General features: G+C 59.2%; 48 protein-coding genes. 20 read left to right on the top strand and 28 right to left on the bottom strand.

Features of this window, described 5'->3' with window-relative positions; genetic code table 11:
• The first annotated feature begins 41 nt into the window (after window positions 1-41).
• The 3 genes from ABD919_RS21390 (at window position 42) to ABD919_RS21380 (ending at window position 2,031) form a co-directional block, all read left to right on the top strand.
• Window positions 42-401, top strand: a complete 360-nt coding sequence (locus ABD919_RS21390) for an SLOG family protein (RefSeq protein ID WP_345238124.1) — start codon at window positions 42-44, stop codon at window positions 399-401.
• Window positions 402-1,325: 924 nt separating this feature from the next.
• Window positions 1,326-1,577: a hypothetical protein gene (locus ABD919_RS21385; RefSeq protein ID WP_345238123.1), complete on the top strand. Its 252-nt coding sequence runs from the start codon at window positions 1,326-1,328 to the stop codon at window positions 1,575-1,577.
• Window positions 1,558-2,031 (top strand): M15 family metallopeptidase, encoded by a 474-nt coding sequence (locus ABD919_RS21380; RefSeq protein ID WP_345238122.1) that lies wholly within the window; start codon window positions 1,558-1,560, stop codon window positions 2,029-2,031. Before ABD919_RS21385 ends, ABD919_RS21380 begins: the two co-directional genes overlap by 20 nt.
• 76 nt (window positions 2,032-2,107) lie before the next feature.
• Here ABD919_RS21380 and ABD919_RS21375 read toward each other — a convergent pair whose 3' ends face one another.
• Window positions 2,108-3,202, bottom strand: a complete 1,095-nt coding sequence (locus ABD919_RS21375; protein WP_345238121.1) for a PAS domain-containing sensor histidine kinase — start codon at window positions 3,200-3,202, stop codon at window positions 2,108-2,110.
• A gap of 87 nt (window positions 3,203-3,289) precedes the next feature.
• Window positions 3,290-3,430: a hypothetical protein gene (locus ABD919_RS21370; RefSeq protein ID WP_345238120.1), complete on the bottom strand. Its 141-nt coding sequence runs from the start codon at window positions 3,428-3,430 to the stop codon at window positions 3,290-3,292.
• 83 nt (window positions 3,431-3,513) lie between these two features.
• On the opposite strand from ABD919_RS21370, the gene ABD919_RS21365 reads away from it, so the two are divergent.
• Window positions 3,514-3,732, top strand: coding sequence for a hypothetical protein (locus ABD919_RS21365; protein WP_345238118.1), 219 nt, complete (start codon window positions 3,514-3,516; stop codon window positions 3,730-3,732).
• A 318-nt stretch (window positions 3,733-4,050) separates the two neighbouring features.
• A complete protein-coding gene (locus ABD919_RS21360) occupies window positions 4,051-4,305 on the top strand; it encodes a hypothetical protein (RefSeq protein WP_345238117.1) in 255 nt (84 codons plus the stop codon).
• A 159-nt stretch (window positions 4,306-4,464) separates the two neighbouring features.
• Here ABD919_RS21360 and ABD919_RS21355 read toward each other — a convergent pair whose 3' ends face one another.
• The 8 genes from ABD919_RS21355 to ABD919_RS21320 all read right to left on the bottom strand — a co-directional run bounded on the left by ABD919_RS21355 (window position 4,465) and on the right by ABD919_RS21320 (window position 10,934).
• A complete protein-coding gene (locus tag ABD919_RS21355) occupies window positions 4,465-6,273 on the bottom strand; it encodes a hypothetical protein (RefSeq protein WP_345238116.1) in 1,809 nt (602 codons plus the stop codon).
• A gap of 396 nt (window positions 6,274-6,669) precedes the next feature.
• Window positions 6,670-7,128, bottom strand: a complete 459-nt coding sequence (locus ABD919_RS21350) for a ubiquitination-like system serine protease family protein (protein WP_345238115.1) — start codon at window positions 7,126-7,128, stop codon at window positions 6,670-6,672.
• Window positions 7,100-8,314, bottom strand: a complete 1,215-nt coding sequence (locus ABD919_RS21345) for a ThiF family adenylyltransferase (RefSeq protein WP_345238114.1) — start codon at window positions 8,312-8,314, stop codon at window positions 7,100-7,102. The genes ABD919_RS21350 and ABD919_RS21345 overlap by 29 nt, the downstream gene beginning before the upstream one ends.
• The gene (locus ABD919_RS21340; RefSeq protein WP_345238113.1) at window positions 8,289-8,570 is read right to left on the bottom strand and encodes a multiubiquitin domain-containing protein; all 282 of its coding nucleotides are present in this window, start codon (window positions 8,568-8,570) and stop codon (window positions 8,289-8,291) included. Before ABD919_RS21340 ends, ABD919_RS21345 begins: the two co-directional genes overlap by 26 nt.
• A 174-nt stretch (window positions 8,571-8,744) precedes the next feature.
• On the bottom strand, window positions 8,745-8,966 hold the full coding sequence (locus ABD919_RS21335; RefSeq protein ID WP_345238112.1) for a DUF2188 domain-containing protein: 222 nt from the start codon (window positions 8,964-8,966) through the stop codon (window positions 8,745-8,747).
• Between the two features lie 315 nt (window positions 8,967-9,281).
• Window positions 9,282-9,809 (bottom strand): PIN domain-containing protein, encoded by a 528-nt coding sequence (locus ABD919_RS21330; protein WP_486332975.1) that lies wholly within the window; start codon window positions 9,807-9,809, stop codon window positions 9,282-9,284.
• 11 nt (window positions 9,810-9,820) lie between these two features.
• Window positions 9,821-10,480 (bottom strand): ImmA/IrrE family metallo-endopeptidase, encoded by a 660-nt coding sequence (locus ABD919_RS21325; protein ID WP_345238110.1) that lies wholly within the window; start codon window positions 10,478-10,480, stop codon window positions 9,821-9,823.
• 82 nt (window positions 10,481-10,562) lie between these two features.
• Window positions 10,563-10,934 carry a helix-turn-helix transcriptional regulator gene (locus ABD919_RS21320; RefSeq protein WP_345238109.1) on the bottom strand — a complete coding sequence of 124 codons (372 nt, stop codon included), beginning with the start codon at window positions 10,932-10,934 and terminating at the stop codon, window positions 10,563-10,565.
• A gap of 262 nt (window positions 10,935-11,196) precedes the next feature.
• Between ABD919_RS21320 and ABD919_RS21315 the strand changes: the two genes are divergently transcribed.
• From ABD919_RS21315 to ABD919_RS21290, 6 genes are all read left to right on the top strand, one after another.
• Window positions 11,197-14,808, top strand: a complete 3,612-nt coding sequence (locus tag ABD919_RS21315) for a helicase-related protein (RefSeq protein WP_345238108.1) — start codon at window positions 11,197-11,199, stop codon at window positions 14,806-14,808.
• An 82-nt stretch (window positions 14,809-14,890) separates the two neighbouring features.
• Window positions 14,891-17,722, top strand: coding sequence for a DUF1156 domain-containing protein (locus ABD919_RS21310; protein WP_345238107.1), 2,832 nt, complete (start codon window positions 14,891-14,893; stop codon window positions 17,720-17,722).
• A 34-nt stretch (window positions 17,723-17,756) separates the two neighbouring features.
• Complete coding sequence (locus ABD919_RS21305) at window positions 17,757-19,580, top strand: DUF262 domain-containing protein (RefSeq protein WP_345238106.1); 1,824 nt, start codon at window positions 17,757-17,759, stop codon at window positions 19,578-19,580.
• 33 nt (window positions 19,581-19,613) lie between these two features.
• A complete protein-coding gene (locus ABD919_RS21300; protein ID WP_345238105.1) occupies window positions 19,614-22,466 on the top strand; it encodes an ATP-binding protein in 2,853 nt (950 codons plus the stop codon).
• Window positions 22,467-22,593: 127 nt separating this feature from the next.
• On the top strand, window positions 22,594-27,807 hold the full coding sequence (locus ABD919_RS21295) for a sacsin N-terminal ATP-binding-like domain-containing protein (protein WP_345238104.1): 5,214 nt from the start codon (window positions 22,594-22,596) through the stop codon (window positions 27,805-27,807).
• Window positions 27,808-27,809: 2 nt separating this feature from the next.
• Window positions 27,810-29,534: an AAA domain-containing protein gene (locus ABD919_RS21290; protein WP_345238103.1), complete on the top strand. Its 1,725-nt coding sequence runs from the start codon at window positions 27,810-27,812 to the stop codon at window positions 29,532-29,534.
• A gap of 113 nt (window positions 29,535-29,647) precedes the next feature.
• Here the strand turns inward: ABD919_RS21290 and ABD919_RS21285 are convergent, their stop codons facing one another.
• The 6 genes from ABD919_RS21285 to ABD919_RS21260 all read right to left on the bottom strand — a co-directional run bounded on the left by ABD919_RS21285 (window position 29,648) and on the right by ABD919_RS21260 (window position 34,784).
• Window positions 29,648-31,201, bottom strand: a complete 1,554-nt coding sequence (locus tag ABD919_RS21285) for a GumC domain-containing protein (RefSeq protein WP_345238102.1) — start codon at window positions 31,199-31,201, stop codon at window positions 29,648-29,650.
• 143 nt (window positions 31,202-31,344) lie between these two features.
• Window positions 31,345-32,721 (bottom strand): replicative DNA helicase, encoded by a 1,377-nt coding sequence (gene dnaB / locus ABD919_RS21280; protein ID WP_345238101.1) that lies wholly within the window; start codon window positions 32,719-32,721, stop codon window positions 31,345-31,347.
• 12 nt (window positions 32,722-32,733) lie between these two features.
• Complete coding sequence (locus ABD919_RS21275; RefSeq protein WP_345238100.1) at window positions 32,734-33,564, bottom strand: hypothetical protein; 831 nt, start codon at window positions 33,562-33,564, stop codon at window positions 32,734-32,736.
• A complete protein-coding gene (locus ABD919_RS21270; RefSeq protein ID WP_345238099.1) occupies window positions 33,561-34,157 on the bottom strand; it encodes a hypothetical protein in 597 nt (198 codons plus the stop codon). Before ABD919_RS21270 ends, ABD919_RS21275 begins: the two co-directional genes overlap by 4 nt.
• 13 nt (window positions 34,158-34,170) lie before the next feature.
• Window positions 34,171-34,512: a helix-turn-helix domain-containing protein gene (locus tag ABD919_RS21265; protein WP_345238098.1), complete on the bottom strand. Its 342-nt coding sequence runs from the start codon at window positions 34,510-34,512 to the stop codon at window positions 34,171-34,173.
• A gap of 2 nt (window positions 34,513-34,514) precedes the next feature.
• The gene (locus ABD919_RS21260; protein WP_345238097.1) at window positions 34,515-34,784 is read right to left on the bottom strand and encodes a hypothetical protein; all 270 of its coding nucleotides are present in this window, start codon (window positions 34,782-34,784) and stop codon (window positions 34,515-34,517) included.
• 98 nt (window positions 34,785-34,882) lie between these two features.
• Between ABD919_RS21260 and ABD919_RS21255 the strand changes: the two genes are divergently transcribed.
• Window positions 34,883-35,779, top strand: a complete 897-nt coding sequence (locus ABD919_RS21255; RefSeq protein ID WP_345238096.1) for a S24 family peptidase — start codon at window positions 34,883-34,885, stop codon at window positions 35,777-35,779.
• Between the two features lie 243 nt (window positions 35,780-36,022).
• Here the strand turns inward: ABD919_RS21255 and ABD919_RS21250 are convergent, their stop codons facing one another.
• The 8 genes from ABD919_RS21250 to ABD919_RS21215 all read right to left on the bottom strand — a co-directional run bounded on the left by ABD919_RS21250 (window position 36,023) and on the right by ABD919_RS21215 (window position 42,571).
• Entirely contained in the window at window positions 36,023-36,187 is a 165-nt protein-coding gene (locus ABD919_RS21250; protein WP_345238095.1) for a hypothetical protein, read from the bottom strand.
• Window positions 36,184-36,507, bottom strand: a complete 324-nt coding sequence (locus ABD919_RS21245; protein ID WP_345238094.1) for a transposase — start codon at window positions 36,505-36,507, stop codon at window positions 36,184-36,186. The genes ABD919_RS21250 and ABD919_RS21245 overlap by 4 nt, the downstream gene beginning before the upstream one ends.
• 21 nt (window positions 36,508-36,528) lie before the next feature.
• Window positions 36,529-38,073 carry a SulP family inorganic anion transporter gene (locus tag ABD919_RS21240; protein ID WP_345238093.1) on the bottom strand — a complete coding sequence of 515 codons (1,545 nt, stop codon included), beginning with the start codon at window positions 38,071-38,073 and terminating at the stop codon, window positions 36,529-36,531.
• A gap of 378 nt (window positions 38,074-38,451) precedes the next feature.
• Window positions 38,452-39,729 carry an MFS transporter gene (locus ABD919_RS21235; protein WP_345238092.1) on the bottom strand — a complete coding sequence of 426 codons (1,278 nt, stop codon included), beginning with the start codon at window positions 39,727-39,729 and terminating at the stop codon, window positions 38,452-38,454.
• A gap of 12 nt (window positions 39,730-39,741) precedes the next feature.
• Complete coding sequence (locus ABD919_RS21230; protein ID WP_345238091.1) at window positions 39,742-40,848, bottom strand: MBL fold metallo-hydrolase; 1,107 nt, start codon at window positions 40,846-40,848, stop codon at window positions 39,742-39,744.
• Window positions 40,849-40,858: 10 nt separating this feature from the next.
• Window positions 40,859-41,521, bottom strand: a complete 663-nt coding sequence (locus ABD919_RS21225) for an ArsR/SmtB family transcription factor (RefSeq protein ID WP_345238090.1) — start codon at window positions 41,519-41,521, stop codon at window positions 40,859-40,861.
• Window positions 41,522-41,821: 300 nt separating this feature from the next.
• Window positions 41,822-42,022 (bottom strand): hypothetical protein, encoded by a 201-nt coding sequence (locus ABD919_RS21220; RefSeq protein ID WP_345238089.1) that lies wholly within the window; start codon window positions 42,020-42,022, stop codon window positions 41,822-41,824.
• 27 nt (window positions 42,023-42,049) lie between these two features.
• Window positions 42,050-42,571, bottom strand: a complete 522-nt coding sequence (locus ABD919_RS21215) for an FAD-dependent oxidoreductase (RefSeq protein WP_345238088.1) — start codon at window positions 42,569-42,571, stop codon at window positions 42,050-42,052.
• A 187-nt stretch (window positions 42,572-42,758) separates the two neighbouring features.
• Between ABD919_RS21215 and yjjX the strand changes: the two genes are divergently transcribed.
• Entirely contained in the window at window positions 42,759-43,319 is a 561-nt protein-coding gene (yjjX, locus tag ABD919_RS21210; RefSeq protein WP_345238087.1) for an inosine/xanthosine triphosphatase, read from the top strand.
• Between the two features lie 58 nt (window positions 43,320-43,377).
• Here the strand turns inward: yjjX and ABD919_RS21205 are convergent, their stop codons facing one another.
• A complete protein-coding gene (locus tag ABD919_RS21205; protein WP_345238086.1) occupies window positions 43,378-44,286 on the bottom strand; it encodes a carbon-nitrogen hydrolase family protein in 909 nt (302 codons plus the stop codon).
• 771 nt (window positions 44,287-45,057) lie between these two features.
• On the opposite strand from ABD919_RS21205, the gene ABD919_RS21200 reads away from it, so the two are divergent.
• On the top strand, window positions 45,058-45,741 hold the full coding sequence (locus ABD919_RS21200) for a haloacid dehalogenase type II (RefSeq protein WP_345238085.1): 684 nt from the start codon (window positions 45,058-45,060) through the stop codon (window positions 45,739-45,741).
• A 289-nt stretch (window positions 45,742-46,030) separates the two neighbouring features.
• Window positions 46,031-46,642, top strand: coding sequence for a peroxiredoxin-like family protein (locus ABD919_RS21195; RefSeq protein WP_345238084.1), 612 nt, complete (start codon window positions 46,031-46,033; stop codon window positions 46,640-46,642).
• Here the strand turns inward: ABD919_RS21195 and ABD919_RS21190 are convergent.
• The gene (locus ABD919_RS21190; RefSeq protein ID WP_345238083.1) at window positions 46,597-46,839 is read right to left on the bottom strand and encodes a hypothetical protein; all 243 of its coding nucleotides are present in this window, start codon (window positions 46,837-46,839) and stop codon (window positions 46,597-46,599) included. The two genes, ABD919_RS21195 and ABD919_RS21190, sit on opposite strands and share 46 nt — an antisense overlap.
• 158 nt (window positions 46,840-46,997) lie before the next feature.
• Complete coding sequence (locus ABD919_RS21185) at window positions 46,998-47,417, bottom strand: secondary thiamine-phosphate synthase enzyme YjbQ (RefSeq protein ID WP_345238082.1); 420 nt, start codon at window positions 47,415-47,417, stop codon at window positions 46,998-47,000.
• Window positions 47,418-47,598: 181 nt separating this feature from the next.
• Here ABD919_RS21185 and ABD919_RS21180 point away from each other — a divergent pair, with 181 nt between their 5' ends.
• Window positions 47,599-48,924 (top strand): carboxylesterase family protein, encoded by a 1,326-nt coding sequence (locus ABD919_RS21180; protein ID WP_345238081.1) that lies wholly within the window; start codon window positions 47,599-47,601, stop codon window positions 48,922-48,924.
• 56 nt (window positions 48,925-48,980) lie between these two features.
• Here ABD919_RS21180 and ABD919_RS21175 read toward each other — a convergent pair whose 3' ends face one another.
• Window positions 48,981-49,694 (bottom strand): GAF domain-containing protein, encoded by a 714-nt coding sequence (locus ABD919_RS21175; protein WP_345238080.1) that lies wholly within the window; start codon window positions 49,692-49,694, stop codon window positions 48,981-48,983.
• A gap of 353 nt (window positions 49,695-50,047) precedes the next feature.
• On the opposite strand from ABD919_RS21175, the gene ABD919_RS21170 reads away from it, so the two are divergent.
• The 4 genes from ABD919_RS21170 to ABD919_RS21155 all read left to right on the top strand — a co-directional run.
• Window positions 50,048-52,654, top strand: a complete 2,607-nt coding sequence (locus ABD919_RS21170) for an endonuclease (RefSeq protein WP_345238079.1) — start codon at window positions 50,048-50,050, stop codon at window positions 52,652-52,654.
• A gap of 66 nt (window positions 52,655-52,720) precedes the next feature.
• Window positions 52,721-53,332 (top strand): DUF6992 family protein, encoded by a 612-nt coding sequence (locus ABD919_RS21165; protein ID WP_345238078.1) that lies wholly within the window; start codon window positions 52,721-52,723, stop codon window positions 53,330-53,332.
• 201 nt (window positions 53,333-53,533) lie between these two features.
• Window positions 53,534-55,519: an LTA synthase family protein gene (locus tag ABD919_RS21160; protein WP_345238077.1), complete on the top strand. Its 1,986-nt coding sequence runs from the start codon at window positions 53,534-53,536 to the stop codon at window positions 55,517-55,519.
• 396 nt (window positions 55,520-55,915) lie between these two features.
• On the top strand, window positions 55,916-57,537 hold a 1,622-nt coding region (locus ABD919_RS21155), incomplete at its 3' end, for a hypothetical protein (protein ID WP_345238076.1).

Raw genomic sequence — 57,537 nt, 5'->3', positions numbered from 1 at the left:
TATACTCTTGTAATTGCCATTTGTTTTTACCATCTTTCAACATGGATAAACACAAAAACAAGGCTGTAGCGGTGGTGGGCAGCCGGGGCATTCGGAGCTGTGCGGCGTTGGAGTCACGGCTGGCGGAGTTGGAGCCGGCGGAGGTGGTAAGCGGTGGGGCTGTGGGCGTGGACGCCCTGGCGGCTAGCTGGGCACGGGCCCACGGGGTACCACTGGTGGAGATGCGGCCCGACTATGCTACCCACGGCCCGACAGCGGCGCCCCACGTGCGCAACGCTGAGATAGTAAAGCGAGCCCACCTGGTGCTGGTGGTATGGGACGGCCGGAGCAAGGGCACGCTGAGCGCCCTGCGAGCGGCGCGGCGCCTGGGCCGCCCCTGTGAGGTGCTGCCGCTGGACTAAGACCCAAGCCGGAGTCGGGTCCCCCTGACGGGGCGAACTATGGGACCCTTAGATGCCTTGGCCAGGGGGTTTGGGGCGGCCTGTGGCCCCAACCGAAGGACAGCGAAGCTAATGAGCCGGCCCGAAGGGCTCCTTATGAGGGTGTAGCGGCCGACCAGCGGGAGGCAGCGGAACCCGAGGCAGATGACCGGGCGTCAGCCGGGGCATGGTGGCGGGGGTTTGGGGTGCTCCCCAAATAAACTCGCCGCGAAGCGGGCCTTATTCTTGGCCTGCGTGGCCTGAACGAATGCTTTACCTGCGGGCGGCGGGCTTTTTGCCCGCGGCCTGCGGCCTTAGTTTGGAGGGCAGTGGGGCGGCGTGGGGCCTTTTTCGGCCCCGGGCGGCCCGGCTGCGGTGCGGAGGGTTCCGGTATGGGGCGGTATCCGGCAATAGCAGCCAGTAGCGCTAAGGCGGGGGAAGAGGCCGGCACGGGGCGGTAGGGACTGGAAGCGGGTGGAGTGGCGCGTAGGCGGAGCCTGAGCAGAACGCAACCGGTCTGTAGGGAGCGGACGCGCCGGGCGGGCCGGCGCGGTGGGTTGCGGCAGCGGGGCTTGGCTGACCAGCGGGAAGCGGGGCCCCGCGCAGGGCGACTGCAGCTGCTGTTTCAAGAGCTACAGAAGAAATAGGTGAGGGATGGGAGCCAAGCGACCAAAGGGAGCTGCCCGCAGGGCCGCAGCGCAGCGGAGTGGCGTACAGCCCGACCCCGGCCCGCAGCATAGCGGAGGGACGGGGGCACCCCCACATTCAGCAACCATAAATAGTACAAATTCACTTGTAAGAATAAGACCTGGCCATTGTAAAATAAGTTTGATATTTAGTAGCTTTGTTCAAACAAATTAACTCTACCCCCTTACCACTATGTTTAGCAGCAGCAAAGCCGGGCATATGACGCACATTATCACTACGTCGCTATTGGGGCAGGTGGTGAGCAACCGGCTCACGCCCCCGGACCCGACCACCATTGAGAATTATGGCCACCTGATTATTCAGGCGCTGGTGGCCATTGTGACTATCTGGGCGACGGTGCGCAAGGCACTGCAGAAGCCGGAGGCCGTGGTGAAGGTGCCGCTGGAAGCAGTGCCGGGGAAGAAAAAAGGAATTAACGGTGGCATGCCCAATGACGGTGGTGCCGAATAATAAGCTGCTGGAGCGGCAGGCTGCGCGGGCGGAACCGAAGCTGAGCGACAAGCAGCAGCGCAGCCAGGAATACCGGCTGGCGCAGGCGGTGCCAAGTCTGGGCGCGGCCTACGCGCAGGCGCGGGCCCGGTGGATAGGCGACCCCGTGCTACGGCTGGTGGGGGTGCCCATTATCACGGAATGCTACCGGTCGGCGGAGCGGCAGGATGAGCTGTACCGGCAGGGTCGCAGCAAGCCGGGGCCGGTGGTGACGTACAAGCGCGGCGGGGAGTCGAAGCACAACCACCTCCCCTGCCCGGCGTTGGACGTGGCATTTCTGTTAGCGGACGGGTCGGTGTCGTGGTCGGGACTGCTGCTGAGCAAGTTTGCGCGGCTGATGAAGGCGGCTGATGCGCGGGTGTGCTGGGGCGGGGACTGGCGGCGGTTTAAGGACCGGCCACATTTTGAGGTGTAAAAGCCCCCTATTGAGTAGCGTTAGCTATTTTGAATACGGGCGGAAGTTCTCGTTGGGAGTACCAGGAAACGTCGGCTTAGGCAGGCTCGGCCAGGGGCAGCTGAATGTAAAATGTGGTGCCCTGCCCTTCTGCACTCTCGAACCAGATGCGGCCGTGGTGCAGCTCGACCAGGGTTTTGATGATGGACATGCCCAGGCCGGTGGTTTTCTCGCCCCGCAGGCCCGGGCGACGGGCCCGGGTGAAGCGCTCGAACAGGCAGGACTGCAGGGCAGCGGGGATGCCGATGCCGGTGTCGGCCACGGTGAGCAGCAGGTGCGCGGGGTGCTGGTGGAGGGTGACCGTGACCAGGCCGCCGTCGGGCGTAAACTTGAGGGCGTTGCCGAGCAGGTTGTTGACGACTTGCAGGAACTTGCTTTCGTCGACCTTGGCGTAGATGCTGGGGTGTGAGGTTTCGTAGTGGAAGCGGTGGCCGGCCACGTGCTGGCGGTGTTGGTAGTTGTCGACCACGATGCGCAGGCGCTCGGCCAGGTCGAGGCGGACCAGCTGCAGCTCCAGGCTGGCGGATTCGAGGAATTCCTGGTCGACGAAGTCGCGGATGAGGGTTACGCCGTCGCGGCAGGCCGTGCGCATGTCGGCAATCATGCGGTCGAGGTGCTCGTCGCGCAGGGTTTCGACCCGCTCGGCAATGTATTCGGACAGCTGCTCGGCCAGGATGAGGGGGCTGGCCAGGTCGTGGGAGAGGATTTCGAGCATGGAGTTTTTCTTGGCCTGGTACCGCTCGGACAGCTCCCGGTTGGCCTGGGTGCGGGTGATGTCCTGCAGGTAGCCGCTGACCAGGGGCCCGGTGGGGTCGTCGGGCGGGGTGCTGCGGGTGGCCGTGAGGCAGAGCCAGCGGAGGCTGCCATCGGGGCGGAGGAAGCGCAGGGGGGCGCCCCGAACCAAGCCGCCGGTAGCGGCGTGGGCCATGGTTTCGGCCAGGAAGCGGCGGTCGTCGGGGTGTAGGTCGTGGAGCCAGTCGGCCAGCTCCTCGTTGACGGCCCCCAGGTGGCCGCCCAGCTCGTGCTCGTAGTTGGGGCTGATGTAGATGACCCGGCCGTCGGCGGGCCGGTAGCAGAAGTACACCAGGGGGCCTTGGGCGGACAGGGCCTCAAACACGTGCGCGAAATCCATGGTCGAGGGGCGTTGAGGGGACGAGCGGACGAGCGAACTACCTACCAGGAAGTGCACGGCCCCGGCAGGCTATGGGTACGGCTGGGCTTAGCTGGGGTTGGCTTCTGCCAGCTGCCGCGGCCCGGCGCGTAGCAAAGGCCAGGGAATTTGCCGGAGCCAGGCCTCGGCGCCGCCGTGGGTGTCGACGAGGCGGCAGCTGAGGGAAGAATGAGAGTGTCGTTTGAGCATAGCTCCAACAGGCAGCAGTTTGTAGAGCTTAAAGCGAGGGACGGCATGACTGCGACGTTCCCCGGCCGCCGGTCAAACTACCAATGCAAAAGCATCGAAGTCAGACCATCAGCAGCGGGTGGGTCTCGACTTACAAGCGCGGCGGGGGCTCGAAGCACAACCGCCTCCCCTGCCCGACGCTGGACGTGGCCTTGCTGCTGGTAGATGGGTCGGCGTCGTGGTCGGGACTGCTGAGCAAGCTTGCGCGGGTGATGAAGGCGGCCGATGCGGGTGTGATGGGGTTGGGACTGGCGGCGGTTTAAGGCCCGGCCATATTTTGAGGGGTAACAGGAAACGAGCAGGTCTGGCGGCCTGCCCGTTTTGGTTAAGGACGCACGGCCTCTGCCCTTCTCTACGCTATCGAGCTTTATTCGCTCATTAATTTACTGTTAAATATTAAGGAATTTACTTGTTCACCAAAGCCTATAAAACAAGCACATACGCAAGAGCTGGCAGGACTTAGTAAGGGTGAGCAGTGACTTCGACATATTGAGTATCGCAACTATTGCGTTGTTGGTGGAATCTTGGTTACGCGGTCTGGAATACCGCGACCAAAACTCACCTTTCTACCAATTTACAGTATGGCAAATGCACGTTTGCTAATGAGTGTGCGCATAACCGAGCGGGAGGAAACCGGACGGGTACTTGAGATAAGCAGACCAGGCAAGGAGCCCTGGCGGGTGGAGCTGCCGGCAGCGCTGGACCAGGATGAGAACAAAGCCGAGCTGGTGGATTACATCACCGCGCAGTTCCTGGTGACGCTCCCGAAGGAAAGTCTACGGCAGGGCTGGGAAACCATCTATGCACTGGTGCACATGGCGCTGGTGGAAGGGTAGCAACGGCGTTTATCTGGCAGCAAATGCGCGGGGGTGCCTGCCCTGGCGCAATCCGCGCCGGCTAGTAAGCAAGGGTCGGCTGCGTTTGGAGGCAGCCAACGCAAGCAGGCAGCCAGGTTCCGCTCATTTCGGCTGTTACACCTCTCCTCAACTCACAAGCTACTGCCCGCGGAGGTAGACAGAATCGGCAGCCATATCCGCTGTTTCTTCCTCGGCATAGCGCTGGGCATCGGTCAGGGTGGGGTCGGTGAGGTTGAGCAGGCGTTGCTGGCGAATGATGCGCTCCTGGGCGGGCGAGAGGAAGACGTAGCACACCACCTGGCCCCGGGACTGGGCCAGGGCGGAGCTCACCTCGTATAATTTGCCGGGGATGTGCTGGTCGCGTAATGCCCGCTGGATGAGCTGAAACAGGCGCGGGTCGGGGTGGTCGTTGGCCTGATACAGCGCCGTGTGGTAGGCGCGTTGGCCGAGCTGAAAGCCAAGGGTGCCGTCGGCGTGCTGGCAGCCGTCGCGCACCTGGGTAGGCGTGAAACTCCCTTTGGACGCCCCGCGCAGGACCTGAAGCAGGCGGGCGTAGGACCAGCTCCGGTAGTCGGGGTCGCCGCGGTACTCGCCGACGCTGCCGGGGACGAACTGCAGCACCCCTTCCCGGGACGTGAGGCGGGCCTGGCGCAGGCGGGCTTCGGCAGCCTGGCGCTGCGCGGGGGTGAGATGGCGCAGGAAGCCCAGGGCTGTGAACGAGCGCAGGGCCGCCGTGACCGTGTCGGTAGGTAGGATGTCGAAGCTTTCGTAGTCCTCCAGGTTCAGGGCGGAAGCCGCCAACGTATCCAGGGCCTCGGCCTGCGCGGCGGTCAGGCGCCAGAGCCCGAAGCGTTCGGGGCCGCCGATAAGGTGCTGCGCAAGGGTGGACTGCACGTATACCAGGCGGTGGGGGCTGCCCTGGTCGGCCAGGACCTGGTTGAACAAGTGGTAGAACCGGGTGTCGTCAATTTCCGCTAATCCGCCCGGGCCAAACCCCCGCTGCCACTCGCTGCGGTGCGTGTACTGCCGCGTGCCGATTTGCAGCTGCACCAGCACGTCTTCGGCGCCTTCGCAGCCGAGGCAGGAAGACATTTCGCTCGGGGTGAGGACCCGGGCCCGGAAGTTGGTGAAGTGTAGCCCGGGCAGGAGCTTCGCCACGTCGCGGTGCAGCTGCTCCAGGTAGGGAAGCATGGCAGCCGGGTAGTGCTGCCGGTTGAATATGCGGCCATGAGGCAAGCGGGGCAACAGCTCCACCTGGTCGGCGAATTCGCCGGCTCGCAGGTCCTGGGTTAGCTGCTGGGCTTGCGTGCTGGTCAGCAAGCCGAGGCGCAGTAGCATGGGGGGCAGCTCGTCGCTGGTTTGCAAGCCCTGGGACGACCGGGCCAGGGCATTCACGGTATTGAGCAGGTTGCGGCGGCTGTAGAACGCGCCCTCCTTGGCCAGCGGCAAATTCCGGCGGTACTCGGCAGCGGTGAGCAGCCCCGCCTGCCAGAGCTGCTGGGTGAGCTGAATGGTTTGGGTGCGAGCAAGGGCCTTGGCAGCAGGAGTAGAAGGGAGTTGAATTGCCGTTGTAAGCTTCGGCGGGGGTGGCGGGGGTGGTTGCCGCAACTCTTCCTCTGTGGGAATATGCAGTTGGACTGAGTCAGGGTTGAGCGTAAGCTTTTCCTCCTGGCGCCTTTCGTAAGCGGCCAACCAGCTGCGCACCTCTTGGGGGGTACGGCCTAAAGAGTATTCATCCCGGCGAGTGGTATCGGCAAAGAGCAGCCAGCGCTGGTGGCGGCCGGCGACCAGACCTGTGCGCAGCAAGTCCTGCACATAAGAGCGAGGTGCCGACGCGGTGGCAGGGTCAGCCGTTTCGGGAGTCTGGTTGCCACCGCACGCGCTCAAAAGCAGCAGCAGTGCCAGTCCAGGCCTGTACAGAAAGAAGCGGTGGTGAAATGGCGCCATGGCAGATGCCGAAAGTAACGAGGCCGAACCATAAACCAGTACATGGCACCTACGAGGCAGATAGAGGCTTGATGAGGTTTATAGTAGTGGGCCGTTAGGCACCGAGCGAACGTTTCGGTTTTCACAGCAGGCAAGAAGCTATGGGACCTGGCGCTGCCCATGGAGCTGGACAAAGGAAAAGTGACGCCGGCGCTGCTGGACGCGCGGGAAGATGCTGGGGATGGGAGCAGCGGGGTGGAGTTGTGTGAGTCATGATTAATCCACTCAATTCGCGTTTTACTAAGTATATGGACAAGCTAACGCCCCTGATAGAAATGAAAATGGGACCTGCTAATTGTACTAAAACAAACAGCCCCGACCATATAGGCCGAGGCTGCTTACGTTACAGGTTTGGCTTTAGAACAAAGTCTGCAGCCTTCGTTTCAGTTTGCTCCACCAACTAACCGAAGAAGTTGATACGTGGACTTCCTGCTTCTCTACCAGAAGCTCAGCAACAGCTGGTTGAGGCAGTGCAGCATACCGCTTTTTCTTCTTCTCGCGGTCGAGTTGGCGGCCCATTTCGATTTTCTCTATGCTCCACTTACCAGACCACTCGATACTACTACGACGAATCCAGTAGTGTGACTGGCAAGGGAAACTCCAATTACCAATGGAGGGTGAGATTGAAACGCTTTCCCCATCATATGTGAGTTTCCAATCATTAGGAGTAAGGGGCGTTACTACTTTGTTTCCGCATCCACAGCAGCAATTATGCACTACTGTGCCGTATTGCATCGACACGTACAACTTGCCGTCATCTACCTGGCTGGGAATGAAATCAACAAACTCAGGCTCCAATTTTTGTGGCGATTTCATGGAGCATGTCTTCGTTAAGGGTGTTGTTCCCGTCGATGGTATAGGTACTATGGTACTCGTTTTCCAGGTCCAGATAGAAACCACAGAGTTTCTTCCACTTGATAACCGCCAACGTTGCATTTAAGGCGTTGAGGTCGGCAATTTGAATATTCTGCTGGTACTCGTTTCCACCCGGCGCCTCCCCAAAAGAAATGCGTTGATTAGCGTGTACATGCTGCCGTTGTTGTGGAGTGCTGGTTGTAACTCGCACAATACCTCCCAGAGCGTTGGCACTTGCATTCAAGTAGATGCCCATCCCTACATCGATAAAGGAAATGGCCATGGTTTCCAGGTACTGAACAATGCCCAGCTTAGCGGCACCATTATCCAAACACAGAAACACAAAGCTCATTTCCTGTAATTGCTGCACATTAGCGTCGGCCACATATTCAGGATGCGGAAAGACGTAGCGGTGCATTCGGGAATACTGCTCGTAGAAGTAATCCACCTTAAGGGGACTGCTACGCAATGCTTCGATAGAAGCAGCGCCGGGCGAACGAAAGGCATTGTGCTGCGAGAAAACATCCCCATCAAAGAGATGGATTTCCTGCACGGGGGTTTTAGCCAGTAAATCCAGCACGTAGGCCCCCGTACCGCCGAGGCCAATGATGGCGACTTTGCCAGCAGCGAGCTTATTGGATACAGCAGCTATCCGGGCCCGACTGGAAGCAGTATCGACATAGGCAAAAACTGTCTCCTGAGCTTTGTCCTCAATGACGGGGAAGGTACGGGCAGTAGCTGTATCATCGAGCGATGTAGCCGGATTGGCCACCAGGTTGATGTAGCTGGTCATTTTCTCATAGTAATCGGGGTAGCCTGCAGCGGGCTTGCTCGAAAACATATGATTGGCAATGATACCAGGAGCAAGCACATGGCTCTGACTTTGAATGACGAGTTTGGTCAGCGGAACACCTTCCCGGCTGCACGGGTGCTGCCCAATGAAGTGCGCCACGTGGTCAGCGGGTCGGGTGGCGATATTGCCAGCCAGCGTCAGAGCCGAGACAAGGGTGCCGCGCTCAATGGTTTTGCTTGGCATAACGTACGGAACGTCCCGGATGAGCAGGAAACCATCTACTATTTCGAGATGGTAGCCTTCATCTCGCAGGCGCTTGAGGTCGGGGCTATGATTTATCAGTTGCTGTTGCATTGAAAATCATCCCCTCTTTGAGTTTAACAGATTCACCTTCCACCAGGCTGCCTTCCGGCTTATTGCCCTGACCACGACGGTAGTTGATGGTGTAGCTTACATTGGGACCAGTGGCCAGCTGGGCCAGCGTGACGACCTCCAGGAAGGATAATTCCTCTTTTGGCACCACGTGCTGAGTGCCATTGATGATGATGGTAATGTCTTTGCGTTGCAGCGCATTGCCATTGTCGTTCTTTTTTTCGACAGACGAATTCATAAGAATTTGTTCTTTAAGCGTTTCAGAAGCTGCTGCAACGTTGCAGCAGTGGTGACGGCAGGACGTAGTAAACCTGCTTAGCTGGATTAGGTAAGGGCACAGGCTTGCTTTTCGGAGCCGGTGAGTATGCCCACCGGCTCCGATGCAAAGGCTGCTGAAGCAGCTGGCTATGCGCTAGCCAGGGATATTGCGCGGGTCACGCCCGTGGCTGTCTTTGGCCCTAATCAGGTTGTCGCGGCCGTGAATGACCAGTTCGCTACCGTTGCGGGCAGCTTGCTGACGACCAGCGGCAATGGCCTGAGCTTGGGTGGGGAGGATGACGGAGGCGCGCTCAGCGCCGGCCGATTTGACGGCCCACCCATTGGAGCGGGGCGTAATGTGGACGTTCTTGCCCATGATTTCTGACTGTTATTGAGTGGATTACTGCCCCCGACGGGAGGGCACACCGAGCCAGACAATCGAACGCGAGATAGCGAATTGCGTAAAAAGCACCTACTTTCGCGAAACAATTTGTCGCAGAAGAGAGGGCCACGGGTGGCTAACCGGTGGTTCTCAACGAGGGCAAGCAGGTTTCGAGGTCTCAAGTCTGGCCTGTTGCGCTTGTGCAAATGAAGCCGGCCGTCACATCCCGTGGCGGGCGGTTTTTTGTTGAAGGTGGTTATGACATGACTGAGTAGGTTGTACCTAAAAGATAAAGGGAAACTTGAAATTTCACGGGCGACGTGGATTAGACCTCAGAAACTCTTGGTAGCTGCTGAATGGCAAGCGGCTATTGGTGGCCCGCACTTGCTTGATGAACTCGTCGCATTCGTCTACTGTAAGACAACGGCCGGAAACAGCTAGGTGTAGAATATCGAAGGTGGTGTAGTATGTGATGCTATGCTGTTCGCAATAGGCGCGTATGTCGCGGAGGTTGCTGCTGGCAATGAACTGGGAATAATGGCGAGCCACTGCCATGCATGCGCTTTCACCAGGACCGAAGCTCCGTCGGAGCATGGCATACTCCTGGGTCAGAATATCCTCTTCGGGAAAATCAACCAGTTCCACTTGGCAAAGCTTGATGAACATAGCCAAGGAATGCTCGAAACGCTTGTCGTAAGTGAGCTCAGCCATAACGGTATTCAGAATGACTAAACGACCGGGGAACACCTCATTGAGTATGCTTGCTCGACCTCCTCTTAGAAAATGAATTACTACATCGGCATCAAGCAGAACCTTAGGATGTGAATCAGCTGGCATTGGACAAGTGGCTATGCTATGTCAATGGATTCGGAGTCGGAATCGAAGGGATTAATCCCGAAATCGAGTAGCAAGCCAGCAAAGTGAGACTCCGAAATGGCCTCCTGGTCAAAAAGGCGCGAAGCCAGCGGCACGTAATCGCCGATGGCTTCGCGAGAAGGAGTAGGTTGGTATAAGTCGGTGCCAAAGCCGAGCTGCCGGGCCGAACGAATAACATTCTGGCTGTATTCTTCTTGTTCGCGTGCCGTAATAAGCCGCATTTCTTTGAGTCGCAGCAATAAAGCCTGCCTAGAACATTGAAACTCCTGCTCGAGCTGCACAATAGACTCCAGAGATAAACTGGCGCCAGGCTCCAAGTCTCCAGCAGCTTCCAAAATGCGATATTTGGGCATGAGCAGGTAGGCTGCGAAATAATCAGCGTTGCGTTCTTCGGGGTCATTCTGCGCCCCGAACATGCCGGTTTGACACACCCGGACATGGAAATTTTGCTGCACGAAAAGGTGATACAACTCGTGGGCGATAGTAAAATTCTGCCGCCCTCGTGACATACTCGAGTTGACCAACATGAAACAGCCCCCGTCCTGCTTCAGGGCCATACCAGAGAAGGCGCCGTTGGCATCCAGTGGCTTAAATACAGTGATAACGCCAAGCTGGCGCAAGAGGGGTTCCATACTGATGCTCAAAGCTCTGCCCAAGCCGTGCTCAGACCGAAACTTCTCAGCCTTAGCTTCAATTAGTTCACTGACTTGACTATTAGCCTTCATGGGTAGATTGGGCTTGTTCGAGCCGTTTCATCTTTAGATAGTTGGAAACGATACGCCGGAAGCTAGCGATATGGGCTAGGTGCTCAGGCTGAAGACTACCTGCCGAGCGAAAAGCAAAGGCAGCATTTAAATTTTGGGTATCAACATCGGGAGCCAGTAGGTCTGCTACTTCGAGGCCGAAAAGGCTCGCCAACTTTTCAAGCACATGGAGTTGAGGCTTGCGCTCGCCTGATTCAATATATGCAAGCACAACACGGTTAATTTCTAGATAATCGGCTAGCTGCTGTTGCGTGAGGCCGTTGCCTTCACGAAGCTGCTTGATAGTGGCTCCTAAGCTGGGGGAAGGGACTTGGGTGGACATAAGGTAAGACTGACAACGGTTCTGCTGTCTTTTCTGTTACAAACATACACCAATTTTTGAAATAAAGTTGCTCTCTTTGTAACAAACCTAAGCTTTCAAATAGCCAAGAATAATTTTGAATGGTAGGTTGTTCGGTAGCTGATGTTTGAAAGTAATTCGCTTATACTTGCAGAGGCTACAAGGCTGCTGACGTTGGTGCAATCAGCTCAGGCTCTTCAACCACTTCCTAAGCTTTTGTCCCTGATTGCATTAACTCTACCCAATGCTGGCACTAGAACTATTAAAGCCTGGCCTGAATGTCATTGGGCTGGAGCCGGGTACGCCGGTACAGCTCTTGAATGTGGACGCATCGGTTGGTGACGACGTTCGACTTGTTGCTTACCGTCGGCCTAATGGTCAGCTTACTGATGTGCTGCTGACCCGGGACGACGAGAGCCGGCTGAGCGAGGCAGCGGCAACAGAACGCGCGTGGTCGTTTGCAGCCGATGGGAACTTGTTCACGTTAGCTACGGAAGCACACCGCATCCGACTCGCGCACCTGTTCGACCCCTTGATGGCGGTGCATTCGTCGGATGTAGAACCCCTACCCCATCAAATTACGGCTGTGTACGATGCCATGCTAACGCGGCAGCCGCTGCGCTTTGTTTTGGCAGATGACCCCGGCGCGGGCAAAACCGTGATGGCAGGGCTACTGATACGTGAACTGCTGATGCGAGCCGATGCACGACGCATTCTAATCGTAGCGCCGGGCAGCCTAACCGAACAGTGGCAAGACGAACTGCGGCAAAAATTTGGGTTGGAATTTCCAATTTTATCGTCGGCCCTAGCTGCCCAGACGGCCAGCGGCAACGTCTTTGATGCCTATGACTTGTTGGTAGCGCGAGTAGACCAGCTGGCTCGCAATACAGATTGGCGGGCACTGCTGGACACAGCTCAGCCCTGGGATTTGGTAGTAGTGGACGAAGCCCATAAGCTAGCGGCTCATTGGAGCGGCCAAGAAGTACGTAAAACCATTCGTTTTGGGCTAGGGGAACAACTGGGGCGGTTGACCCGGCACTTTCTGCTAATGACGGCTACGCCGCACAACGGCAAGGAAGAGGACTTTCAACTGTTTATGTCACTGCTGGACGCAGAGCGGTTTTATGGCCGATTCCGCGATGGGCGCACGGAGCCGGTGGATGCCTCGGACCTGATGCGGCGACTGGTAAAGGAACAGCTACGCACCTTCGATAATCGTCCCCTATTCCCGGAGCGTAGGCCCTACACGTTGGCTTATGACTTATCGCCGGCTGAGAATGACCTCTATCAAGCAGTGACGCACTACGTGATAGAGCAAATGGACCGGGCCGATAAGCTAGATGGGCGACGACGCTCAGTTGCAGGCTTCGCCTTGACGGCTCTGCAGCGGCGGTTGGCGTCAAGCCCCGGCTCCATCTATAAGTCACTTAACCGGCGCCGCGAGCGGCTGGAGGAGCGGCTGAAACAAACAGCTCAGCAAGCAGGTGTGGGCGGCCATCTGGATGCAGATGGGTGGTTTAACGCGGACGTGGATGACTTACCCACTGACGAATGGGAAGATGCCTGGTCGGCTGGTGAGCGAGAAGAAGAAGAGGAAAACATTACCAGCCAAGCCACCACAGCCCGTACGGTACGCGAGCTGCAGGCCGAAGTGCAGGAGCTGCGAATTCTAGAAACGCAAGCTCGGACGCTGGTGCAGAACCCTGCGCAGACTGACTGCAAGTGGGAAAAGCTGCGTGATACGCTGACTGGCAACGAGTTGATGCAAGACCCTACGGGCGGGGTTCGAAAGCTGATAATTTTTACCGAGTACCGTGATACGCTGCTGTATTTGCAAGAGCGATTGACGCGGCTGCTGGGTGATTCAGAAAGTGTGGTACGAATCGACGGCGCCACGCCCCGGCCCGAAAGGCTAATGGTGCAAGACAGATTTCGAAATGACGAGCGGGTGCGCGTGTTGCTGGCCACCGATGCAGCGGGGGAAGGCATTAACCTGCAGAACGCCCACTTGATGGTGAACTACGACCTGCCGTGGAACCCCAATCGACTGGAGCAGCGCTTTGGACGCATTCACCGCATTGGGCAGAAGGAAGTATGCCACCTGTTTAATCTGGTGGCAGCCGAGACCCGCGAAGGCGCTGTATACAAACGGCTGCTCGACAAATTGGAGCAGATAAATAAGGACTTGCCTGGTCGGGTGTTCGACGTGCTGGGCGAGGTGTTCGAGGGCACTTCGCTACGCAAGATGCTAGAAGAAGCCATTCGCTATGGCGACAGGCCGGATGTACGGGCTAAACTCACCCGGCAGCTTGACGATGCTTTAGATACAGACCACCTCAACGAGCTGTTACAACGCAACGCCTTATACGAAGAGGTGTTTGGGCCAACGCACCTGCAAGCCATAAGGGAGCAGATGGACCAAGCTGAGGCCCGCAAGCTACAGCCCTACTATGTGCGCTACTTCACGGAGCAGGCATTGGCCCGATTGAAGGCCGAGCTGCGCCCCATGGAGGCGGACCGGTTCCGCATACCCTACGTGCCTGCCCTGGTGCGTGACCGGGCCCGTGAGCTAGGCAGCTCGGACCGGCGGCAGGTACTGGACCGCTACGAACGGGTATGCTTCGAGAAGCACGCCATTCGGCGCGAGCGGATGCCAATGGCTGAGCTGCTTCACCCTGGCCACTTGTTGGTTTGCACTCTCACCGATTTGATAACCGAGCAAGGACGCAGCACCCTTACGGCTGGGGCCACTTTGCTTGACCCGCTGGACGAGACCGGTACCGAGCCGCGGCTGTTGTTTTTGCTTGAGCACACGGTACGCGACCAAACGGGAGCTGAGTTGTCGCAGCGGCTACAGTTTGTATGGGTGCGAGCCAACGATGATATAGCTTTTGCAGGCTGGGCTCCTCACCTCGACCTGCATGCCCTGCCACCCAGCAGTGGCGAAGCCGTGCGCACTGCTTTAGCGGCTTCGCCACTGCTCAGCCAAACAGACCCGGCCGGCCAAGCTCGACGCTTTGCCACCCGTGAGCTTGCTCCTGAACACGGCCGCGAAGTGCGCCAACGGCGCGAAGCCTACGTGGACAAGGTACATGCTGCTGTATTGCACCGCCTGACTCGAGAGCTGGAGTTCTGGGACGATGCCATCGTGCGGGCGCAAGAAGAGAAAGCAGCTGGGAAGTCGGCTGCCGATGCTAACCTGCGCAATGCTACCCAAACTCACCGCATTCTGCGAGAGCGACTTGACAGCCGCCTGGCGGAATTAGAGCGAATGCGGGCCGTGCAGATGGGAGTACCAACTATACTTGGTGGGGCCTTGGTGGTGCCAGCAGGGCTGCTACGTCAGCTGGGGCTGGCCAATGGCGCAGCTGCGGTTGTGAACAACGAAAACGTAACCAAGCCGCCCATATCAGCGGAGGCGCGTCAGCGGGTGGAGCTGGCGGCCATGGCTGCCGTGGAGGCTGCTGAAAAGGCTTTAGGACATTCGGTAACTGACGTATCAGCCAAGAAATGCGGCTGGGACCTGACTACTACCCTACCGGCTCAAGCAAGCGGGCGACTACCCAAGCAACGGCACCTAGAGGTGAAGGGCCGAGCTGCTGGCCACGATGACACCGTGGTTCTGACTCGGAACGAGCTCATGGAAGCTCTAAACCAAGCCGACAAGTTTGTGCTAGCGCTGGTTCTGGTGCATCCGGATGGCCGCACTGAAGGGCCATATTACATTCCGCGCCCGTTTGGGCCAGAACACTTGCCGCCGCCTGAAATGGTGCAGGGCGTGTTCAAGCTGTCAGCTCTGCTGGGGCGAGCAGTGGCTACGTCCGACTACTACGCCGCGCTACCGGCTGAGGACTGAGCCTCGACGACGCTACGAAGTCAGCCCTACCACTCCCTGTTACACCAGCGTGCATGGGCCAATCCACTACTTTTTCCCTTGAATGCTCGTGAATTTTCCAAAAAAACTGATTGAAGTGGCCTTGCCGCTGAATGATATAAATAAGGCCGCTGCGTATGAGAAAGCAATTAGGCAAGCCCACCCCAGCACCTTGCATCTGTGGTGGGCGCGGCGGCCGCTGACGGCCGCGCGGTCAGTGCTTTTCGCGCAACTTGTAAATGACCCTGGAAGCAAAACCAAGCGCGAGAAGCTATTCGATTTAATGCGAGAGCTCGTTGAATGGGAGAACACCAACAATGAAGGTGTGTTAAGGCGGGCGCGTGCCGAAATTCGCAAGTCTTGGGAGGAAACATGCAAACTAACCGGCGAAGACACGAATCGGATGCCACCGATTCATGACTTATTTGCGGGTGGTGGTGCAATTCCACTAGAAGCACAACGCCTTGGATTGGAAGCTCGGGCTTCTGACCTCAACCCCGTAGCGGTGCTTATAAATAAGTCTATGATAGAAATTCCGCCTCGCTTCGCAGGACGGAATCCGGTTGGACCAGTGCCTGTTGGGCAGCGACAGATGAGTACTAGCGCCCGAAGCTGGCCAGGAGCAAGCGGATTGGCGGAAGACATACAGCGTTATGGGTTATGGATGCGCGAGGAAGCACAACGCCGAATAGGCAATTACTATCCAAAAGCAAGGCTGCCAAAGGAATTGGGTGGTACAGAAGCTACTGTCATTGCATGGCTGTGGGCGCGCACTGTAGCATCACCCGACCCCTCGCGGCACGGTGTCCATGTTCCATTAGTTTCTTCTTATTGGCTTTCCTCGGTGCCCGGCAAGCTAAGTTGGGTGGAGCCGGTAATTAATGGACCTACTGCATGGCATTTTGAGGTTCGGTCCGGCACTCCTACACCTGAACAACTGAAATCAATTCAGCAGGGTACCAAGCAAGGGCGAGGTGCTAGCTTTCGCTGCCTGTTAACAGGTACAGCAATCTCGCCTTCGTATATTAAAAGCGAAGGCGAACGCGGCGCTTTGCGCACTCGCCTGATGGCCATTGCGACCAAAGCGCCACGGGGACGGCACTACTTGGCTCCGTCGCCGGAGCAGGAAGAAGCGGCCGCACTAGCCCAACCAGATTGGCGGCCAACCCAGCCAATACCAAAAAATCCGCGATGGTTTTCTCCTCCTGACTATGGGATGCCAACTTATGGCGACATTTTCACCTCCCGTCAATTAGTAGCACTGAATACTTTTTCCAGCCTCATTAGCGAAGTGCGGGCTAGGGTGCAATTCGATGCAGCGGCTTGGGAGGTAGATACACGCCCCTTAGAAGAAGGTGGCAGCGGTGCCGTCGCCTATGGCGACGCGGTGGCTGTATACCTGAGTTTTGTGGTAAGCAAACTGGCTGACCTGGGAAATAATTTATGCCGGTGGACACCTGTTCGACAATGCCCAAGGCAGTTATTCTCTCGGCAAGCCATGCCAATGGTATGGGACTTTGCTGAAGCCAACCCGTTTTCGGCTAGTTCAGGTGCATGGTCGGTCTTAGTAGATGGTGTTTATAAAGCCTTTGATAAGTCGTTTGCCTACTTGGGAGAGGTCTTACCCGGAATTGTGACACAAGCCGATGCAAGCAAGCTGGCTGCTACCCCGGTAATATTTTCCACGGACCCTCCTTATTATGACAACATAGGATACGCTGACTTATCAGACTTCTTTTATATCTGGCTGCGCCGCTCTCTACGTGATGTCGCACCACGCTTATTTGGTGGTACGCTGGTTCCCAAAGAAGAAGAACTGGTGGCAACCCCCTACCGCCACGGGTCAAAAAAGCGGGCAGAAGCATTCTTTTTGACCGGGATGACTGAGGTGATGCACCGCATGGCGGAGGCCAGTCACCCAGCTTACCCCGTCACTATTTATTACGCTTTTAAGCAATCGGACACCACCGTTAAGGGCACCGCTTCTACAGGCTGGGAAACCTTTTTAGAGGCTGTCATACGGGCTGGGTTTCAAATTACTGCTACTTGGCCAATGCGCACTGAAAATGGAAGCCGCATGGTAGGGCAGGGCACTAATGCCTTGGCATCTAGTGTAGTTCTCGTGTGCCGCCCTCGGCCGCAAGATGCTCCAGAAGCCTCGCGGCGCGAGTTCCTGCGAGAGCTACGGTCGGCTCTGCCCCCTGCTTTAGAAGAAATGATAGGCGGTAAGCCCGACCAAAGTCCCATCCCCCCGGCTGACTTGCCGCAGGCTACCATCGGGCCGGGCATGGCTGTATTTTCGCGCTATGCGGCCGTGCTAGAAGCCGATGGGCAGCACATGAGCGTACATACGGCCCTCACCATCATTAATAAGGAAAAAGATGCCTACTTCTTCGATGCAGAAGAAGACCTTGATGCTGATTCCCGATTCTGCCTAACGTGGTTTGAGATGTATGGCTGGCAGGCGGGCCCTTACGGCGAGGCCGAGAACGTGGCCAAAGGTCGGGGCACTAGTGTGAGTGGCGTAGCCAGCGCGGGTGTGCTGGAAGCCCAGCGCGGCAAGGTGCGTCTGCTGCGCCCCGCCGAGTACGCACAACCGTGGGCCCCTGAAACCGACCTGCGCCTGCCAGTGTGGGAAGTGCTGCATTACTTGGTACAGGCCTTTCAAGACGGCGGAAATAACGCCGCTGGCCGCCTATTGGCTCGGTGTCGTTCGTTGGCTGACCCGGTTCGCCACCTAGCCTACCGGCTTTATACCTACTGCGAGCGCAACGGCCGCGCTTCGGATGCGCGCCTCTACAACGAGCTAGCTAGCGCCTGGATAGATGTAGAAACGGCCGCCGATGCGCCCGAACATCAACCAGTGGAGAAGCAGCTCAAGCTATTCGGCAATTAATCAGATATCCTACCCACCTTTTTTCTTTCACAAAATGAGTTATCAAACGCCCATCACCATACGTGAATCCATTCGGCGCATTCAAGCACGTGAATTGGTGCTACCCGCCATTCAGCGCGAATTTGTGTGGCAGCCTTGGCAGATTGAGCAGCTATTTGATTCGCTGTTGCGCGGCTACCCCATCAGCACGTTTTTGTTTTGGCAGGTAAAGCCGGAAATGGTAAGCAAGTTTCAGTGGTACGATTTTTTGACCTTCTACCATGAGCGTGACCACCGGCACAACCACAAAGCCGTGGTGCCGATGGGCCAAGGAGTAACGGCTGTTTTGGACGGGCAACAACGGCTAACGTCGCTTTACTTGGGCCTATGTGGAAGCTACGCTCACAAACTGCCCTACAAGCAGTGGAACAACGATGATGCTTTCCCGAAAAAGAAACTGTATGTAAACCTTTTGGCTACTGCAGATGATTTGGAGCGCACGTATGATTTCCGCTTTTTGACTGCGAATGAAGCAAACGCGACTGTTTTGAAGGGTGGTACCCCCTGCCATTGGTTTGCGGTGAGCGGAATACTGGCGATGGACAACATCATGGGCATTGTGACCTATATGCGCCAGAAAGGGCTGTTGGACACCTCGAAGTACCCGGCCGAACAAGGAGAGAAAGCAGAGCAAATCCTATCTCGGCTGTGGCAGGCCATTCACAGTGATGCGGTGGTTTCATACTATGAGGAGCGCGCCGAGATGCTGGACAAGGTGCTGCAAATATTCATTCGTATCAATAGCGGTGGCACCAAACTAAGCTACTCGGACTTGTTGCTGTCTATTGCCACTGCCGAGTGGAAAGAAGGTAGTGCCCGCGAATTGATACATGGCTTTGTGGACCGGCTTAATCGAATTGGAAATGGCTTCCGTTTCGATAAAGACTTTGTGCTGAAAACGTGCTTGGTGCTTGCCGACCTATCTGATGTGAGGTTCCGAGTAGATAATTTCTCGACGGGCAACATGCAGATAATTCAGGAGCGGTGGACACAGATAGAGACTTCGCTGTTGGCCGCGGTAGAGCTACTGCATGAATTTGGCTATTCAGGCGAGACACTGACTGCTACAAATGCTGTTATTCCCATTGCCTATTATGTGTACTTCAATGGGTATGCCTCGAGCATCGTGACTGCTCCAGCACGGCAAGATGACAGGCTGCGCATCCGGCAGTGGTTAGCCCGGGTATTGGTGAAACGTACATTTGGCGGTCAGCCTGATAGCCTATATGGGCCATTGCGGCGGCTTATTCAAGACTCGCCAGGTAGCTTCCCGCTGGCTGCTATCGTGGAGCACTTCCGCGGCAAGCGCAAATCCATTACGTTCTCGAAGGAAGAGTTGGATTCGCTCCTAAGCATGCACTACGGCCACCCGTTGACTTTGAGCATACTGACGCTGCTGTACCTGAACAGGCTCAACGGCAGCTTCCGTTACCATGTGGACCATATGCATCCGAAATCGAAGTTTCGGAAAAGCGACATTGAAGGCGCAGGTATCATTGATGCTGAGGAAATAGGGAAAGTACAAGCCCGGGTGAATCTGCTGGCTAATCTGCAGTTGCTAGAAGCCGGAGCGAACATTGGCAAAAGTGATGAAACACTGGCCAATTGGCTAGGGGGCAAAGGAGCTCAACGCAGTGCTTATGAGTTGCAGCATTTTGTGCCTGAAACTGCAACTGCTGATTTCAGCCAGTTCCTGCCATTCTATGAAGCTCGACGGGAGATGATGCGGCGAGAGTTGGCGCAGGTATTAGGAGTGGATTTGAGCGCCGAAGCCGTGGAGGAAGAAGAGGGGGCTGAAGTGGAAATGGAAGTAGAATAACTGGATTACCATCCAGTGCTATCAGAATTACATATGTACAATCTTACCCCCTGGCGGCAGCTGGCCAAGCCGCATGCCGACGTATTAAAAGGGACATTTCAACAAGCTGAGTTTGCGGCCGACCTGTGGCAGGTGCATACGGGTCGGGCCAGCCAAGACTATCGTGACCCCAAAGCATTTTTCCAACGCACGTTCCTAACAGAAGGGCTTCGCAATCTGCTGATGGGTACGGCCCGACGGCTTGCCGGACAAAGCGGTGAACCCGTGATACAGCTGCAAACCTCGTTTGGAGGTGGCAAGACACACTCGATGCTTGCCGTGTATCACCTAGTAGGCCGGGACAAAGGCAAAGCAGCAGTGGCCGACCTGCAAGGAGTAGGCGCTTTGCTTGACGAAGCCAACGTAACGGTGCTGCCTCAGGCTCGGGTTGCCGTGCTTGATGGGTCGGCTCTGGCTCCAGCAGGTCCAACCGTGCACCCAGATAGCCCAGCTCGCACTCTATGGGGTGAGCTTGCGTGGCAGCTGGGCGGAAATGAGTTTTATGAGCTAGTAAAGGCTGCCGACGAAGCAGGTACCTCACCCGGAAAAGCCGCACTAATTAAGTTGCTCGAGGCGGCAGCACCTTGCGTCGTGCTGCTGGACGAGTTGGTGCGGTACGTGAGCCAATTTGGGGAACAACGACTAGTGGGCGGCGACTTGAACTCTAACCTATCGTTTGTGCAGGCAGTGACGGAAGCAGTGAAAGCCGTTCCCACAGCGCAGTTGGTGGTTTCGCTACCCGACTCGGATGTAGAAGCAGGAAATGCCCAGGCAGTGGCTTCGCAGCGCGCGCTGGAAAAAGTAGTAGGCCGGGTACGTGCCCTGTGGAAGCCAGCAGCATCGGATGAGACATTTGAGATTGTGCGCCGGCGACTGTTTGCCGAGTTTGGTGCCAGTGAAGAAATTGCCCGCGTGTGTCGGCACTATGCGCGCCATTACGCTGACAATCCAGACTTTTTTCCGGAGGAAGCACGACACAATACATACTACGAGCGGCTGCTAGCTGCCTATCCGCTACATCCGGAAATACTGGACCGATTGTATCAAGATTGGTCGGCGCTGGAAGACTTTCAGCGCACCCGCGGCGTGCTTAAGCTCTTGGCGCAGGTGATATACCAGCTGTGGAAAGACAACGACCAGGATGCGCTGATTCAGCCCGGAAACTTACCCCTGCAGGACCAGCGAGTACGGTCTGAACTGTTGAGCCACCTTCCTCCTGGTTGGGAGCCGGTAGTAGTGCGCGACGTGGATGACCGACTGGCCGAGCCAGTTGGCTTAGATGACAAGGACCAACGCTTTGGAGCGGTACGGGCAGCTACTCGGGTGGCACGCACAGTATTTCTAGGCAGTGCTCCTAACGCTGGGGTGGCTAGAACTGGCCGAGGCCTAGGCCTGAGTCGGGTGCTGCTGGGAGCGGCGCGACCTGGCCATGCCCCGGCCGTTTACGCTGATGCGCTGCAAGCCCTCACTGACCGGCTGCATTATCTGACTCACGAAGGCAGTCGCTATTGGTACGATGTACGGCCTAACATGCGCCGGGAAATGGAAGACCGCCGCAAGCGGCTGGACCCGCATGAGGTAGAGGAAGAAATACAGAAAACGTTAGAAAGCCTGCTCCGGGAGGGCCGGATGTTTCGCTCTCATGTATTCCCCAAACCGGATGGCGCTGAAATACCAGACGACCAAAACCTACGGTTGGTGGTGCTTGACATTAACAATCCCTTTCAGCGTAGCGAACCTGGTCGTGCCCACGAGGCTGCTAGACATTTGTTGGAAAATCGGGGCACCACCCCACGCCAGCGACGCAACCGGCTATTTTTCCTAGCTGCTGATGCTGCCGACGCGGGCCGCTTGCGCGAGCAAGCTGGTACCGTGCTGGCTTGGCGGGGAATTATTTCCGATGTTCAATCGGGACGCTTAAATAGCGATGTGCTGCAAGAAAAGCAATTAGCTGGATTCCGAAAGGATGCCGAACAAAAGCTGCTCAGTGGTGCACGTGATGTTTTTAGATGGCTACTGGTGCCTGAAGCCATTGATACTACCTCACCGGTACAGTGGGTGGGTACGGAAAAGGCTCTTAATCGTAGCACCTTGGGTACGCTTGCTAAGGAAATTGAGCAGCGGCTGTCGGCTGAAGAATGGGCAATTCCGGAGTGGTCAGCCAAATTTCTGCACCAAGAGCTACGCAATGTGTTTTGGAGAGAGGATAAGCCGGCAGTAAGTGTAGATGAGGTGTGGGAAGCTTTTTGCAATTACCTCTACCTCCCTCGCCTTGCCAGCCGGCAAGTGCTGGAGGAAGCAGTACGGCAAGGCTCGGGTACCACCGCGGCATTTGGTATGGCCAAGGCGCAACCAGCTGCGCATGAGTTTACGGAAGCATCTCTTGGCCAACAACGAAGTTTCGGTGGCAGCACTCTGCTAGTGGACCCGCTAGTAATGAAGGCTTATCTTGACAAAGCCCAAGCTAATGCACAAGAGCCTACAAATGCTGGAACTACTGGTACTAGTCAGGCCGCTACAGGCGGGGCCCAGTCAACCAGTTGGGGCACCGGGCACGGCAGCCCTACTTCGGAACCGACATCCGGTGGTGCTGCCAGTAATGGTGGGAAGCAGCTAAATCAGCCGCATACATACTCGGCAAGTGTAATGTTAGACCCAGCGGGTGCCAAGGCCCAATTCAGTGAGATTTTGGAAGAAATAGTGCGTGAGCTAACGGGCCGTGTGGGCGTAAAGGTGCGCTTGAGCTTGGACATTCGAGCTGAGTCAGAAGCTGGTTTTGATAGCAATACTGCACGTGTGCTTAAGGACAACAGCCAACGGCTCAAGCTTGACGCGCACTTGGAATAACCTACTTTCTCGCTTCAGCCCAATTCATATTCGTCCATGCAACTTGAAAGGAGACTACCTGGGCCGTGGTGTGATTACGAAGCAGTGGTGCGAAAATTAAATAATTACCAATTATTCTTAGTCAGCCATGAAACCATCTGATTCTGGTGTTGTCTCTAAACGCCCGCTACTGGCAGAAAATGTATTGCGAGAGCTATTGGCTTTGTCCGACCAAGAGATACAGGCTATGCTAATTGCGCATTGGGGAGTGCCACTAGGTGACGTGTATGCGGAATGGAAAATCACTGAAAAAGGCAGTTTTTTTGGGGATTTTCGCAATGCACACGGACAGCAACTAGATTTGCCGCGAGGAGCAGGATTAGTTTCGGCTAAACTCCAAGGGAATTCTACCGTGCCACTTACACCCGGCCAGTATTACAGGTTGTCGTTACGGTTGGCAGGTCGGCAGCTACGAGAGCGATTAAGTAAACCCTTTGCGTTGGAGGCGGCTACAGTAGTTGAGTTAAATGCGACTTTGCAGCAGGCATTGCAGCAAGCTAAAGCGCTAACTCCTCTCATTAGGCAGCGAGAGCGGCAGTTGGTTTTGCCAAGCGAGCGAGCACAACGCAGACTGGAAGTGCAGGCTGCTTTGGCTGAACGAACGGATATGGGGACTTGGGCAGCAGGAGCAATGACGCGGATGTTAGCCAAAATCACGGCCCGCTTAGCTACCGCTGCTGACCGTATGTTTTGGGAGCTTTTGCAAAATGCTGATGACAAGCCCAATAAGACGGGTCATCAGCCAAGCGTTTCGTTCGAGCTGTTGCCGAACTACTTGCTATTCCTGCATAACGGGCAGCCTTTTTCGCAAGCCGATATGCAGGGCATTTCGGATGCAGCCGATGGAACGAAGGAGGACGAGGAGAATATGACCGGCTACAAGGGCATTGGCTTTAAGTCGGTATTTGCCACCAGCCATGCAGTATACTTGCATTCTGGTGGTTACTCTTTCCGATTTGCGCCCGAACCGGGCGAAAGCCCTACCGGGGTGCCGTGGATGGTATGGCCACGCTGGACAGAGCTGGCGCAATTTCCACCGGAGCTGCTGGCGCACGACCAGTATTTCCAGTCAGTAGCCAGCTCTGTTGCCATTGCATTAGAGGTTGGCCACGAACAAATTCAACGCTACGCGGCCTTGTTGCCCACTACGTTTGCGACGCCGGTTTTTCTCCTTTTCCTGCGGGCCGTGCGTTCGGTACGGCTCAGCGGAACTGGACTGGCTTCCCCTCTGGTACTTCGCCGCCAAGATGCAGCTAGCTGTGTAGTTGAATTGTGGAACAACGAGCGTAAGCTGCTTTACAGGCGTCAAGATTTTTGGGTCAATATAACCGAGGCACAGCGCCAAGCAGCTGAGCAAGACGAATTAATGCCTGACTCGCTGAAGCGGGCAACACGATTGAAACTAACACTGGCAACACCATTAACTGAAGCCGGCCCAGAAATGGTTGCTAGCAGCGAAAGTATTCTGTATTGCTACCTGCCTACTACTGACAATCATTACCAGCTACTAGCGCTTGTAAACGCAGACTTTCTAACTGACCCAAGTCGGGAGAAAGTATTGCCGGAGAAGGAGTGGAACAACCACCTATTTGATGCAATGGGCGCTATTTGGCCGCAATGGTTGGCGAGTATGCTGGCCGACCAGCCGAATTGGGCAGGTGCTGTGTATAAGTTGTTGCCAGTTTATTATCAGGGTAAAATCAACGCAAATCAGACTGCTTTTAACGAAGGTCTTCAGCGGGCAATCACAGATACCAGATTTGTTTTAACAGCGGACAAAGAGTTGGTGCTACCAGCCGAGGCCGTACTTGACGAGGCAGGTCTGGCCGGGGTGTTGCCAGAGCTGTACCAGGCGCATCTGGTCAGAAACCTAAAGCTGGTAGACCCAACAGTGGCGGCTGTGCTTACTGAACCACAGCGCAGGCTGCTGAAGCTGGAAAGTATCAAGCAAGCGGATGTGCTGGCACTGTTAGGCCTGCAATCCACAACTGCGGTTTACTCGCCAGAGCGAGTGGTAGACTTACTGCGCTACATTTATGCGGCGCAACCATCAGACTTAGTGGCGGCCTTGAAAACTAATCCCTGGCTGCTAGACCAATACGGGCATGCGCTGGCCCCCAATACAGACGCTTGCTACGGAGTAGTGGATGAGGAGCCGGACGCCGATTATCCACTCAAGGACCAGTTGCGCTATCTACATCCCGCGCTACAAGCGGCGCTGCGTGCGGATGAGAACTTGCGGGCCTGGTTTGAGCAGGTATTTGCGAAACTAGTGCCATTGACACGGGAATCAGCACTGTCGCGGCTTGGCAACCACCTGGCGAATGGGCGTGTCACCCAAGAAGAAGCGGCGGCCTATACTAACTACCTATTTAGGCTATACGTTGAAAAAGAACTAGATAAGGTGGGTGACCGGAAGGTATTGGGCAAATTGCTGGTACGGAGTAAGAATGGAACTTGGCAGCCAGTGTCACAGCTTTACGTGGCCGACCATTACCAGCCGAGCTACCTATTTGAAACGCTGGCGGCCGAAATAGGCGGGCAATTCTCCTTTATAACCGAGAACTACGGTGAGGTTAGTGAGGCGTCGGAGTGGGGTAAATTTTGGGGGGCGCTGGGAGCCAAACGTCCTCTGAAGACGGAATTATTTCAGCAACATTTGCTTCCGTTATTGGCCGCTGGTAAATTAAGCGAGGGCGGGCACGATGCACTGTTTCGGTTTGCGGCAAGGCTGTTCTCGGAAACGAAGCCCGGCGTGTTGGATGCCGAATGGCCGAAACTAGGGATGCTGCGGCTGCGCACACTGGGTAAGACCCGACTGCCCCTTACTGAATGCGTTGTTTGCGACACATATCCCTCTGGGTCAGAAATAACCGGGCGGCTATTGCCCCAGGGGTTACCGGCCCAGTTGGCAACTGACTACCCTACCACGGCGAAGGTGGAGCCTTCATTAGTGCGCCAATTTTTGGCAATAGCCACTGGCAAGACCGTCGTTTCAGCGGATACTTTAACAGTATTAGCGCTGGCGCATGTAGTGGGTGTTGGGGCAGCTACTAATCAAGCAGAATCTGTTCGAGTAGTACGAGAATTAGCGGCGCTAGTAAGGGCCAACAAACTGGCCGGAGGCCTAAAGTCACTTCTCAGTAGTTTGCCTCTGTATCTAAAAAACGGGCAAACGCAATTAGCAGGACGGTGTTACCTAGGCACCGAATACCTGCCCAAGCTAGATATTGAGCAGCTATCAGAAGGCACGGAAAAGGGAGTCCTAGATGCGGCTTACTTGGTGGGAGCCGCTGATGGTCCTGGTGTGAGGCAACTACTGACCGATTGGCTAGGCGTACGTGAGCAGTTCGAGCCCGTTTGGTACGCACAACTAAGTATTACTAAGCTTAATTTACCACCGGTTATGCAACGGTATTGGGAGTATGTTAACTCGAGTACCCCAGGGGTAGGTAATCAAGCAGTGGAATTTAGTAACTTGCTTGTAATAAACAATCTCGAGCTTGTTAAAACAGATAAAATAGCTGCAAGTCTGGCTACAACTCTGGCTGCAGAATGGCCAAACAAGCCCGATATTTTCCCCAAATGCACATACAAATTGGCAGGTAAATCTATAGCTAATATGACACCATGGGCGGGGCCACCAAGATTTTGTTTATGTCCCCAAACTGATAAGTCGCCTCAAATCGGAGACCGTTACCTGAGCAATAGCTTAAAAGAAGCAGCACCAAAAAGTGCGTGGGTATCGATGCACAAGTGGGGCAGCCCCGAATTGGAGCGCTACCTAGGCTTACAGACAGAACTAAATGTAAACGAGCATCTAGAGGCTTTTGCTGAGAAAAGCGAAAGACTGCATTCAACCAGGCTAATTAAAGGCCCTAACCCGGAATTTGAAAAACTTGCTTCCCCCTTATTAGCTCACTTTAAAGATGAGTACAAAGGCAATGATTTAGCAGCCTGGCGACCCAAGCTGCGCTGGCCGGCAGCCGATGGCAGTTGGCAGCCGCTCAATGACCTACACTGGCTTGCTGCGGACGTAGCAAGGCAATGCTACGCCGAGAATCGGCCTCAATTGATGAGGCGCACCAAGGGGCTGTTTACAGAGTTAAGAAATTTTTGCCTTGCACTAAAGGTCAGCATAATTCAAGCGGCGGACTTCAAGCCCGTTCCACCTCCTGGAGGCGGACGCTCGCACACTGCAATACTGCGTCAGCGAGCAACTGACAACCATCTACTGCGGCTGTTAACGTATCGACAGTACGGCTATGACGAGCCAGAGGCCTTGGCAAAGCTAGAACAGGAATTAATGGGGCTACAATTTATTGAAGTGCCAGCTGTCCAACTGGAATGTTCACGCATTCCAGGGTTTGTTGTACCTGTGGAAGACCGTTGCCAGGTCGACAGTGCACAGGGCATTTTCTACTTTAGCGGGTCTCTGTTTACAGGGTGGCGGCACCTACCAGCATTGGGCAGGTTTTTGGAGCAAAAGCTTACTGCAAACGCACCAGCACAAATAATAGTGGACGTGATGCGTGCCCGTGATATAGCGGAAGTTCGCGAGTGCTTGCTAGATGCAGGATGGGAAATTCCAGATTGGCTGTCTGCACCTCGAGCCAGCAATCAGCCAAAAGCGCCAACGCCTACTGAATCAAAACCAAAGACGCCGGCGGCCAAGCCAGTATCTACATCTAATGAAACCGAGCACGACCATGAAGATGCTCCAGCAAGCGGAAAGGGAGATGGTGGCGCCCACGCGCTTTATAACCCAGGAGTATCGGCAGAGAAGCGTAAGAACTACCAAAAAGAGGCTCGCGAAGCGGCAGTCTTTTGGCTGCGCGACCATGGATATAGTGTCGGCGATGACGACCACGACGGTTACTCCACATTTGAGCCAGTCACCAAAATACAGGAGGGTAACAAGTGGCGGGTAATTGTGAAGAGTTATAGAGGCGGTATTCTCTATTTGAATCCGAATGAGTGGTTGACATTAGCAGGAGAAAACAGCTTTTTATTGCTCTATAAACCTCGACAGGGCCAGTCTGCAGCTGATTCAATGGAAATGATAAGCAGCTTGGATGCCGTGCATCGGCGCAACCCAAACGTGATTGTGCGTCTAGAAAATACTGACCCCAAAGGCTCAGTGGCAAGTTTAACCCAATTAGCCGAAGCGCACCTGTTCTCTGGTTCCTTCAAATTCATTTTTGATTCGCCTAGCAATCTGGATTTTGATTTTGAACTGACGGGAAATCATACGTCAGCTGGCCCTTTGCCCGTGGATGACCAGGACATTGACCTTTCCTAACTATGTCGACTATTTCTATTTCACGGGAACACCATGCCATGCTGTTGCGTCGGGAATACAACGCACAGAAACTAAGCTTCGCCAGCACTCTGCAAACGAGTGCGACCACGCTACGGGAAAATGGCACGTTGCTTTTGGGAAAATATGTAGGCTTCGATAAGGCGCGAGGAAACGTCCTATTCTGGTTCCCAGCTACACGTGATTTGCCGAGACGCGGTGAGCCATTGTTTGCGTTCGTGCCACGTGCAGAACTAACCAACCCGACCAAGTGGGGCAATGCACCTTATCAAGAACTTCGTGGGTCCAGCCTGCACGGAGCGGAATTGATGCCCCGGTTCTGGCAGGCCAAACCGGAAACCAAGGGCTTTCATGTTGGCTTTGCAGGTGCGAGCGGTGAATTTATTGACCCGCTAAAACCCGAGAAAATTGTATGCTTCGGACCGCAGGAGCCCCCTTTGGAATACCTGGCCAACCTAGCCCGGCTTGTAGCTGGCGAAGGGCCGGGGCACAGGCCTGAAGTGGCAGCACTGCTGGATTTGCCTCTGGGTACGCCGGGGTGGAATCCGGAGGACCTTCCAGCTGACCAGAATCAAACACTCCGGGTTCAAAGTGAACTGGCCATAAGGAATGCGGCTATCATTCAGGGTCCTCCAGGCACAGGTAAAAGCCATCTTACAGCCCAGCTGTGTGGGGACTTTCTAGCGCAAGGAAAATGCGTAGTTGCTACGGCGCTTACTAATAAAGCCTTGCTGGAGCTACTGACCAAGCCAGGACTAGCTGTAGCACTGGCTGACGGACGAGTGTACAAAGCTGGTTTGAGTGAGGATGAAAAGCGAGCTGCCCCGGGCTTGCGCGAAGGACAGGATTACGAACCAAAGCCTGGCACTCTGCTTTTGCTTACTTTTTACCGCATGAGCAGGCGGGCCATGGACGCCGTCGTACCTTTGTTTGATACTGTGGTAGTAGAAGAAGCCAGCCAAGCCTTTTTAGCTACCATAGCAGCTGCACAGGCACTCGGCGAACAAATGCTTTTGGTAGGTGACCCTCAACAGCTTCCACCTATAATGGAAGTAGATGTACCTACCCCAGACCAACAACGGCTTGATGCGGCACGCGACGGATTACGCACGGCATGCGAACACTGGCATAAGGCGATTGGGCTTCTCCTTACCGACTCGTTCCGACTTCCGCCACGCGCAGTAAACTGCACCAATGCTTTTTATCAGGGCCGACTACGCTCACGTGCCGCAGTACCCGATGCATTGCGCTTACCACCGTCAGTGGCTTCATTATTTCCATTGCTCGGTGGTCCTTATATGCATAAAATAGCGATGCCACTTGGCCAGAGAGACCCTTTGGAGTTAATGGAACTTGTAAGCAGCCTTGTCTGCGAACTGCTGAAAGGAGAACCCCAGTTGGATATAGCAGTTTTGGGAACCTATAGAAAGACTGTTTCTAGCTTACAACGAACCTTATTGAATGCAGTGGGAGCCCGGGAAAACGTACTTGTCGATACCGTTGCACGGGTACAGGGGTTAACGACTGACGTGGTTATCTATGCGCTTGTGAATGATAGTCGAGCAAACCAAGTTCAGGAACCTCACTTTAATGTAGCAACCAGCAGGGCCCGGCGCGCTACCATATTATTAGTGCCAAAAGAATTTCCAGTAGGATGGAATTTGCCGTATAATGTAGCAAACTACATTAAGGCTGCCGAGAGCAATTAAAGTGCTTAAAAATTTGGAGATTAATTGAATAAGGGTAGTACCGTGTATAGAACTAGAATAGTCATTCCTACGAGCCTTAACTCATATTAAGCATCTCAAGGAATCTGAACCAGTCAAATTGAGCAATATGCCTTTAAGTTGCATTTCCAATTAAGAACATCACTGTGGAATATTCTTCTGGGAAGTCCCAGCTGCCGTGGGATGGAATCTGAGTTAATAAGAGTTTGTCTCTTATTAACTGTAGGGCCGACTAAATAGTCGTAAAGCAGTTGTTGTGTCCTCAACAAGTTAGAAGAAGAACATTGGAATAGATAAGTTGCCTTAGAATCCTCAGTACTTTCCCAGGCAATATAAAATCCAGCTCTGCTTCTCAAAGTAAACATAAAAGAGTCGTCCACTGACTTAGTGCCATTTGTGGTTACAACCACCTCGGGAACTGGTATTATGTACCCTTCTGCATCTGAAATTTCACATAAGAATTTTAAGCTACTGCTTTTGAATAAGTCAGGCAAACATCTTCTATAGTACTCTTTATTGTATAACCTAAATCGACTAATACCTCGACTTTGGCGGGCATTCCCCAAATCAAGTAGGCTCCCTGTGTCAGAAAGAAACTTTATGTAATACAGAACAGCATCTTTATTAACAACTTCAATGATGTTATTATTCATCATGGTTATCGTGAGCAAAGGAGCATTTCTGAATTTGTAGTGCGTTTTGATTAGATTCAAAAAACCTCTTGATTCTACTAATGAGAAGGTGTTAGAAAAGCCGGTTTTATGCCTAACTCTGATGCTACCATCCCCAAAAGTCACATCATCCCATGCAACTCGAATAGTTTGCTTAACCGATGAATTTTTCAGTGCTGTTTCTGCTGATTTGCTTGTTTTGGAGTTGATGGTTTTGGGCGCGTAACCAGATAAGGGAAGAATAGGAACCCGAGGAACTGCTACGGTTGGCGACGCTGATGGCTCGGCTGACATGGTTGCAGCTACAGAAGCTAGGGCAGATGAAAAAGCAGGTTTGAGATTTGAGGCTTGAAAACGAACAGGTGGCTTAGCGGCACTTACAGTGGCAGTAATACGGCTTTTAATACTTTGAACTTGTTTAATTAAGTCCCTTTCGAAGTCGCGCAGTTGCGCCAAACGGGTTTCAGCGATTTTTATTTGTGCCTCTATTTTCTGGGGAGTGAAAGCTTTTAGAGTTTGCTCTAGTTGAGACTTCTCATTAATAAGTTCTTTATAGCTGGAATTTACACTCAGAAACCCAAGCATCTTTTTAACAGTGTATGTCTGTTTTATTTCTCTAATTTTTTTTTCGACAGAAGCAATTGAACGTGGCAAATTATGCCCCTGAGTGAGAGTAGCCTGGTATTGAGCAAGTACTGCTTCAGCTTGGCTTACCTTTTGGCTGTGCAGGTCAAGCTTAGTTTGCGCATTGTAGCAATCCTGCTTCAATGGCTTGATGGTTGGCAAAATTTTATCGTTAAAACCACAAGTTAAACCATCCTCGATGTGACCTATAAGCATCTGATAGGTTTTTTCTGGAAGTAAGACAGGTTTCTTTCGTGAAATTGCGGGGAGCTTACCACGGCAAATCCAGCTATACAACTGCTGCTCATCGCAATTCATTTTGCTTGCATACTGCACGAAGTCAAATTTTACCATGCCCATGGTTGAAACCTGTATGTTGTGGTGCAGCTAAACTAACCTACTGAGCCTACAATATCCAAGCGAAAGGGTTGATTAAATAGGCAAAAATGGTGTGATACTGTAGCTGCTGGCTTCATTACCCCATTAATCAACTGATTTTATGACTGATAATCCCTAAAAACCCCGTTTCGAAGGTTGCAATCAGCTATTATTTCGTCGTTAGCTCCATTACGGTGCTTGGCTACATCAAAAAGAACGGTATCCTTCGTGGGGGCGCCGTCGTCGTACTCGGTGATGTCATAGTATTCACCGCGCCACATGAAGACAATGCAGTCGGCGTCCTGCTCCAGGCTACCGGACTCGCGCAGGTCCGATAGCAGCGGGCGCTTGTCCCCTCCCCTTTTCTCCACGTCGCGGCTGAGCTGGCTGAGGGCAATGACAGGCGCGTTGAGCTCCTTGGCCAGCTCCTTGAGGCCGCGGCTGATGCTGGCAATTTCCTGCTCGCGGTTACCCTTTTGGTCGCCGCGCATGAGCTGGATGTAGTCGACCAGAACCAGGCCCAGGGGGTGCTGGGCGTGCAGGCGGGCGCACTTGGCGCGCAGCTGATGGATGCTCAGGCCGGGCGTGTCGTCGAGGTGCAGGCGGTGGCCGTGGGTGCGCAGGCGCTGGGCCTGGGCTTGCACGTACGCCACCTGGTCGAGGCCCCCGGGCAGGTTGCCCCGGCGCAGGTCGGCGTTGGAGTAGCCCGGCACCTCGCTGGCCACCAGGCGCTGCATGAGCTGCAGCGTGGGCATTTCGAGGCTGAAGACGGCCGTGTGGTGGGCATGGTCGAGGGCGGCGGTGCGGGCAAAGTGCAGCAGAGCGGCGGTTTTGCCCATGGCGGGCCGGGCCGCCAGCAGCACCAAGTCTCCGGGCTGCCAGCCGCCGGTGAGGCCGTCGAGCTGGGTGAGGCCGGTGGGGATACCGGTGAGGCCGTGCTGCTGGACAGCCTGGGCCAGGCGGTCGAAGGTGGCGACGAAAGCGGCGGCGGCCGTCTGGCCGGGGCGGGTTTCGAGGGCCCGGTGCAAGGTGGTGAGGTGCTGCTGGGCATCGGCGAGTAGCTGCAGCGGGTCGCGGCCTTCGTCGTAGCCGCGGGCGACCAGCTCGCTGCCGGCACGGATGAGCACGCGGCGGGCGTGGTACTCCTGCAGCACCCGGCAATGGGTGTCGAAGTGGGCCGCCGAGTTGATGCGCAGCGTGAGGCTGGCCACGAAGTGGGCGCCGCCGGTGCGCTGCAGGGTGCCGCGCCGGGCCAGCTGCTGCACGACGGTGAGCTGGTCGGCGTGCTGGCCGTCGGCGACGAGGTCGCGGATGGCGGCGTAGACCTGTTGGTGGGGGTAGCGGTAGAACACCTGCTCGTCGGACAGCGTGTCCAGCAGCCGGCGCTGGGCGTCAGCTTCGAGCAGGGCGGCCCCGAGCACCGCAGCTTCCAGGTCAGGAGCCTGGGGCGGCTGGTGCATGGCGGGCGAGGCAGGGCGGGAAAGGTTAGTGGACATAGAATAGGGGCGTTAGCTCCAGCGGCTGGGGTCAGCGGGTTTGGGAGCGGTGCGGGCTCGGCCCGGCGTGGCGGTTGCCCTGGAGGGGTCCACCTGGGTGCCCTGGAAGATGGCGCGGCGGCGCATCCAGCCGCGAAAAGCGGCCTGCCAGTTGACCATGGGCGTTTTGCCACTGACGCGCCAGCCGTTGCTTTCGTAGTGGTCGTAGAAGGCGGCGGCTTCGGTTTGGGCGTCACCGCTGTTGGGGTGCTGCGCAGCGGCGTAAGCCTGGACCTCGGCGAGGGTGGGCGGCGCAGGCGGCCCTTTCTTCTGGTCGCTGGCCGGCTTTTTAGCGGGCTCTTCCTTTACATTTTTTTCAATGAGGAGAACGTGCGCGGTGGCGTCAGCCACCTCTCTCTCTTTAATTGAAGTTGTAATTGAAGATGAAATTGAAGGGGTTGGAATTTGCTTATCCCCGGTGGTTGCCGTTTGGTAGGCGGTTTGGTTAAGCAAACGAGGATTTCCGCCCTTTTTGCCCGCTTCAGTACGTACCTGACGCAGTTTTTCATCTTTCACCATGCGGCGGCAGTAAAGCGCGCCGTCGGATTCGCGGCGGCTGGCCACGCCGTAGGTTAGCAGGGTGGTTAATATTTGGTTGGCCGTTTGGTTATCCAAACCCAGGCGGCGGGCAATGACGGCCTCGGGCATGGGGCTGCCGTTGATGAGCAGCACGCCGCGCTCTTCGCTGTCGTGCATCATCAACAGCAGCTCGAACCAGGCCCCACGCTGCTGGAGGTCGAGGGCCTGGACGCCCTGGTCCTTGTGCCAGTCGCCGGGGTAGAATTGGATAGCCGGGAGTTTCATGCCTGCGGGGGCGTGGGCACTACGTGGATGTTCGCAGCTGTGGGCTGCTCAAACAAATCGAGCTGGCGATACTCGGTGCATTTGCCGCGCAGGGCGGCTTCTACCTCGGCCAGGGCTGTGGCCAGGGTGGCTTCCAGCAGGCCGGTGTAGGGGTAACTGGCCCGCTCGTCATCGAAGGATTGGTAGGGCGCCGTCAGGTTGAGTACCCGGCCGCCGGTGAGCTCGCGCTGGCCGATGAGGGTGACGCCGCCCTGGTGCTTGCCCATGGAGAAGCCGGTGACGGTGAAGGGCTCAAACAGCGCTGGCAGCTCTTCCGCTTCATCGGGCCAGAAGTCGGGTGTTTCGGCTAGCTGCTCGGTGAGCAGGCAGAGGTGGGGCACCAGGCGGCTGAGGGCATGTGAGAGGTCGGGGTGGATTTGCTCGGCGCAGGTGAGGGCGAAAGCCCGGGGCGGGGCATCCGGGGTGCGCTGCTCGGTGAATTCGCAGGTGAGCTGCAGGTCTTTGACTTTAACTTTCTGGATGGTGATGATGGAGGCAGCAGCCTCCTGGTCGTGGCCACTGGCGGGGCCGACGACGGGAAGTAGTGATGACATGCTGAGAGGAAGTTTAGGCGGCCACCTGGAGCGGGGAAGGCGCGGGGGGTAATGGGCCGTCGAGGGGCCGGCGGTTGTAGCGGGACAGGTAGCGGTCGAGCTCCGATAAGCGGAAGCCCCACTCCTTCTCGTTGAGCCGGAGGCCGAATAGGCGGCCGGCGCGGCGGGCGTTGCGGACGCCTTCCGGCTTCAGGCGCATGTAGTGGGCGGCCTCGCGCACGGTTAGGATGCGGTCGGGCACGGGTGGTGGAGTTGGTGGGGTGGCTGGCAGGGCAGCCTCCATGGCCTTGAGGCGCTGCACGTCGGCCAGCAGCTGCCGCCACTCCTGTTCGGGCACTAGCAGGGCGACTTGCATGGCTAGGCGGCTTGGGCGCCCAGGGCAATCCCAGACTGGCGGTTAGCGAGGGTTTCAAGGTCGGCGCGGCGCTTTACTTCGGCTTCCAGCTCTTCAAAGAAGGCCTCGGCCACGTCCATGTTAAAGTATCGCCCGGAGACGACGTTGTAGACTTGTTGGCGCGTAAACGACTTGCCCTTAGCCTCTAAATTAGCGATAATGCGGGCCGTGTAGTTGCTGCGCTTACCAAAAATGTGGCGCTGTTCTGAAATTTTCTTTGCAATGTGTTCCATTTTGTTTGCTAATTGTTTAACTTTGATTCCGAACCAGGGCAAGTTTACAATAACAAATTTGAACTGACAAATTAGTTTTTACAGCACCGCAAAACAAAATGGAACAAGAAAAGCAAGTTGGTGACCGGCTAGCAGCTATAATTGAGCACTATGGCGACTCCATTTACGGTGCTGCAAAGAAGCTTGGACATGGCCGCCCCACCAAGCTATACAACTTTATTGGCCACAAATTCAAGCCTGGCTTCGACACGCTGGTGGAAGTACTGCAAACCTACCCCGAGGTGAACCCGGGCTGGTTGCTACTAGGCAAAGGGGAAATGCTGACCCCGGCCAAAGCGGCGGAGCAGCCAAAGTCGGCAAAGAAAACGACCGAGGAGCGCGCGCATGTCCACTCTGGAGGCATGCATTCACCCGCCGTGGTTACGCTGAACATGGCGGGCGACGAAGGCATTATGCTGGTGCCGACGCCAGCCCAAGCTGGCTACCAGCTCTCGCGGGAAAGGCCGCAGGTGTTGAAAGAAATGGACCTGGAGTTGCTGACGCTGCCGCAGTTCTCGGGCAAATTGCACCGGGCGTTTGAAGTGGAAGGATCAAGCATGGAGCCCACGCTGTGGACCAGCGACGTGGTGATTGCGCGGTGCGTGGCAGACTGGCGCATGGTAAAGCCCCGCCACGTATACGTGGTGGTAACGGACGACAGCATGATAGTGAAGCGCATTCCGCGGCCGATTCAGAACAGCGACGAGGAAGTGGAGCTGCTGTCGGACAACTCCTACTTCTCGCCCCACGTCATTCCCCGGGAAACCATCTGGGAAATCTGGGAGGTACGCGGCATACTGACCACGCGGGTACCGGCCAACAAGGACGAAGCCTTCGAGCGCGTGGCGGGCCTGCTGGAAATCATGGCGCGGGACTCCACGGATATGCGGGGCCGGCTGCTGGAAATGATGGAGCGAATTACCATCCGGCAGGGCGAGCAGCTGCGGCTGACGTAAAAGCCCCTGCAAGGCCTGTAAATGGCAGTTCGTGAGGTTATGTGCCCTGCTACGCCACCTGTTCGAAATTGACTCAAACTTAATCACAGCGTACTCGTAGACAATCAAGTGGTTAGCGTCTCAATAGTGAGGCTGGACGCTACCCCGGCTCCGGGTACTAAATAGTGCAATTCGCACTACCAAAATCAAGCCTCAAAAGCTGTAAATCTGGCAACAGATGCAGTTTTTGAGGCTTTTTTGCGTTCAGGCCAATCGGGATTTATGAATGGGGTCGGCCACGAATAAGGCCGGGGGCAGACCTGCGAGCAGCGGCAGGGCTTGCGGGGCGTAGTGGCGCCGGCCGGCTGTCTGGCGGCCGCGCACGAGCCGGCCGTGCGCATCGGCCACTACGTGCAGCTTGCAACTCAACCCGCCGCGTCCGAGGGCTTGCGGCCTGTTTTTTTGCGCGCTCCGCTGGCGTGCTGGTGGGCCCGTACGGTGGTCGAATCGACCAGCAGCGTGTGCAAGGCGTCGTCCTGTTGCACGGCCGCCAGCACCCGGGCCCACACACCCGGGGCCGTCCAGCCCTGGAAGCGCATGTACGTCGTGTGCCGGTTGCCCCATACGGCGGGCGAGGCCAGCCAGCGGCAGCCGTTGCGCGTGAGCCAGAGCACGGCCTCCACAAAGCGGCATTTGTCTTGCCCACGCCCGCCTTTCATGCCTTCCCGGCCCGTCAACACATACTCCATCCCCCCTATTGTTAACAACTTCTAGTACGTGACACCTGCCCCAGCTACGGTGTAGAGCGGGTCCTCCAAAATGTTGACCTCAATAATGGAGCTGGCCTTGCCCAGCAGCTTACGGCAGTCGGGGCTGAGGTGGCGCAGGTGCAGCGTTTTACCGGCACGGTGGTAGCGCTCGGTGAGCTTGCTCAGCGCTTCGATGGCCGACATGTCGGCCACACGGCTGTCTTTAAAGTCGATAACCACTTCGGCCGGGTCGCCCGCCACGTCGAACTTTTCGCCGAAGGCCTGAACCGAGCCGAAGAAGAGCGGGCCGTAGATTTCGTAGTGCTTTACACCGGACTCGTCGGTGTATTTGCGGGCACGGATGCGCTTGGCGTTTTCCCAGGCAAAGGCCAGCGCCGACACAATGACGCCCAGCAGCACGGCCAGCGCCAGGTTTTGGGAGACGGCCGTCACCAGCGTCACGAGCAGCATCACCAGCACGTCGGTGAGCGGCATGCGGCGCAGAATGCGCAGGCTGGCCCACTCAAACGTGGCGATGACCACCATGAACATCACCCCCACCAGCGCGGCCAGTGGCAGGCGCTCAATGATGGGCGCACCCGCCACCACGAACAGCGCCAGCGCCACGGCCGCCACCACGCCCGACAGCCGACCGCGCCCCCTGGATTCGAGGTTGACCATCGTCTGGCCAATCATGGCGCAGCCGCCCATGCCGCCGGTCAGGCCCGAGGCCATATTGGCCAGGCCCTGGGCCACGCAGTCCTGGTTGCCCCGGCCGCGGGTTTCCGTCATCTCGTCCACCACCGTGAGCGTGAGCAGGCTTTCGGTGAGGCCCACCAAGGCCATAATCACGGCGTAGGGCAGCACGAGCGTGAGCGTGGCCCAGCTCAGCGGCACCTGCGGCATGTGAAACACGGGCAGCCCGCCGGCGATGGAGGCAATGTCGCCGACCGACTTGGTGTGCAGTCCGCCCCCGATGACGAGCGCCGACACGGCTGCAATGGCCACCAGCGACGCCGGTACCGCCTTGGTTAGCTTCGGCAGGAAGTACACAATGGCCATGGTCAGAGCCACCAGCCCGGCCATCAGCAGCAGCGGCCCGCCGGAAAGCCAGTGTTCTCCACCGGCAGCATCGCGCACTTTGAACTGCTCGAGCTGGGCCATGAAAATTATCAGGGCCAGGCCATTTACGAAGCCATACACCACCGGCTGCGGCACCAGCCGGATAAACTTGCCCAGCCGCAGCAGGCCGACGGCAATCTGCAGCAGGCCCATCAGCGCCACGGCGGCAAACAGATACTCGGCTCCGTGCTGCACCACCAAACTCACGATAACAACGGCCACCGAGCCGGCCGCGCCCGATATCATCCCCGGCCGGCCGCCAAACAGGCTGGTGATAAGGCAAATGACAAAGGCCGAGCCGATGCCCACCAAGGGACTGATATGGGCCAGCAAGGCAAAGGCCACTACTTCGGGCACCAGGGCCAGGGCGGTAGTCAGGCCGGCCAGAACTTCGTTTTTAACATTGACCTGGTACTGACGCAGGTAGGGAATTACCGAAAACATAAACACGCTGAAAAGGGGCAAAAGAAAAGCCGCACGCTTCCGGCGGGAAGCGGCGGCCGGGGCATTCTACGCCGGTCGTCAGGGTGGGGTGAGCTGGAAAGCAGCAGGTCGGAAAAAGCGCATACGCAGCGCAAAGATACTGGAATGGCTCGGGGATGCTCCTGCTATAGCCGGAAGGCCAGCCTGCCGCTAGGCTGAGCACCACCGAAGCGCGCAGGAGTCAGCAAGGAGTAAAGCCCGAACAACACAATGAATAAATTACTTGAGAAGAAGGCGAGGTCCTAACAAGTACTTAATTGCGAAGGGCAGGCCCGCTGGCTATGTAAACAAAGCTTAAAGCAGCAGGGTGCTCCCCTGCTGCTTAGGCGGCTGTGCTTCTTAGGAGGCAGGCTGCAGTGGATTGCTGAAGGACGCGCGCAACGGACGGAGCGGGCCGGCAGCCGCCGCACAGCGCATCCGATACTGAACGACGCCTGCTGAGACCAGCGTGAGGCCTCCAATGGCACCCAGCGCCGCTGCCAGCCCCAGCCAGTCGGCCAGCAGGCCGGTGAGCAGCGCGCCCACGGCGTAGCCCGCATCGCGCCACAGGCGGAAAATGCCAATGCTGCGGGCCCGCTGCAGCGCGGGGGAGTGTTCCGCTACCGCCGCCAGAAACGTGGGGTACACGAGGGCTGTGCCCGCACCGAGCAGGCCGGCCAGCAGCAAAAACAGCGGGTATGAGTGGGTGAGCAGCATAACCAGTAGCACCAGGCCTTGCACCAGCATGCCCCAGAAAAGCAATGATTTTTTGCAGAGCCGGTCGGCCAGCGGGCCGGTCACCAGCTGGCCCAGCCCCCATACGGCCGGGTACACGGCGGCGACCGTCCCAATCTGGGTGAGAGAAAAGCCTTGGCTGGCCAGCAGCAGCGGCAGCAGGCCCCAGACCATGCCGTCGTTCAGGTTGTTGACCAGCCCGGCCTGGGTGACTGAGCCCAGGTCGGGATGCCGCCAGCTCACGTCCCAGAATGAGAGGGGCGGGCTTGCGGCCTCCTGCGGGGCAAGGGCCGCATCCAGGGCCACGTGGGCGTGGGTGTCGCGCACCAGCAGACTGCTCAGCAGCCCGGCCACGGCCAGGCCGGCTCCCAGGTAAAACGGGTAAGGCCGCAGGCCGTACTCGGTGGCCAGCCAGCCCGTAGCAAACGCGGTGGCAGCCACGGCCAGGTAGCCGGCCGACTCGTTCATCCCCATGGCCAGGCCGCGCTGCCGGGGCCCTACCAGGTCAATCTTCATCACCACCGTGCTCGACCAGGCCAGGCCCTGGTTGAGGCCCAGCAGCACGTTGGCGGCCACAACCCAGCCCCAGGTGGGCGCCCAGAGCAGGAGCAGCGGCACGGGCAGCCCCGCGAGCCAGCCCAGCACCAGCAGGTTTTTGCGCCCCGCGCGGTTTGCCCAGGCGCCGGCGTAGAAGTTGGCCGCGGCCTTGGTCAGGCCAAACACGACGATAAACGAAAGGATGGCCGAGCGGCCCACCAGGTGGAACTCCTGCTCGGCCAGCCGGGGCAAAATGGTGCGCTCCAGCCCTACCATGCCGCCCACAAAGGCATTGACGAGTACCAGCAGGGCAAACTGCGGCCAGTTTTCGCGCAGGCCCAGGCGCGGCAACGAAGCGGATGGCATGGGACGGAACGGTTAGTGGACAGCGCAGCGGTTGGCTCCGGCTTCGAGCTCGGCGGCAGGCAGCGCGGGTTCTGCACCGCTCAGGTTCAGGCCGGCAATGGTCAGGTAGTTGGGCGGCGTGGGCGGAATGCGCCGCAGCAGCGTGTCGGCAAACGTGGCTTCCGGCAGCGCCAGCAGCGGCAGCGCGGCGCGCACGGCCCCGATGGTCGTGGCCACCGGCAGCTGGTCGAACGCGACGGGTTGGCTGGTGTGGCCCGGCAGTACCCAGGTGTCGGCGGGCAGAGCGAGCAGGCGATGCAGCGACTGGTACAGCTGGCGGGCCCGGCCCGTGGCTTCCGGCGAGCTGGCTTTCAGGTCGGGCCGGCCGACGGCATCGGCAAACAGCGTGTCCCCGGTCAGGGCTACCTGTTCGTTGAGCAGGTAGGTGACGCTCTCGGGGGTGTGGCCCGGCGTGGCCAGCACCCGCAGGCGCAGCGCCCCCAGCGCGAGCAGAGTGTGTTCGGCAACCGGCGTGTAGGCAAAGGCCGTGGCGGGGTGCGGCGGCAGCAGCAGCTCGGCGCCGGTGGCCTGGGACAGGGCGCGCGAACGGGACAGATGGTCGGCGTGCAGGTGCGTGTCCAGCACGTAGCGGATGCGCCAGCCCCGTTCGGCGGCCAGCTGCTGGTATACCGCGGGGTCAACGGAGGCGTCCACCACCAGGGCCTCCCCCTCGGAACCCACCAGGTACGAGAGGCAGCCTTTGCCGGTACGGCGGATTTGCAGCAGGGACGCCCCCGGCAGAGAGGCCGGCACCAGGGCCGTATTCCAGGCCAGGCCCCAGCCTTGCATGCCCCCCGTCAGCGAGTACGCGTCCAGGCCCCGGGCTTGTAGCTGGGTTGCCGCGCGCTGGCTTATGCGGCCCGCGGCACATACGGCGACTACGGGCACGCCCAGAGGCAGCGCCACGTGAGCCAGCGCATCCGGGTTGCCGGCTTTGAGCTGCTCGTAGGCGTCCGCGTGCACGCTGCCAGGGATGGCCCATTCCTCACGCTCGGCCCGGGGCCGAACGTCGAGCACGGTAACCGGCTGCCCGGCGTCGAGCCAGGCGCGCAGGGTGGCAACTTCCAGGGATTGAAACATGGTGAAGTGGTTAAGCGAGTTCGTAGGGCAGCTGGCGGTGCTTCCAGTCCGGAAACCCTTCCTCGAGGCGCTGGGCCGGGTACCCGCGGCTGGTGAGCAGCTGCACGGCCTCGTCGGCAAACACGCAGAAGGGGCCGCGGCAGTAGGCGATGATGGTGCCGGTGCGGGGGAGCTCCTCCAGGCGTTCGAGGAGCTCGCCGATGGGCATGGAAACAGCCCCGGGGAGGTGGCCCTGGCCGTACTCGTCGGAGGGACGCACGTCGAGCAGCACCACGCCCTCGTCGTTCAGCTTGCCCAGCAGCTCGTCAATGCTCACGGTTTGCAGCACCTCCCGCTGGGAGCGAAAGTCGTGTACTACCCGGGCGATGTTGGCCTGGCGGTTCAGCCCGTACGTGCGCAGCAGCTGCCAGGCGGCGTACACATCGGGGTTGGCCAGGCGGTAGCGCAGGTAGTGGCCGTCGCGGGTGGCGCTGACCAGCTGCACGCCTTTGAGCACCTGCAAGTGCTGGGAGGTATTGGCTATCGAAAGTCCGGTTTCGCGGGCAATGTCTTCCACGGCAAACTCGCCCTGGGCCAGCAAGTCCACGATTTCCAGCCGGCGGGGGTTTGCCAGGGCTTTGGTGAGGTCGGCCAGCGCGCCGTAGACCTGGTCTTTGTAGGCTCTCTTTTCCATAGGGGGCTGTAAGGAGCCCAAAGGTAGGAGGATTATTCAATTAATCAATAAACTTATTGAATAAATAACGGGTCAGTGGGCCACCTCTGCTTGTCGCCTTTTGGCTTTATGCTGTCCCGTGCCGTTCGGCTACTTCTAATCCGGCCCAATATGTTGGCTACTGCTAACTGCCCGCACATCTGCTGTGCTACCGGGCTACTGCATGCCTGGGGCCGTGGTGTGCCGCTGCCCGCACAAAAAGCCCCGGACGGCGGGCGTTCTGCAACGCCCGGCATCCGGGGCCCAGTCTTCCCAAGCCGTCTACTGCCTGACGCAGCAGCTTGGCATCGTGGCCAGCTTGCAGGCCGGCGTGCCCTTGTCCGGGCAGTTCTTTACCAGCGGACAGTCCGGCGTGCCTTTCAGCGGGCAGTCGGCCACTTTGCTGTGAGCAGTGAAGCCGAACAGGGCCCCACCGGCGGAGAGCAGCGCCGCGGCGCTGAGCATCATGATTTTGCTTTTCATAAGGAGAAAGATAAGTGACGCCCACTCTTACGGCAGCGGGCCGAGAGAAGAATGCCGGCCGTATCCAGCGTGTTGTGTTACGCAGCCTCGCCGATGCCGGCTTGCAGGAGCTGTTCTGCGGCGGTCGGCAAAGACGTCGGCGGTGAACAGCTCACCACCGGGCTTGAGCACGCGGAAGATTTCGCGGCAGGCACCCGGCCGAGCCAGCCGGTTGGGCAGCCGGTGTATGCCCTCAGCCATTTCGTAGGCCATAGCGCCGGTGCTGGGTTGCTCAAAGGGCCGGCAGTCCAGCTTCCGAAACAGCTGCATCAGGAAGGGATGATGTGTCCCGTCTCGGGCAGCACCCAGGTCCAGCCACGCTTCCTCGGGGCTGCCGGGCACCGCCGGCACGGCGAGGGTGCGGCCACCTACCCGGTCGCGGGCCTCCAGCAGCGGCACGGGCAGCCCCGCCTGGTGCAGCGCCTGCGCCGCCGTGAGACCGGCCAGCCCGGCCCCCACCACGATAATTGAAGGAGCCAGGGCGGGCACCGGGAACAGTTGATTTGCCATGCGCAGGAAATGCAAAGCAGAAGGAGGGCGGGTAGGCGAGGTAGGGAAAGTGGCAAGGCCCGCTCCAACCCGTGGGAGAGCCACTTTTGGGCCGGCCTGGGTGCTGCGATAAGCGCGGAAAACCCCTTCTTTTGCCGGCCAATCAGGGCAGGCCTTCCGTACCACCTGGCAAGACCCTGGAAAAACTATGAGCCATAACGAGCGAATTATAGCGGTGGCCTCCACCAACCCGGTGAAGATGGCGGCGGCGCAAGCAGGCTTTCAGCGGATGTTTCCGCACCTGCGCTTCCGGGTGGTTTCCGTGGCGGTGGCCTCCGATGTGGCCAGCCAGCCCATGACGGACGAGGAAACGCTGACGGGCGCCCTGAACCGGGTAAATAACGCGGTGACGGCCCAGCCAGACGCAGATTTCTGGATTGGCATTGAGGGCGGCGTGCAAGCGCATGCCGACGAGCTCGGGGCCTTTGCCTGGGTGGTGGTGCGCGCCCGCACCGGGCTGGGGAAAGCCCGCTCCGGCACCTTCTTTTTGCCGCCGGTCGTTGCCGACCTGGTGGCCGGGGGCATGGAGCTCGGGCACGCCGATGACCTGGTGTTTAAGCAGTCGAATACCAAGCAGACCGCCGGCGCTATCGGCCTGCTGACCGATAATGCCGTGGACCGCCGGCAGCTCTACGAGCAGGCCGTGGTGCTGGCGCTGGTGCGCTTTAAAAACGAAGCGCTGTATTTGCCCGCTGCACCCGGGCCCTGAGCGGAGGCGCTGGGGCGGCAACGTACAGGGGTGGCGGGCCGCGCCGCGCCAGAGGGGCTTAGGGCCCAAAGACGTCGGGGCGGGCGTAGTGACCGGTTACGTCCAGCGTCATCTGCTCTTCGGTGATGCGGTCGAGGTCGAGCTCGGCGGTCAGGATGAGCTCTTCGTCGTACACCGGGCCCGCCAGTATGGCGCCGTCGGGGCCGATGATGACGCTGCCGCCGCGGAGTACCAGCGCGTCGGGGCTGCCGGCGAGCTCGCCGGCCGGCTCCAGCTCGGCCGGCAGGTCGCGCACGTGCATGACGGCCCCGGCCGCGACCACGAAGCAGCGGCCCTCAAATGCGTAGTGGCGGCTGGCCACCAGGTTCATTTCCTTGAGCTGCGGCCAGGCCGCCACGTGCACGTCTTCACCCGATTCGTGCAGGCGCTGGCGGGCCGGCGGCATCCAGTGCTCCCAGCAGATGAGCCCGCCCACCCGGCCCGCCTGGGTGGGCACGGCGTGCAGGCTGCGGCCATCGCCCTGCCCCCAAAGCAGGCGCTCGGTGTAGGTGGGCATGAGCTTGCGGTGCACGTGGGCCAGCGTGCCGTCGGCGTCGAACGTCAGCATGGTATTGTAGAGCGTGCCGCGGCCGCGGCCCTCCCCCACCCGCTCGTGCACGCTCATGTTCAGCACGAGGCCGTGGGCGCGGGCGGCGGCTCCCAGCGCCTCGGTCACGGGGCCGGGCACCACCACGCTGTTTTCCACCAGGCGGCGGTACACTTGCTTTACGGCCGGCGAGTCCCACAGATTCACGTCGCGGCAGCAGTCGAGCCAGGCCGGGTAGCCGGGCAGCCAGGTTTCGGGAAACACCACCAGCCGGGCGCCCTGGGCCGCAGCCCGGGCAATAAGGGTTTCCGCCTTGGCCAGCGAGGCGGCCAGGTCGAGGTACACGGGGGCCGCCTGTACGGCCGCAACAACAAGGCGCATGAAGACTGCTTAAAATAGAATGGCAAGTTAACCCGGCGTGCCGTTTTGGGCCTTTTTACGGTCCCTTAACATAGCCTTTAGCGCAGTTTCCAAGTCTGGGCGCTGAGTTAAAAGCTTAGGGTTAACAACCAACATTCCAAGGCTTTAACTCTCACATTTCAACTCCTTCCAACTGGGTACATCAACCTAGAAACCGCGCTAGCTGACAGCTCAGCCTGGCAGCTCAGAACAAGGCTGCCGGATAAGGGCTACGGAGCTACAAAGCCCGAAGCTGAAGGTGCCGCGGTCGTGGGTGCTGCCCGGCAGCAGGTTGCCGGGGGCAGTCGCACGGCGGCCGCAGTGGTGCGGACTGCCACAGCAGATTTCCGGTTCAGGTACTGGATAAGAGGTTAAACTGGACGCGAAAAGATTTGCGAATCATGTAGAGACGCAGCATGTTAGCTGCGCTGACCTTCGGTTGCGTCTCTATAGCCGCCAGACGATTTTCACATTCCACTTCGCGACGCGTATAAAATCTGACCTTTTTTGATTTACAGCGGGATACAAGGCAAAAAGCACGATGATGGAGGCAGTCAGCCGAAATCCTGCCCCCGGTGAAATGGAATAAAGCGGATACTGTCGTGCGGCAGAGATAATCGGCGAAAGGCAGCAGCGGAGGCGCCCGCCGAACTGACTGCAGCCAGGGCCGTACAGGCCAAGATGGTTAATCGCCGCACCTTCCTGGCATCGGTGGCCCTGGCCACCGCAGCTCTTCCTTTTTCCGCTTTCGCCATGTCTCTGTTCTCCTCCCGCCCCAAGCTGCTCGTCTTCGACGTCAATGAAACCCTGCTGGACCTGCGCAAGCTCCAGCAAGCCATCAACGCGGAATTCCAGTCGGAGTCGGCCTTCAAGCAGTGGTTCTCGTTTTTGCTGCAGTACTCGCTGGTGGATACCGTAACACAGGAGTATCACGACTTTGCCAGCATTGGGGAGGGCGCCCTTGACATGGTGGCCCAGGCGCTGGGGCAGCCGGTGCGCCCCACGGCGCGTAAGAAAGAGCTGCTGCAGCTGGTGTCGGAGCTGCCGGCTCACCCCGACGTGGCGCCCGCCCTGACGGCCTTGAAAGAGGCAGGATTCCGCATGGTGACGCTCACCAACTCGGGCGGCAGCACGGTAAAAAAGCAGATGGCCTACGCCGGCCTGACCGACTTTTTCGAGCAGCTGCGCAGCGTGGAAGACGTGAAGCGCTACAAGCCCCACCCCGACACCTACCTCACCACCTGCCGGCAGCTGAAGGTGGAGCCCAAAGAAGCCCTGCTCGTGGCCGCCCATGGCTGGGACGTAGCCGGGGCCCTGCGGGCAGGCCTGCAGGCGGCCTTCATCAGCCGGCCCGGTCAGGCGCAGTACCCGCTGGCGCCTCGCCCGACGCACGAGGCCGCCACGCTCGAAGCCCTGGCCCGGCAGCTCATCGGCTGAGCGGCCCGGCCAGGGCTGGAGTGAGCGGCGCATTCCTGGCGCCGGTGGGCGCCGGGCCCACAACGAGTTTTTTTGCACGCGTTGTTCTGGAAAGAAGGTGTAAGGGGTGGGTTGCGCGCAAGCCCCGGCCGGGGTTTCACGGCAGATAAGCTTATAGCCGGCCCCGCTTTTTTACCGCCAGACCAGCTTTCGCTCTTCTGCCGCGGTCTTTATTTTTTTATTCACTTCTCTTACCCGCCGTATGCTACGAGCCCATGGGCAACCTGCCGGGCAACGGGTACTTTGCACTATGAACCCTCGTCTGCTTTCCATTGCGGCCTTCGCGGCCTCTGCTTTCCTGCTGCCGGATGTTGTTAAAGCCCAACCGGGGGCACCCCGCACGGCCGAACCCTTGCCCGTGGGCTCAGTGGCTCCGGCGTTCAAAGCCAAAGATGCCAAGGGGCGCGAAGTTGAGTTAAAGAAGCTCCTCAAAAAAGGCCCGGTGGTGCTGTACTTCTACCGGGGCCAGTGGTGCCCGTATTGCAACAAGCAGCTCAGCCAGCTCCAGGACTCCTTGCAGCTGCTCACGGCCAAGGGCGCGCAAGTGGTGGTGGTGACGCCCGAAACGCAGGAGAACGTGGGCAAGACCATGGAGAAGACCAAGGCCAGCTTCTCCATCGTGTCCGATAAAGGCTTTGTCATCATGACGGCCTACCACACGGCCTTCACCGTGGACCCGGCCACGGCGCAGAAGTACAAGGGCTTTGGGGTTGATTTGCGGCAAGCCAACGCGGCGAGCGACGACGTGCTGCCGGTGCCGGCTACGTACGTCATCGGCCGCGACGGGCGCATCAGGTTCACCTACTTCAACCCCGACTACAAGCAGCGCGTGTCGGTGCGCCGGGTGGCGGCCGCCCTGTAGCAGATAGGTGGGCTCAGGAAAAGAACGGGCGTGCGGGGGCCGGGCAGGTAGCGGAAGCGCGACACCTGCACCAGCACGCCGGCGGCCTCGCCCAGCTTTTCGGTGAGGTAGGCACGAGCTCCACCCCCGCCCTGGTGGGGAGGGGAGCCGGATTGGCGGCGGGAGTATTGATTTCGGCGCTGGACTACCAGAGACATACTGCGGCAAATCAATGGGTTATCATCTCATTATTGAGGCTGGACGCTACGCTGGCTCCGGGCACTCGGAATTCCAGACAAAAGGCCCTAAAGCCTGCTAAAGCGGATTTTAGGGCCTTTTTGCGTCCGGGGCTTTTTTACTACCCTTTCCTCACTTTCTACTCCCCTATCAAGGTAAGCACCAGGGAGCGGCGGCCGCCGTGGTCGCGGTGCTCGCCCAGGTAGATGCCTTGCCAGGTGCCCAAGGCCAGCCGGCCGTTGGTGACGGGAATGCTGACGCTACTGCCCAGCATGGCGGCCTTCAGATGGGCAGGCATATCGTCGGGGCCTTCGGAGTTGTGCCGGAAATAGGGTGCATTCTCGGGCACGGCGCGGGTGAAGAATTGCTCGAAGTCGTGGCGCACCGTGGGGTCAGCATTTTCGTTGATGCAGAGGCTGGCCGAGGTATGTTGAAGGAAGACGTGTAGCAGCCCGGCCCGCACCTGGCCCAGCTCGGGTATCTCCTGTAACACGTGGCTGGTGATGAGGTGGAAGCCCCGGCGCATCGCCGGGAGCCGAAGCTGTTTCTGTAAAATCATGGGCACGCAGTAAAGAACCTGATACGTCAAAGACTAAATGTAGGAGCTGGCACTTACTTGGTTTCTTTCCTACAGAGCTTCCATACTACCAGCCAGCCGGGGTAGGCATGCCTCAACCTCCGGCCCCTACCTCGCGTTCAGGCTCTGCTGTAAAGCCTCTTTTCGGCCTGCTTTTTTGACTATGTCCTTGCCACCGCCCACTTTCCTTACGCCTGCAGGCAGCATTATTGGCTGGCGCGACGGGGAGGTAGTTCGGGCCAGTGGCATCCGCTACGCCCGGGCAGCGCGCTTCCGGCCTCCGGAAGATGAGCCCGCGACGGCCCAGCCCCTGCAGGCAACGGCACCGGGGCCGGCCTGCCCACAGGTAGTGGATTCGCTGCTGGCGCAAGCCCTGGGCCCGGCCATGGTTGGGCGAACCTATGCCGAAGACTGCCTGCGGCTTACGGTAACGGCCCCGGCCGAAGCTCAGCCAGGGGAAAACCTGCCGGTAATGGTGTGGATACACGGCGGCTCCTACGTAAGCGGGGCCGGCGACCTGGCGTTTTACGACCCGGCTTCGCTCGTGGCCGAACAACGGGTGGTGGCCGTGGCCGTTACCTACCGGCTGGGGCTGTTTGGCTTTCTCCAGCACGGCGATGCACCGGCCAACCTGGGTTTGCTGGACCTGTTATCGGCGCTTCGCTGGGTGCAGCGCAACATTGCGGCCTTTGGCGGCGACCCGGGCTGCGTCACCCTGCTGGGCCATTCCTCCGGAGGCGACGCGGCGGCCCACCTGCTGGTGGCGGAGGGCGCGCAGGGTCTTTTTCGCCGCATCATCGTGCACAGCGCGCCGCTGGGCCTGGCCCCGAACCGCAGCCGCATGACCCGGGCCATGGCCGCAGCCGTGGGCACTATTCCCGCTGAGATAAGCCACGAGGAGGTGCTGGCCCTGGAAGCGCGGGCCTGGCGGGCGGCCCGCTGGGCCGGCCTGAAAGCGGGCATGCCCTTCGGCACCCAGTACGGTGCCTATCCCCTGCCGTCGGAAGCCAGCGTAGACCAGGCCTGGCGGGCCGCGGCAACCACGGTGGACGTGCTAATAGGCGCTACAGCCGAGGAATTGCGCTTTTTCGCGGTTATCGACCCCAAGTTTGGTTGGCTGGAGAAGCTGCCGCTGCTGGGCCCGGCCATTACCCACCAGCTGGTGGCGGCACTTTCCCGGCGCATCTACGTGAGCCCGGCAGCCGCCTTTGCCCGGCGGCATGCGCAGGCCGGCGGCCGGGCTTACCTGTTCACCGTCAGCTACCGTCCCCGGGGCAGTGCCTTTGGGGCGGCCCACACCATCGACCTGCCCCTGCTCTTTGGCAACCAGGAAACCTGGTCGGCCGTGCCCTTGCTGGGCGACGCCCCCTGGGCGGAAGTACACCAGGCCGGCCGGGAAGTGCGGCGGCTGTGGGCCCAGTTTGCCCGCAGCGGCCTGCTGCCCGCGCCGGTGCAGGTACCGGGCGTGCTCCAGGTGCTGCCCTGCTAAGCGCGGGCAGCAGCGAGCCCCGCCACTGCCCCGGGCCCAGGGTCGGCAGGCGCCGCTTACAGCCGAAAGCCGTCGAGCAGCTCCTGCAGGTCGTGCAGGCGGCCTTCTACCTGCTTGAGAAAGTCGGCCGGCACGGGCACCTGGGTGCCGTGGCGCGCAAACAGGTAGCGCACCAGAGCGTTCAGGGACTGTACTTCTTCCTGCAGCTCGGCACTGAGGCTGGTCCAGCGGGCCTGCCCTCCTTCGGGCTGGGTACGGCAGAGGTGGCGCACGGCAATGGTGCGGCTGACCAGGGCGGCCAGCATCTCCAGAATGCGCTGTTCCGGGGCCGTAAAGCTGCGCGGCGCCCGGTCGATAATGCACAGCGTACCCAGCGGGTGCTGGTCGGGCAGCCGCAGGAGCGCGCCGGCATAAAACCGCAGGCGCTTCGAATGGGCTGCCTGCAGGGCCTCCGGGGGAATGTAGGGGTAGCTTTCCAGCGCTAAATCGTGGTAAATCACCGCCTGGGCCTGCTCGATGGCCGTCGAGCACAGGGCTTCGACGCGGGGCTGCTGGTAGTGGCCCGGCAGGCCCTGGTTGGCCGGATAAAAGACTTCGCCTTCCTCTACCACCGAGATTAGGGAGATGGGCAAGCTGAAAATGCGGGCCGTGAGGGCCACAAACTCATCGAAGACGGGCTCGGCCAAGGCGGGCAGCACCTCAAAAGCCCGCAAGCTGCGAAGGCGGGCCGCCTCGTCGTCGGGAAATGCAGAAGGCTGGGAAGTTGCCACGGAAATATCAGTTGGGTAGAACGTGTTGAAAAGCCACGGGGCCGGACCTTTCCTGGCTCTACGCAGCCAAGTTACTGCGGTGGAGCGTTCGCAAAGGAAAATCACAGCGGCCGAAAGTAAAGCGGTAGAGCCAGTCAAGGGCCGGCGCGGCAGCATCAGCAGCAGGGCCCGAAATGATTTCCCCAATTTCAAACAGCTTCTTGGCGGGCCGCGCCAGCCGGCTACCCTAGTAGCACTTCGGACTACATCACTTTTCAGCACAATTGCACTCTTACAATAATATCGCTGCTTCGCATAGTCGGAATAGGCTTCAAACTCCTTAAATTTGAAGCCCTTTTATTTGAAAACTGCCTATGCGCCTTTATACTCTTGCTGGTTTGCTGCTTTTGCTGGCCTTCAGCCCGACATTTACTATAAAGGCCCAGACCTTTCCCACGGTGCCCCCGCCCCCACCCGCGGCCCTGCGCGATGCGGCCCTGCGCGACTGGCTGCGTCAGAACTGGTACGACGGCAAGCGGACCGTGCTGAGCTACGCCGCGGCCCGCGCCAAGCTTTACAATTACGTCGACAACCAGGCCGGGCAGGTGCGCTGCGTGTATTCGGGCTATACCGAGCCCAAGACGTTCAGCTTCAGCAGCACCAGCACCACCATGACCAACATCAACTGCGAGCACACCGTGCCGCAGTCGTGGTTTAACGAGGTGGAGCGCATGCGCTCCGACATTCACCACCTGTTTCCAACCGTAATCCAGTGGAACGCCGACCGCGGCGACGACCCGTTTGGTGAGATTCCCGATGCGCAAACTCTTAAGTGGATGCGGGGCCTGAACAGCCAGACCAGCATTCCCAGCAGCAACCTGCCCGAGTGGAGCGAGGATACCAACACCATGTTTGAGCCCCGTGAAGACCACAAAGGCAACCTGGCCCGGGCCGTGTTTTACTTCTACACCATGCACGCCAACCAGACCTTCGACGCGGGCAAGGGCGTGATATCGGCCGTGGGCAACCTCAACACCCTGTACCAGTGGCACCAGCAGGACCCGGTGGATGCCCAGGAGTTTGAGCGCAACCGCCGGGCCGCGGCCAGCCAGGGCAACTACAACCCCTACATCAACGACCCCTCGCTGGTGGCCCGCGCCTGGGGCTTTCAGCCCGTGGGCACCGTGCCCAGCGTGCAGTTTGCCGCCAGCACCGGCTCCATTACCGAGGGCAACAGCGGCACTACGGCCTATACCTTCAGCGTGACGCTGAGCGCCGAGCCCGGTGCCGCGGCCAGCGTGCAGGTGGCCGTGGATGCCGCTGGCAGCACGGCCAGCGCAGGCAGCGACTACACCTTTACTACGCCCCAGACCCTGAGCTTTGGCCCCGGCCTGCCCCTGACGCAGACGCTGACAGTGACCGTGAACGGCGACGCCACCGTGGAGCCCGACGAAACCCTGCTCCTGGTGCTGCAGAACCCCAGCGCCAACCTCAGCCTGGGCAGCCCCGCCGCCCACACCCTAACCATTGTGAACGACGACATGGACGCGGCCTCGGTGCTGGCTTTTGCCACGGCCAGCCTGAGCCGCGACGAGGGCAACAGCAACAACACCTACACCGTGAACGTGACGCTGACTCCCGCCGCTACCAGCACCGTGACCGTGCCCGTGCAGGTAGATGCCGCCAACTCCTCGGCCGATGCCGGCGACTACACCCTGACCACGACCAGCCTCACGTTTACGGCCGGCCAAACCACGCGCACGGTGAGCGTGAGCATTGTGGGCGACCTGACCGTGGAGCCCGACGAGGTGCTGCGCCTGCGCCTGGGCACGCCCACCGGCGCCACCCTGGGCAGCACCAGCACCCACAACCTGACCCTGCTCAACGACGACTTCGGCGGCGACGGCAGCCTGAGCTGCGGGGGCCTGCTTTTCACCGAATACATTGAGTCGACGGCGGCCAACAACAAGGCCCTGGAGATTTACAACCCCTCCGACCAGACCATCAACCTGGCTGGCTACCGGGTGCAGCTGTTTGCCAACGGCGCCACCACCCCCACCACCACGCTCAACCTGAGGGGCACGCTGGGCGGGCGCGAGGTGTACGTCATCATTAACAACCAGGCCGATAACCAGAACCTGAAAGACCAGGCCGACGTGCTGTCGGGGGTGACGGGCTTCAACGGCGACGATGCCCTGGTGCTGAGCTTCAACGGCACCGTGCTCGACGTCATCGGCACGGTGGGCGAACGGCCCGCCATTGGCTACTGGCCGGTAGCCGGCGGCTCCACCAAGGATTATACCCTGGTGCGCAACCCCAATGTGATGCGGGGCCAGGCCAGCTGGACCGCCGCCGCCCCTGGCTGGACGGCCATCGGCCAGGACCAATACGACTTCCTGGGGTTTCAGACCGCCAACGCCTGCGGTGCGGCCCCCATGCCCGTCACCTTGTCCTATTTCCGGGCCCAGCGCAGCACGCCAACGGCCGTGCAGCTGAGCTGGGGCACAGCCCAGGAGCTGGGCAACGCCTACTTCCTGGTAGAAAAATCGGCTGATGGGCAGCGCTTCCAGGCCTGCGGCCAGCGGGCCGGCAACGGCACCACCACCACGGCCCACAGCTACCAGCTGCTGGACGAAAAGGCCAGCGGCGCGGCTTATTACCGCCTGCGCCAGGTAGACCTCGACGGGCGCAGCAACCTCAGCCCGGTGCTGTATGTGCCGGCTGCCCCGGTGGCACGGGCCCAGGTGCTGCCCAACCCCAGCACCGGCACCGTGGAGCTGAGCGGCCTGCCGGCCGACGCACGCGTGCAGGTGGCGCTGCACGCCGCCGACGGCCGGGTGCTGCTGAAGCCTTTCTTCACGACAGCCGCGGAGGCCGGCGCCCACCTGAGCCGCCACCTGCACAACCAGGCCCAGGGCCTCTACCTGGTGGCCGTGGACTATGCCGGCCAGCGCCAGCTGCTGAAGGTGCTGAAGCAGTAGCAGCCGGCTCGCATAACATCTGCAGAGCCCCGGGGCTTGTAGCAGAAACCGAACTACCCTGTTCCTATGCGCCGCCTCCTCGCCTTAGTGTTTCTCTTTCTGCCGCTGGGTCTTGCGGCCCAAACGCCTCCGGCTGGTCTGACGGAGTTCAACAGCCGGCGCGAGGCCCTGAACCGGCAGGGCATGAACGTACTGGGAGGCTGGGCCCTGCTGAACGTGGCGGCGGGCACAGCCGGGGCGCTGACGGCGGATGGACAAGCCAAATACTTCAGCCAGATGAGCCTGGGCTGGGGTGCCGTGAACCTGGCCCTGGTGGCGGCCACCCGGCTCAGCCAGCGCCCCGTGCCCGCCGACCGTGCCGAAACAGTGCGGGCCCAGCTCACGACCGAAAACCTGTACCTCTTCAATGCCGGGCTCGACGCTGCCTACATCGCCACCGGCTTTTACCTGCGGGAGCAAGCCAAAACCCAGGACAGCGAAGCCGCCGCCCAGCGCTCCCGGGGCTACGGCGACGCCCTGCTGCTGCAAGGCGGCTTTCTTTTCCTTTTCGATGGGCTGATGTACACCGCCCAGCACCGCCACGGCAACCAGCAGCTCTACCGCCTGCTCAGCCAGCTGCGCGTGGGCCCTACAGGCGTGGCCCTGTGCATCCCGATTGCGGGGCGCCCGGCCATGTAGAACAGCCGCAGGGCCTGGCCCTGGAGCGGCGCCAATAATTGCATGATGCGCAATTCCCCCGGAGGGGGGGCCGGAGGTGAGGTTGAACGGCGCCTGCCGCCTGCTGAAGTAAGCGGCTGGGGCGCCGCCCCCGTATAAGGGCCGTGCGGCTCCTGCAAACCCAGCCTGAGCCGCTTTTTTTCGGCGCCTCTCCTTTCCTTCATGCACGCACCCACCATTCGTTGGCTCGGCTGTATCACTCTGGGCCTGATGCTGGTCCTGCTTCTGGTGAGGGCCCAGGTGCTGGACATTGACTACGGGGTCGTTTTCCGCTACCCGCGGGCTTTCTACATCGTGCTGCTGGGCAGCTACTACGACCTGCTGCTGGCAGCCGGGCTGGGAGCCGCTTTTATGGGGCTGGCTGTTTTGTTTCGGCGCTCGCCCCGTGCGCAGAAGCTGCTGATTGGAGCTTTTCTAGGACTGGCCCTGGTAGCCGTGTGGGCGGCGGTGAGCTACATCACCACCAGCACCCTGCTGGGCGGGCCCATGACCTACGGCTGGCTGTACTACTCCGACTTCATGCAGAACAGCGACTTCTACTCCGCGCTGCGGGCCAACGTATCCTGGGCCCTGGCCGGGCAGCTGCTGGGCTGGAGCGCGGCCCTGCTGCTGAGCAGCTACCTGCTCTGGGCACTGCTGCGGCGCCTCGACCCTGAGGGCCGCCGGTTTGGCCTGCTGGCGGCAGTTCCTGCCCTGGGTCTGCTGGCTTTTTTCATCCTCGCGCCGCGCTACATCCACCGCAACAACCTCACGTACAAGCTTACCGCCAACCCGGTGCTGGCGTTTTCCCACTCCGTGTACGCCGCCCTGGCCTCGCCGCCCGACTTGTTTACCCTGCAGGTGCCGGCCGGATTTGAAGCTTTTCCTACGCCGACGGCGGCCGGCGGCCGCAGCACAGCCCCGGCCAGCCCCCGCATCCGCAACGTGCTGCTGTTTGTGCTGGAGTCGACTCCCGCCGAGTACGTGCCGGGCTACCAGACCCGCATCAACGCCATGCCCGAGCTGGCCCGGCGGCTGCCGCAGGCCCTGCGGGTGGCCGACATGTACGCCCACATGCCCAGCACCAACAACGCCGTGGTGGCCCTGCTGGGCTCGCTCTACCCGAAAATTTCCTACCAGAGCATCACCAAGGAGCACCCCGACATTCGCACGCCCTCCTTGAGCTCGGAGCTGCGGCGGCACAAGTTTCGTACGGGCTTCTTCTTCGCCGCCGACACCCGCTTTCAGAACATGGACGGCTTTCTGGCCCGGCGCGGCTTCGACACCCTGGCTGATTTCCGGACCATTCCCTGTACCAAGCCCGTGCAGGAAATCGACCCCGAGGAAACCGACTTTCTTAGCAGCAGCGACGAGTCCTGCCTTATCCGGGCCTGCACGCAGTGGCTGCCGGCCGACTCGGCCCAGGCACCTTTCTTCGCCACCGTCTGGACGGCCCAGACCCACTACCCCTACTTCCCGCCTGCCGGCCCCGAGCACGACTACCAGGTGCCGGAGCAGTACCTCAACCGCTACCTCAACGCGCTGCACTACAGCGACCAGCAGCTGGGCCGCCTGCTGGCCGAGCTGGACAAGCGCAGGCTGACGGAGTCGACGCTGGTGGTGGTGGTGGGCGACCACGGCGAGGCCTTTGGCCGCCACGTGCAGTACGGGCACGCCTCCAACATCTACGAAGAGAACGTGCGCATCCCGCTGCTGCTGATTAACCCGCTGCTGTTTCACGGCGAGACCCTGCCCGTGATTGGCGGGCAGGTGGACGTGGCACCCAGCATCCTCGACATTCTGCGCCTGCCCATCCCCGCCCAGTGGCAGGGCACCAGCCTGTTCAACCCCAACCGACAGAACCGGGCCTACTTCTTCAGCCCCTACTCCCACTACCTGTTTGGCTACCGCGACGGCCGGCACAAGGTGATTTTCAATGCCTCCACCAGCCAGACTCAGGTGTACGACCTGCAAATGGACCCCCAGGAAAGCAACAACCTGGCCGGGCAGCTGCCCGACTACGCACACGAAGGCAAGCTGCGGCTGGCCCGCTGGGTGCAATATCAGAACGCCTACCTGCCGCGCCTGCTGCAGCCGGAACCGGGCGGAACCCTGGCTCCCGCTGCTGCTCCCACTGGCAGTGCCAGGAAGCAGGGTAAATCTGAGTAGCGGACTTACAAAATTTTGGCCTGCTGACTTCCTCCGTGAGCCGGCTTTGCGGTGGCGGCTGCCTGGGGCTGCCCGCAGGCATTCAACCTCAGCAATGAGTTACCCATTAAGCTAGTATCTAGCCCGTAAATCTTAGTAAAGCCCTTGCCCGCCGGTTCCAGCAACCGGTGGGCAAGGGCTTTCCGCATTCCTGCTGTTGCTGATGCGCATCGTACTCCACCCCCAATTTCTGGTTGTTTGCCGGGCGAAATCAGGCCGGCGCTTACGCCCGATTGGAACTTCATAAGCCGTGGCAGGACTTGTAACTTACCTGGATAACCGCATGCTGGATATCGAATAATTTTTCAGACTAAAATACAATTTTTGATGAAGAAGCTCTTTCTCGCATTATTGCTATTGATTAGTCAATCTGCATTTTACGCTGCAGCACAGGCACCCACCCGAACCGCTAAAGACTATGTACGGCCTTATGCCGAGCCCTTTCAGTACGGAATTAATTTAGGATATTACAATGCCAGTTGGAGCGACGAGCAGCTGGCGGGCATTGCCCAGGCAGCCGGCGTGCGCTCGGTGCGGCCCACCCTGCCCGAAAGCTTTGTGGAGCAGTACGGCTACAGCATCCGGGCCAACACCTTCAGCGCCTACCTGAACACCTACGGCATGCGGGAGCTGACCTGCTTCGTGGAAGGCCCCTCGGCCGCGCACCGCGACATGACCGTGTACCCCGGCGGTACCAGCCCCTCCCGGCTGTTTGCCAACCTCTACGAGCCCATCTGGAACGCCGATGGCAGCGTAAACCAGAACAACTATTACGCCTATTACTTCTACCGCCTGCTGCTCATCTACGGCGACAAAGTGCGCTTCTGGGAAGTGGTGAATGAGCCCGACTACACCTACGGCGGCAGCATGAACAACTGGCTGACCCGCCCGCCCCTGCCCGACGAGGTACCCAACCTGAAAGCGCCCATCTTTAATTACATCCGCATGCTACGCATCAGCTACGAGCTGGTGCAGCGGTACCGCCCCGATTCCTACGTGACGGTGGGCGGCGTGGGCTACGCCCAGTTTGTGGACGCCCTGCTGCGCTACACCGACAACCCCAACGGCGGGGCCGTGACGGCCGCCTACCCCCACACCGCCGGGGCCTACATCGACGTGCTGAGCTTTCACAGCTACCCGGCCTACTCCCTGCACTCCTGGGACAACAGCATCGGCGGCTTCCGATACACCCGCAGCTCCGACTATGCCGCGGCCCAGATGCTGAAAGACCGGCAGGACATGGAAAACGTGCTGACCCGCTACGGCTACGGCAGCACCTACCCGGCCAAGCACCTGATAATGTCGGAAACCAACGTCTCCCGCCGCACCGCCGGCGACCGCACCGGCACCGACGAGATGCAGCGCAACTACGGCATCAAAGCCCTGGTGCTGGCGCAGAAAAACAGCATCAAGCAGTTCTACCTCTACCAGCTGGGCGAGTCGGTGAACGCGCCCGCGCCCGGCGTAGCGGTATCGGGCGCCGAGGAGATTGCGCTGATGGGCCTGTACGAAAACCTGAAGCGCGACGCCCCCGGGGCGCAGCGCATCACCGAGCAGGGCCAGGCCTTTGCCACCACCTCCCGGCTGCTCTACGGCTGGACTTACGACGCCGCCCGCACCGCGGCCCTGGCCCTGCCGGCCAGCATCGACGGCGCCGCCTTCAGCCGCAACGGCGCCTATACCTACATACTCTGGGCCAAAGCCCTGACCGACAACACCGAGGCCGCCAGCGCCACCTATTCCTTCCCGGCCGCCTGGGGCCTGAGCAGCGTGGAGCGCTACGAGTGGAACCACGCGGCTACCAACGCCAGAACTACCCAGAGCGCCCAGGGCATTACCCTGAGCAGCTCGCCGGTGTTCTTTACCGTTGCCGCAACCACTCCGACGCCAACGCCAACGCCGACCGCATGCACGGGCACGGGCAGCCTCACGCGCGAGCAGTGGGACAACGTACCCGGCAACACCGTGGCCGCCGTGCC

The sequence above is a fragment of the Hymenobacter saemangeumensis genome, assembly GCF_039541835.1.
Taxonomy (GTDB): Bacteria; Bacteroidota; Bacteroidia; order Cytophagales; family Hymenobacteraceae; genus Hymenobacter; species Hymenobacter saemangeumensis.
Note: the sequence above shows the minus strand (reverse complement) of the source record. Positions and strands in the feature narration are given on the sequence as shown.

Excerpts from the sequence above, each read along its gene's own strand:
- ABD919_RS21390 (WP_345238124.1), top strand. The coding sequence starts at position 42 with ATGGATAAACACAAAAACAAGGCTGTAGCGGTGGTGGGCAGCCGGGGC.
- ABD919_RS21385 (WP_345238123.1), top strand. The coding sequence starts at position 1,326 with ATGACGCACATTATCACTACGTCGCTATTGGGGCAGGTGGTGAGCAAC.
- ABD919_RS21380 (WP_345238122.1), top strand. The coding sequence starts at position 1,558 with ATGACGGTGGTGCCGAATAATAAGCTGCTGGAGCGGCAGGCTGCGCGG.
- ABD919_RS21375 (WP_345238121.1), bottom strand. The coding sequence starts at position 3,202 with ATGGATTTCGCGCACGTGTTTGAGGCCCTGTCCGCCCAAGGCCCCCTG.
- ABD919_RS21370 (WP_345238120.1), bottom strand. The coding sequence starts at position 3,430 with ATGCTCAAACGACACTCTCATTCTTCCCTCAGCTGCCGCCTCGTCGAC.
- ABD919_RS21365 (WP_345238118.1), top strand. The coding sequence starts at position 3,514 with ATGCAAAAGCATCGAAGTCAGACCATCAGCAGCGGGTGGGTCTCGACT.
- ABD919_RS21360 (WP_345238117.1), top strand. The coding sequence starts at position 4,051 with ATGGCAAATGCACGTTTGCTAATGAGTGTGCGCATAACCGAGCGGGAG.
- ABD919_RS21355 (WP_345238116.1), bottom strand. The coding sequence starts at position 6,273 with ATGGCGCCATTTCACCACCGCTTCTTTCTGTACAGGCCTGGACTGGCA.
- ABD919_RS21350 (WP_345238115.1), bottom strand. The coding sequence starts at position 7,128 with ATGAAATCGCCACAAAAATTGGAGCCTGAGTTTGTTGATTTCATTCCC.
- ABD919_RS21345 (WP_345238114.1), bottom strand. The coding sequence starts at position 8,314 with ATGCAACAGCAACTGATAAATCATAGCCCCGACCTCAAGCGCCTGCGA.
- ABD919_RS21340 (WP_345238113.1), bottom strand. The coding sequence starts at position 8,570 with ATGAATTCGTCTGTCGAAAAAAAGAACGACAATGGCAATGCGCTGCAA.
- ABD919_RS21335 (WP_345238112.1), bottom strand. The coding sequence starts at position 8,966 with ATGGGCAAGAACGTCCACATTACGCCCCGCTCCAATGGGTGGGCCGTC.
- ABD919_RS21330 (WP_486332975.1), bottom strand. The coding sequence starts at position 9,809 with ATGCCAGCTGATTCACATCCTAAGGTTCTGCTTGATGCCGATGTAGTA.
- ABD919_RS21325 (WP_345238110.1), bottom strand. The coding sequence starts at position 10,480 with ATGGAACCCCTCTTGCGCCAGCTTGGCGTTATCACTGTATTTAAGCCA.
- ABD919_RS21320 (WP_345238109.1), bottom strand. The coding sequence starts at position 10,934 with ATGTCCACCCAAGTCCCTTCCCCCAGCTTAGGAGCCACTATCAAGCAG.
- ABD919_RS21315 (WP_345238108.1), top strand. The coding sequence starts at position 11,197 with ATGCTGGCACTAGAACTATTAAAGCCTGGCCTGAATGTCATTGGGCTG.
- ABD919_RS21310 (WP_345238107.1), top strand. The coding sequence starts at position 14,891 with ATGCTCGTGAATTTTCCAAAAAAACTGATTGAAGTGGCCTTGCCGCTG.
- ABD919_RS21305 (WP_345238106.1), top strand. The coding sequence starts at position 17,757 with ATGAGTTATCAAACGCCCATCACCATACGTGAATCCATTCGGCGCATT.
- ABD919_RS21300 (WP_345238105.1), top strand. The coding sequence starts at position 19,614 with ATGTACAATCTTACCCCCTGGCGGCAGCTGGCCAAGCCGCATGCCGAC.
- ABD919_RS21295 (WP_345238104.1), top strand. The coding sequence starts at position 22,594 with ATGAAACCATCTGATTCTGGTGTTGTCTCTAAACGCCCGCTACTGGCA.
- ABD919_RS21290 (WP_345238103.1), top strand. The coding sequence starts at position 27,810 with ATGTCGACTATTTCTATTTCACGGGAACACCATGCCATGCTGTTGCGT.
- ABD919_RS21285 (WP_345238102.1), bottom strand. The coding sequence starts at position 31,201 with ATGGTAAAATTTGACTTCGTGCAGTATGCAAGCAAAATGAATTGCGAT.
- dnaB (WP_345238101.1), bottom strand. The coding sequence starts at position 32,721 with ATGTCCACTAACCTTTCCCGCCCTGCCTCGCCCGCCATGCACCAGCCG.
- ABD919_RS21275 (WP_345238100.1), bottom strand. The coding sequence starts at position 33,564 with ATGAAACTCCCGGCTATCCAATTCTACCCCGGCGACTGGCACAAGGAC.
- ABD919_RS21270 (WP_345238099.1), bottom strand. The coding sequence starts at position 34,157 with ATGTCATCACTACTTCCCGTCGTCGGCCCCGCCAGTGGCCACGACCAG.
- ABD919_RS21265 (WP_345238098.1), bottom strand. The coding sequence starts at position 34,512 with ATGCAAGTCGCCCTGCTAGTGCCCGAACAGGAGTGGCGGCAGCTGCTG.
- ABD919_RS21260 (WP_345238097.1), bottom strand. The coding sequence starts at position 34,784 with ATGGAACACATTGCAAAGAAAATTTCAGAACAGCGCCACATTTTTGGT.
- ABD919_RS21255 (WP_345238096.1), top strand. The coding sequence starts at position 34,883 with ATGGAACAAGAAAAGCAAGTTGGTGACCGGCTAGCAGCTATAATTGAG.
- ABD919_RS21245 (WP_345238094.1), bottom strand. The coding sequence starts at position 36,507 with ATGGAGTATGTGTTGACGGGCCGGGAAGGCATGAAAGGCGGGCGTGGG.
- ABD919_RS21240 (WP_345238093.1), bottom strand. The coding sequence starts at position 38,073 with ATGTTTTCGGTAATTCCCTACCTGCGTCAGTACCAGGTCAATGTTAAA.
- ABD919_RS21235 (WP_345238092.1), bottom strand. The coding sequence starts at position 39,729 with ATGCCATCCGCTTCGTTGCCGCGCCTGGGCCTGCGCGAAAACTGGCCG.
- ABD919_RS21230 (WP_345238091.1), bottom strand. The coding sequence starts at position 40,848 with ATGTTTCAATCCCTGGAAGTTGCCACCCTGCGCGCCTGGCTCGACGCC.
- ABD919_RS21225 (WP_345238090.1), bottom strand. The coding sequence starts at position 41,521 with ATGGAAAAGAGAGCCTACAAAGACCAGGTCTACGGCGCGCTGGCCGAC.
- ABD919_RS21220 (WP_345238089.1), bottom strand. The coding sequence starts at position 42,022 with ATGAAAAGCAAAATCATGATGCTCAGCGCCGCGGCGCTGCTCTCCGCC.
- ABD919_RS21215 (WP_345238088.1), bottom strand. The coding sequence starts at position 42,571 with ATGGCAAATCAACTGTTCCCGGTGCCCGCCCTGGCTCCTTCAATTATC.
- yjjX (WP_345238087.1), top strand. The coding sequence starts at position 42,759 with ATGAGCCATAACGAGCGAATTATAGCGGTGGCCTCCACCAACCCGGTG.
- ABD919_RS21205 (WP_345238086.1), bottom strand. The coding sequence starts at position 44,286 with ATGCGCCTTGTTGTTGCGGCCGTACAGGCGGCCCCCGTGTACCTCGAC.
- ABD919_RS21200 (WP_345238085.1), top strand. The coding sequence starts at position 45,058 with ATGTCTCTGTTCTCCTCCCGCCCCAAGCTGCTCGTCTTCGACGTCAAT.
- ABD919_RS21195 (WP_345238084.1), top strand. The coding sequence starts at position 46,031 with ATGAACCCTCGTCTGCTTTCCATTGCGGCCTTCGCGGCCTCTGCTTTC.
- ABD919_RS21190 (WP_345238083.1), bottom strand. The coding sequence starts at position 46,839 with ATGTCTCTGGTAGTCCAGCGCCGAAATCAATACTCCCGCCGCCAATCC.
- ABD919_RS21185 (WP_345238082.1), bottom strand. The coding sequence starts at position 47,417 with ATGATTTTACAGAAACAGCTTCGGCTCCCGGCGATGCGCCGGGGCTTC.
- ABD919_RS21180 (WP_345238081.1), top strand. The coding sequence starts at position 47,599 with ATGTCCTTGCCACCGCCCACTTTCCTTACGCCTGCAGGCAGCATTATT.
- ABD919_RS21170 (WP_345238079.1), top strand. The coding sequence starts at position 50,048 with ATGCGCCTTTATACTCTTGCTGGTTTGCTGCTTTTGCTGGCCTTCAGC.
- ABD919_RS21165 (WP_345238078.1), top strand. The coding sequence starts at position 52,721 with ATGCGCCGCCTCCTCGCCTTAGTGTTTCTCTTTCTGCCGCTGGGTCTT.
- ABD919_RS21160 (WP_345238077.1), top strand. The coding sequence starts at position 53,534 with ATGCACGCACCCACCATTCGTTGGCTCGGCTGTATCACTCTGGGCCTG.